Source organism: Paenibacillus rhizolycopersici (assembly GCF_014947195.2).
Taxonomy (GTDB): Bacteria; Bacillota; Bacilli; order Paenibacillales; family Paenibacillaceae; genus Fontibacillus; species Fontibacillus rhizolycopersici.
Genome location: NZ_JADCNN020000001.1, coordinates 1 through 57,671, shown reverse-complemented (window position 1 = coordinate 57,671; position 57,671 = coordinate 1). Strand labels below are relative to the sequence as shown.

Sequence of the window (57,671 nt, the reverse complement as noted above, 5' to 3'; positions counted from 1 at the left end):
ATTTCCGGTCTGCTGTAGCGTTCGATCATTTACGTTCATTCCTCCAAATGTTGGTTTGCTCTATCCAACGAAGCCCGTCCTCCACGTCGCGGCAGATCAGGTTGATATGCCCTATTTTCCGTTTCGGAGCGGCTCCGTGCTTTCCATATAAGTGTACTTTGGGGATCGCCGGGAATCCAGTTGACCCCTCGTCCTCGCCATACCAAGTGCCGGTCATGACCGCCTTGCGGACGTCCTCCAAATGCTCGCCCAACACATTAACCATCACGACGGGCGTCAGCAGTTCCACGGGACCCAGCGGCAAATTGCAGATCGCCCGCACATGCTGCTCAAACTGCGAGGTCGTGCATGCCTCCATTGTGTAATGGCCGGAATTATGTGGTCTCGGCGCCAGTTCATTGACGAACAGCTCGCCCTCCGCGGTCAGGAACATCTCCACCGCCAGCAGGCCAACCGCTTCCAAACCTTCGGCGATCCGGGCCGCCAATCGTTCGGCCTCTCGCTGCACCTGCTCCTCCACGCGGGCCGGCACGATCGACACATGCAAAATATTATCGACATGGATATTTTCCGCTACCGGGAACGTTTGAATCTCCCCGCGCGGACTGCGCGCCGCGATGACCGACAGCTCCTTGACGAACGGGACGAATTGCTCCAACACAAGCTCCGTCCCAGCCCGACTCAACTCGGCGTAAGCCGCTGTAATCTCGTCTTCGCTGCGGATCACCCATTGGCCTTTGCCGTCATAGCCGCCGGTGGCCGTCTTCAGCACGGCCGGGAGGCCCAGCCGGGCCACGGCCGCACGCAGTTCCTCCTCGCTGCCGATCTCCGCGTACGGCGCTACCTTGACGCCCGCCGCTTCGATGGCTCGCTTCTCGCGCAGCCGATGCTGCGTGGTGTACAGCAGTCGGCTACCTTGAGGCACGTACGATGCTTGCTCCAACAGCGCGGCGACGCCCGCGTCTACATTTTCGAACTCGTATGTGATCACATCGGCCCGCGCCGCCAATTCACGCGCGGCCGCCTGGTCGTCGTAGCGGGCCACGATCTGCCCCGCAACTTGTCCGCAAGGCGCATCCGGCGTCGGGTCCATCGCCACGAACCGGTACCCGAGGTTGCTCCCCGCCAGCGCCATCATCCGCCCAAGTTGCCCGCCGCCAAGCACCCCGATCGTTGCGCCCGGCTCGATGACCGGAGCACCTTGAACACCGCTCATTTTGCCCGACGGTCTGCCGCTCATTCAGCCGCTCCTAACTCCGAGCCGCTTTCCAGCACCTCGGCTTGAATCCGGTCGCGACGCTCCTGCACCCGGCGCATCACCTCGGGGTCGAACGCGCCCAGCATTTGCGCCGCGAGCAATCCGGCGTTGATCGCCCCGGCTTTGCCGATCGCCACCGTCGCTACCGGAATACCGCCCGGCATTTGCACGATCGACAACAGCGAGTCGAGGCCGTTCAGCGCGGCCGATTTCACCGGCACGCCGATGACCGGCAGCGTCGTCTTGGCCGCCACCATGCCCGGCAGATGAGCCGCGCCGCCTGCTCCCGCGATGATGACCTTCAGCCCGCGACCCGCAGCCTGCTCCGCGAATTCGAACATCAAATCCGGGGTGCGGTGCGCGGATACGACATTTTTTTCATAAGGAATCTGCAGTTCTTCCAAAACGGAACAGGCATGGGACATCGTTTCCCAGTCCGACTTGCTGCCCATGATGACGGCGACTTGTGCTGTCATGCTTCAACCCACTTTCTTTAGTAGAAGTCAAAAACTCTGCCTACGATTTATAGATGGCCGAATACGGAAAAGGGCCCCGAACTTCCTGGAAAATAACGAAGATTTCCCGAAATTCGCGGACCCTGAGGAATACGAAACCTGCATACGGGCAGCTAAGGGCCGCGCCGACGGCAACGCAAAGCCCGGCGCTTGCAAGCCCAGGCTCATAATAAAGAAGGCCTTCCGTGCGGAGTAGCCCTACCTTCATCACGTATTCGCTCGTAGTCCGAAAATTTACGGTTCTCGGGTAGAAACTTCCGGGCCCTATCCCCGGCATTATACGAGATTATGATGTTCGGCGGCGAGCCGCCTTTTCTCTCCTAGTTTACCAATGGCGGACACGACATGTCAACTCAAATCCGAACATTAAATGATTGTAAAATCCGAATGTTCGTTTTTGAACAAGAACCAAAAACCTAGCCCCTAAAAACCGGCTAGGTTAGATGAAAGATTCACCTTTTTCATTTATCCGCCCAACTGCTCCTGCAATTCGATATACAGCACCTGCAGGAACTTCTTGATGTTCACTTTGCCCTTTCCATTGCCGGTTTCCCGACCTTCCTCGATCTCCTTCATCTTTAGCCGCACATCCTCAAAGTCAAAATAAAGAGGTGCGTAATATTCAAACCGAGGATTACCGTAATCGGTCAGGCCCAGCGACGCCAGGTTCGTCAGCCCCGCTGTCAACGCGCGTCGCAGCCGTTGCTCGATCGCCTTGACCTCCTTGGCGATGTCCTCCGGCTCCTCCTTGTATAAGGCTGCGGTTCGACGATACAGCTCCTTCAAGGGTGGCAGGTTGCCACCAACCTCGTCACCCTGTCCAAGCAACAGCTCCATCATCGCGATGATATCCCGGCTGCCGCTCTCGCCAATCAGACCGAGATTCATCAGGATCGGTTGAATCGCTTCACGAACCGTTCGCTTGCCTGGACCAGCCAACGGCGTGCTGCGCAAGCCCTCCAGCTTCTTTAGGCTGGTTTTAATTTCATCCAGATAGTGACTCATCGCATACCGTTCATTGACCTTCTGCAGTACCGTCTCCACTTCGATCCGATTGATCGGCTTGCGGATGAAGAACTCAATCCCGCTCCGGTACGCCCGTCCGACCATATCCTGGTTTTCGATTTGGGAGATCATCACGAACCGAGAGCGGCAGCCTTGGGCGCGCAGGGAGTCGATTGCCTCGATTCCGTCCTGATCCGGCATCAACAGATCCATCAGCACGATGTCCGGCGATTCGCTTAAAATTTGCCGCACGCCCTCCGCCCCGCCGCCGGCCGTCCCCGTTACCTCGCCTAGGCCGCTGTCCTCGATAATGTACTGCAGCATTTTCCGGGCACTGGCATCATCGTCCACGATACAAAAAGAGAGCGGCATCGGTACACCCTCCTCAACGTTTGGTAAGTCGCGTTTACGTCGGACTTGTCGGCTTCCGCAACATCCGCGTCGGTATCCGAATTTGGGCCCTCGCCCCACCAAGTCCCGGCGCGGTATCAAGCGAGATCTCCCCTTCAAACCGGGCCACGATGTCTCTCACATGAGATAGACCGATCCCTGTCGCAGCAACGCCTTCCTCATCGAACTTGGTCGTAAAACCCGGTTCGAACACGAGCTCCCGCTCGTCCTGAGGAAAGCCGCCCCCGCTGTCGTTCACCGTCAATAAGGTCCATCCCGCTTGCTCGCGGACCTCGAGATGAACCTGCCCCTGGCCCTGGATCGCTTCTACCGCATTCGCCGTCAGGTTGCCCAGCAGCGTAAGTAAGGGAATGTAGTTGGCGGTGGCGTAGTCCAAGGTGATCTTCTGCGTAAAGACAATTCTTTTCCCCAACATTTCGGCGTACTTCTGGCTGCTATGGACGGTATATTGGACTAAACCCGACAAAGGCATATCCCCCGGAACTTCGCGGTCCGTGAGCTTGATCAGCCCGCCTAAAATCCGCTGCGAATCCTTCTTTACCTCATGGATTTGCTGCGTAATCCCCAAAACGTAGTGTTTGTGCTTCTCTTGCCCTTCGTCAGACAACCGACGGTACAGCTCATAGCTTTGCAGGGTCAGGTTCTCCAGCGTACCGATTGATTTCTTCAGGTAAAAGACTTCCCCGTACAATCCGGAACTAAAGCTAAGCATCTGCTCAATTCGGCGGTTCTGCTCCTTTTGCACGATCCGCATCCGGCTGACGGAAATGCTGCTGTAAATGCCGGTCACGAAATACGTGCGCAGCATCGCAATCGCCATCAAAAATGTCCATTCGTTGAGCTTAAACGTGGCGGTGCCGGTCACCAGCAGCCGAGTCAGCAGCTCCGCCTCGTTGGACAGCAGATCGATTACTGCCGTCACCGCTCCCAGAGCCAAGGGATAGAAGCGGTCCAACCGCCGTTTGATCACGCTCATCCCTAACGCAAACACGATGTAATACACCGCCGCCGAGCAATGCCTCGTCACGCTGTCGGCCAAGGTTAAGCCGTGGCCAAACGCCTGATCTAACCCGGTGCGAAACAGCAGCACCACCAAGCCTGAGATGACGCCGGTGATGAGATACGGCAATCGCCTCAGCAGCAGCAAGAATAGCAAGAACGCACTGCTCCCCAATCCGATCCGAAAAATATCACCATCAAACGGGTTGATCTTCAGCTCCCCGGCCAATGCCGTTCCGATGGCCACGACTCCGATCTGTACGTAGGCGGATCTAAAATAGGACTTCAGAGGAAAGTTTCCCATCTCCGCTCACCCGGCTCCCGTGGGTTATTTTGCCCCTTATCGTACCATATCCAGGGAAATATGCCTATATCATACATCCCATTATATGTAAGAGCCGTGTCAGCTGATGCCTACACGTGCCGGGCTTCCAAGCGCCTGGAGATCACCGAAAGCACAAAGTTGACGGAGAAATAGATCAACGCCACGAGCAACAGGATAGGTATCGTGTAGGTGTAGCCGTGACCGATGACGATGCCGGCATGATGCATCAGCTCCGGCAAGGAGATCACGACCGCCAGCGAAGTGTCCTTGAGCAGCGAGATGAACTGGCTGACCAGCGGCGGCACCATCCGCCGCAATCCTTGTGGCAGCACGATATGCCATAGCGTCTGCAAGGAGCCGAGGCCCGACGATCGAGCCGCTTCAATTTGCCCCTTGTCGATGGAGGCGAGTCCGCCGCGCACGATTTCAGCGATCATCGCCGCCTCGAAGATGGTTAACCCTGTAACCGTCGCGGCCACCAGGCCCAGCTTGATGCCAATCTCCGGCAAGGCGAAGCGCATGAAGAAAATGATCAAGAGCAGCGGCAAATTGCGGATCAGCTCGACGCCCACCAGCAGGATCGGCGACAACACGGGCAGCTGGGTATAGCGAATGACGCCAACGAAGCAGCCGATCAGGAAGCTAAGCACGATCGACGCCCCGGCGACAATCAAAGTCACAACTAACCCATCCGCCAGAAAGCTCAAATTCTCCGCACTGTACGCTCCCGCAAAGTCCATCGGATCCCTCCTTCCTAGCAATGCTTTTGCTTTTGCGCAGCCGTGCATGCGGGTTATACCGCACGCACGCTGCTACTACTCCCCCAGCACAGCGGAGGGGAGAGATAGAGCCGGTGGATCGCAGAGCCCCGGAGGGAAGGTTTGGAGCTGAAGAAACGGAGTGGTCGCCTTTATCCTCGGATTTCTACAGATTAAGGTTCTACAAATTCAAGAAATCCGAGGATAACAGCGATCGTAAGCCCAAACCGTACCGCAGCGGGCTTAATTTAGATCCACCCGTTTTCCGTTTTACCCCACCCTCAATACCTTCTCTCGAGTCTCCGCTCCCACACCCTAACCCCGTAACTCAGAGGCAAGGTCAGCGCCAAATAAAACAACGCCACAAAAATATAGGTATCAAACGTCCGATACGTCTCCGTATTCACGATGTCGGCGAAATACATCAGGTCCAGCCCGGCGACAATCGTCAATACGGACGAGTTCTTGATCAAATTGATGAACTGGTTTCCGAGCGGCGGAATGACCAGCTTGATCGCCTGCGGCAGGATGATATGCATCATCGTTTGCGCGTAGCTTAACCCGGAAGAACGGGCGGCTTCCGTTTGCCCCTTCGGGATCGCCAAGATTCCGGCGCGTATCGCCTCGGCGATGAACGATGATGTGTACACGGCCAGCCCTATCGTCCCGGCCGTAAAACCATCAAGCGGCAAGCCCAGTGCCGACGGCCCGTAATAAAAAATATATACGACAAGCAGCAGCGGAATATTGCGGATAAATTCAACGTACCCCGTTCCGAACCAGCGCAGGGCGCGGACTGGGGCGATGCGGAATACGGCGATCAACGCCCCCAGCAGAAAGCTGCCGACCAACGCCAGCAAGCTGGATAGAATCGTCCCTCGGAACCCTTCCAGATAAACATCGAAGTAATCGGTCAATATCGTAAAGTCCATAACGATTATTCGCTCGGCTTCTTGCCGATCCATTTCTCGTAGATCTTATCGTACTCCCCACTATCGTGGAGCTCCTTCAGCGTATCGTTAATCGCCTGCACGATATCCGAGTTGCCTTTTTGCACCGCGATGCCGTAAGGTTCGTCGGTAAACGGCTTGCCAACCACCTCGTAATTCGGATCCTGAGCGGACATGCCGTATAGGATCGCATCGTCCGTCGTCAGCGCATCGCCTTGCCCCGCCTTCAGGGCGTTAAACGCATCCTGATAGTTATCGAACTCCAGCACCTTGATGCCATTTACTTTATCGCGGATATTTTTCACCGAAGTCGAGCCTTTACTGCCCAATACCGTCGAATCGGAGGTCAGGTTCTCAATGCCCGTGATCGGGCTGCCTTTCTTCACCAGCAGCGATTGCCCCGCCTGGAAATAAACGTCGGAGAAGTCGACTTCCTTCTTGCGCTCCTCCGTAATCGTCATCGTAGCCACGATCATATCGATTTCGCCGTTATTCAGCATCGGAATTCGCGTTTTGGAGGTAACCTCCTTTAACTCCAAGGCGTTTTCATCCCCGAAAATATGCTTCGCGATCGCCTTGGAGATATCGATGTCGAAACCTTCGACGTTGCCGCTGGCGGGGTCCTTTAGACCGAACAGCTTCGTGTCGTATTTCACGCCAACCAGCAGCTTGCCGCGTTCCTTGATTTTGCCCAGAGCCCCGGATCCGCTCTCCCCGGCCGTCGGGGCAGCATTGCCGCCATCGCCGGCTGTATTCCCCCCCGCCCCATTATTCGCACAGCCCGCCAGCACCGCCAATGCGCAAACCGCCGCAATACTGATCAACCTCCAACGTTTCTTCATCTTCTCTTCCTCCCTTTTAGGATCATCATGGTCTAATGGCTTAGCAGACGGCTGAGAAAGGTACGCGTTCGCTCCTCCCGCGGATTGGCGAAGAATTCCTCCGGCCCGGCCTCCTCAACGATCTGCCCTTGGTCCATAAAAATAACCCGGTCCGCCACCTCCCGAGCAAACCCCATTTCGTGCGTAACCACCACCATCGTCATGCCTTCTCTAGCGAGCGTCCGCATGACGTCCAGCACTTCGCCGACCATCTCCGGATCCAGCGCCGAGGTAGGTTCGTCAAACAGCATAATCTTCGGCTTCATCGCAAGCCCACGGGCGATCGCCACCCGCTGCTGCTGGCCGCCCGACAGCTGGGACGGATACGCCGATGCTTTATCGGCGATGCCCACCTTCTCCAGATAAAACAGCGCCGTTTGCTCCGCCTCCGCCTTAGAAATGCCCAGCACCTTCATCGGTGCCAACGTGATATTGTCGATCACCTTCTTGTGCGGATACAAATTAAAATGCTGAAAGACCATTCCGATATCCCGCCGCAACTTGTTGATATCCGTCTTACGGTCATGGACCGGAAGGCCGCCTACCGTCAGTTCGCCGTTCGTGATCGTTTCCAGCCGGTTGATGCAGCGCAGCATCGTGCTTTTTCCCGAACCGGACGGACCGACGACCACCACGACTTCCCCTTCTTTGACCTGCAGCTCAATCCTCTTCAGCACGTGAAATTGGCCAAAGTGCTTATCGACCTGGTGAAAGCGAATCAACGGCACCCCTCCTTTCAGCGTTCGGATGTTCCTTTCGACCGTACTTGCATCATGCCAATGTGAGTAATCGTAACATTTGAACATAACCTTACTTTGGCGACTATAAAAAACTACATCATCCTACGCGCGATCTCGAAAATAGCCCAAAATTTAATTCTTTCCTCGCCGATTCGGTCGGACAAGCGTCAGTTTTCCTCACAAGAATCTTCCTTGAAGCTATTTCGAAAAACCGCTATTGAAACTCTAACGCTTGTATAAGACGCTATTCACGCCTAAATAAGCATTCTGGCAAGCGTTAGCCCTAAATCCGGATCACACCAGACAACCCATGCGCACGCAAAAAAAGCCTGACCGAATCGCTTCGGTCAGGCTTCTACCAAACAAGCTCTATTCTTATTTCACGACGAGCACCGGAATATGGGCATGCTGGACGACGTTGTGACTGACGCTGCCGAGCACGAATTCGCGGATGCCACCCAATCCTCGGCTGCCAATAACGATGAGATCCGCTCCGTATTTCTGAGCGTACTCCAAAATCGTCTCCGCCGGCGCCCCTTGATCCATTTCGACTTTGGGCTCCAGCCCTGCGGCCACCAGCCGGCTTTTTGCTTCCTCTGCCGTTCTTTCCGCCAGCTCATAAAAATCCTTGTTCATCGAAGTGGGTACCGGAGCGAAGCCCTCGGCTACATAAAAACGCGGGAAGTCGTACACGTGCAGGACCTCCAGCTTGGCTTCCGGCGTCGATTTGCACAACTCGATCGCTTTGTCCAGCGCTTTGTTCGCCGCTTTCGAACCGTCATACGCAGCAAGAATTTTGTTAAAAAGCATGGAAAGCACCTCACTTGTCCCAAGAGTTTATATTAAAAAATACCCATAAAGCACGGCGTTGAAAAGAAGCAGCAGTGGAATGCCCACCCGGAAGCTGAAATGCTTTGTTTTGTGGCGCTTCGTGTTCATGGCTACCAATACGCCCAACGCGCCGCCGAGCGCAGCCAGCAAAAACAACGTCTTCTCGGGAGTCCGTTCGCGCCTCTGCCTGGCTCGCCTTTTGTCGTCGGACATGACTAGATAAGCAACTGCGTTGATAAATAGAAACCATACCAGCAAACCCGTTTTCGTCTTCGCCGCCCCCTTTCGATCTTTACGTTCGAATGTCGACGTTCCTAACTCCATTATACCTCAACCGCGGAGCAACAGCATCTTTTCACCAAATTCGCTTCTATGTAAAAAGCTCCCCGCTTGGGGAGCCGCACTTGTAAATATCATCAGGTTTCGTTCTTCGGAATCTCGTTCAAACTGGGCGGGTAATCGGCCTGCTTCTTCGGCTTGGCCGCCACGGTTGGTTCCATCAGCCTCGACTTGTTCTGCTGGTTCTCGGTCTTCCGCGCTTTGTGATGCGGCACCCTTATCACCTCCGGTACTTAGCGTCCCGTAAAGGCCGCCGATTTATGCGGACCTAGAACCGCTTGCTAAGCCGGTTAATCATCGCCCTTCTTCTCCAGAGCTGCCTTCAGCAACTCGCCGAGGTTCACCCCGCCAGACTCCTGCGGTTGAGAGTATTGCTTGACGAGCCGCTGTTGCTCGCGTTTGTTCATGTGCTTATCCTTGTCTTTCTCAAGCACCTCGGTAATGCCGCAGGAGATGCACTGCACGTACATCCCCGCCTTGCCTTCCTTGAGTTCCATCTTCTTGTGGCATTGCGGACAGCGACGGTTGGACAGGCGCTTCTCGCCAGAACGGCGATACCCGCAATCTTCGTTTGGACAGAGCAGCATCAGCCCGCGTCCGGTTTTCTTCTCGAGCATCCGCGTTCCGCATTCCGGGCAATGGCTACTTGAGACATTATGCGGTTTATAGGTCGCATCACTGCGTTTAACACCTTGCACGAGGCTGACCGCCATTTCACGGATGCCGCTTAGGAACGGCCCTGGCTGGCCTTGGCCGCGCGCGATCCGCTCCAGCTCCGCCTCCCAGCGGGCCGTCAGTTCCGGCGTGCGCAAATCGGCCGGCGCCAGCTCAATCAGTTGCTTGCCTTTGCCGGTCGGATGCAGGGAGTTCCCCTGCCGCTCGATCGTATCCGAGCTGACCAGCTTCTCAATGATGTCCGCCCGCGTTGCCGGCGTGCCCAGCCCATGCTTCTCCATTTGGGTCAGCAGGGCGGCTTCCGTGTAACGCTTCGGCGGTTGGGTCCGCCCCGGCGTCACACGGCAGCGCTGCACTTTCACCGCCTCGCCTTGGCTCAGCTCAGGCAATGCCGAACCGCTCTCGGCATCGTCCTCGCCGCCTTCTTCGTCCTCCATCGCCTGCCCGTCATAAACGGCGCGCCATCCGGCGTCCTTGATGGTCGTGCCTTTGGCGTGCAGCGTCTCGCCGGCGATTTCCACCGTCACGCTGACCTGATCGAACCTTGCTGGCGGATAAAACAAACTGATAAACCGCCGCACAATCAAATCGTACAGCTTGCGTTCGTCCGCGCTCAACGCGTTCAGCAGCACCGTTTGCTCCGTCGGGATAATCGCATGGTGGTCGGTCACCTTACTATCATCAACAACCCGTTTACTCAGTTGCAGCGAGGCCCGAAGCAATGGCCGGGCCAGAGGCGAGTAGGGGCCGATCGCTACGCTGGTCAGCCGTTCCTTGAGGGTCTCCGTCATGTCCGACGTCAGGTAACGCGAATCCGTCCGCGGATAAGTCACCAGCTTATGTTGCTCGTAGAGTCGCTGCAGCACGTTCGAAGTCTGCTTGGCCGAAAACCCTAGCAGCCGGTTCGCGTCCCGCTGCAGCTCGGTCAAATCGTAAGCAAGCGGATGGGGTACCGTTTTTTCGTGCTTGACCAGCTTGACGATGTGGCCGGAAGCCCCTTCGAGCTTCTGCTTCAGAGCGTTCAACCGCTCCGCATCAAAAATGCGTGCATCTCCGTTCCCGCCGCGCCATACCGCTTCGAATTTGCCGAAGTCGGCGCGCAGCATGTTGAATTCCTCCGAACGGAAACGGAGGATTTCGTTCTCGCGTTGCATGATCATGCCCAGCGTCGGCGTCTGTACCCTTCCGGCCGAGAGCGGCGCGCCAAATTTGGTCGTGAGCGCCCGAGTGACATTGAGGCCCACCATCCAATCGGCCTCCGCCCGGCAACGCGCCGAGTGGTACAAGCGTTCGTATTGGCTGCCCGGCTTCAATGCCGCGAATCCTTCCTTGATCGCTTTATCCGTTTGCGACGAAATCCACAGCCGCTGAAACGGTTTGTTCCATTTGACCATATCCATAATCCAGCGGGCGAGCAGTTCACCCTCGCGGGCGGCATCGGTTGCCACGATCAGCTCGCCGATATCCTGACGCCGCATGAGCTGCTGCACCGCCTTGAACTGATGGCTGCTTTCGCGCAGCACCTTCAGCTTCATTTTATCCGGCAGGATCGGTAAATCCTCCAACGCCCACGTCGCGAACTTCGCGTCATAATCCTCCGGTTCGGCCAAACCGACCAGATGGCCCAGCGCCCAGGTCACCACGTACTTTGGCCCTTCAAAATGACTTTTATGCTTATCTCGGCTGCCCATCACTCGCGCGATTTCTCTGGCGACAGACGGCTTCTCCGCTAATACCAACGTCTTCATAAATGGTTTCGAACACTCCTTTCCTCTGAACTATTATAGCACTGACCATTTCCTTTACGCGAAGCTAGGGGGCACTCCGTCTGACGAGATCCTTCCTGCCTCTTAATCAATGTTCCAGCTATTTATCATCCCTCGTGCCATATTCATATCGTCCTCTTTCCTCGTCGTGAGGGCAAATTTGGCGACTAGCGCCGGATACGCGGCCCATTGCTCGGCGATATGCTCCTTCATACGGTACCATGTTCTGCCTCCCATCCGTTCATAACGGTTCAGTATATCCTGCAGGCCTTTTTCGCCAAAGAGAGCATACAAGATCACAAAATCCTTGCCCGGATCGGCAATTTCCGCTTCGGTCCAATCGATGAGGCCCGTCATGCGCTGATTGTCATCCACAAGGATGTGGGGAGGATGCAAATCGCCATGATGCAGTACCGAAAATTCCGGCCAATAGCTGTCCGTGGTCAACCAGCTCATCCATCGGTCAAGCAGCTTGGCAGGGATGTCAAATTTCTGCCGAACTTCCTCGATATTTGCGGCGAAAGCTTCCCGTGTCTCCGCGGGGGTTTTGCGGCGAACGCCGGATCGCATCGCCTCGTCATGGTCGACGCAATGCAGCGCTGCCAATGTTTCGGCCAAGGAATCATAGAAGGTATCCCCCAGCGCCTCCTGAGGGAACCTCCAGACATATCCGCTCCCGGCCGGATCAACTGTGGCAACCGGGTTTCCCGCAAGGAGCGGGTAAGCGATCAAATCTGGAGTACAGATGCGCCAATCGGGTACGGCAACGGAGATACGGGGCGCTACTGCTTTCAACACATTCCGTTCATTAAGGGCCCGCTCCCAAACGTCTGAACGTCTAGGCTTGCGAAGTACCCACGCTTGACCGTTGTTATCCCGCACAAACGCAACGAAGAAATCCAAGCCGGATTCATTAACCTCAAACGCTTCCGTATTCAAATGCAAACCGTGCTGAGCGGCGCAGGCGTAAAGCTCCCTTTTCACCTCTTGATAATCGTTCGACTTTTCCATATTCATAAAGGCATTCTCCTTATGGGCAAAATAAAAACACAGACCAAGGTCTGTGCAGCCGCAATCGAAATAGGAATTGCCCGTTGTCCGCTCGCAATCGTAGGCAAAAAAAGCCTCGTTCCGGAAGGAGCGATTCTTCTTGGCGGACCTGCGCAAATAGGCAAACTTATCCCGATGACCCTGCACAAACTAAAGAGCAGAAAGAGCAGTTGCAATCCATGCAATGCGGTCTCGATCGGGACTAAATTAGCACACGCAAGCCTCCATTCGTAAATTTGAACCAAGAATACCATGTATACCGCTAAAAGTCCATAAACGGAATCTATATCGTTTTTGAAGCCATTGATAATTATTTTAAAAATGATATACTCGGATTAGCACCTGGTACTAAAACCTGATCATAAGTAAATCAAACATATTAAAGGAGCTGATACGGTTGACCCTACAGAAACCCTTTTCCAAGGCCCGCATTACCGCTCTAGGCACCTATGTCCCCGAACAAATTCTGACCAATGCGGATTTGGAGCGGCTCGTGGATACGAACGACGAGTGGATTGTTCAGCGTACGGGCATCAAGGAGCGGCATATCGCCGCAGAGGACGAATTCACCTCGCATCTCTGCATCCGGGCGGCAGAGCGACTCCGCGATACGTATCGGGCCACGCTGGACGATGTCGACTTCATTATCGCAGCGACGACAACGCCGGATTTCTCATTCCCGACCGTATCCTGCCGGGTTCAGGAACACTTCGGCATGGAACAGGCCGGGGCTATCGATCTTAACGCGACCTGTGCCGGCTTCGCTTATGCCTTGCATTTGGCGAACGGTATGATTAGCTCCGGCCTGCATCGCAAAATCCTGGTCGTTGCCGGCGAAACGATGTCCAAAATCACCGACTACACCGACCGCAGTACCTGCATCCTGTTCGGGGATGGGGCCGGGGCAGTGCTTGTCGAAGCGGATCCCGAGCAGCCCGGGTTCGAATCGTTTATCCTCGGGACGAATGGGGCAGGCGGCATCCACGTCTACCGTTCAGGACTGGCGGATCAGATGGATGGTCAGCCCCTCGAAGGGAAGGGCAAAATTGTACAAAACGGACGCGAGGTATTTAAATGGGCCGTCCGCACCGTCACCGCCGGAATTGAACAGCTGCTAGAGCAGGCTGAGCTCACCCGGGAGGATATCGATTGGTTCGTGCCGCATAGCGCCAATCTGCGTATGATCGAGTCCATTTGCGAAAAATCGGAACTTCCGCTCTCCAAAACGCTGCAAAGCGTGCAGGATAAGGGCAATACGTCCTCCGCGTCCATCCCGCTGGCTTTGCAAGCCGGCGTCGACACGGGCCGGCTGAAATTCGGTGACCGTGTTCTGCTGTACGGATTTGGCGGCGGCTTGACCCATGCCGGCTTAATTATGCGCTGGGCCGTGCCGGACACCATATGAAAAAAGGTCGATCAGGGGGCGGAATCCTGATCGACCTTTTTATGATACCCTTGTCAAATTGGCTCTTTACACGATTATCCACCTTGTCTAAATGGCTCTTTACACGAATATCCCTTTTGTTAAGGGAGGTCTCCTTCACTCGTATTCGCTTCTCCCGAGCATGTCCGTCCCGGATTCTCCGTGATCTGATCAAACGGGATAATGGTGCAAGACGCCGAACAAGAGGGTTGATCTCAGGCCCAAGCGCTCTCTTTTCAACCGGCAAGGTTCCGGGTACAATAACAAGAGCCAAATTTACGCAAGTTGTCCCCAACTTAAGCCAATAAGGAGTTTAGTGATATGCCTACCCTCAGAGAACTGTTTACCGATTTCGATTTTCAGGAGGCGCTGGACCGCAAATTTCGCATCCGCGTATTCCGTGCCGATCATATGATCGACAACGGCAGTATCATTATCCGTTTCACGGACGACACCATTATCACCCAGGCTGGAGTAAGCGAGCTTTCCTACCATCCACGCCGGGAATGCCAATTTTTCGAGCTGAGAAAATAAAACCAAACCCGCCCTTCTTACTTCCCCTTAACTCGCCTTTTCCTCTTGCCCCGTCGCCAGTACCTTCGCGTTTTCCTGCGTCACGGCTGACGCCTCTTTGCCGTAACGAATGAAGATCCACACGCCGCACAAGATGAGTGCGCCCGCTGACAATTGCAGCGGGGTCAGGCTCTCCTTAAGCAGCATCCAAGCCAACAGCGAAGCAAACACCGGCTCGCCGAGAACGGCCATCGATACGGCTGAAGCGCTGAGGTATTTCATCAGCCAGTTGAACAGGTAATGCCCAAACAGCGTCGGGACGATCGCGAGCAGCAGGAAAATCCCCCATTCGCGCGGCTCATATCCGGTAAAACGGATGCCCGCAGCCACGTTATATATGGCCATCGACGTTCCAGCCACCGCGAACACGAGGAAATTATAAACAAACGCACTGATCGTTTGCAGCAGTTGCTTGCCGACCAGAATATGAACCGCGACCGCCACCGTCCCGAACAGAGAGAGCAAGTCTCCCGTAACGGCAGCGCCGGACAAGGCAAAATCCCCGGAGCCGATGGCGATCGAACCGATTAGAGCCAACGATACGCCGAGAATCATCGCTTTATTGATTTTGGCCCCGAATAGGAAGAACGACCCGAACATCACGATGATCGGCTCCAGCGTCAGAATAACGGTGGAGCTCGCTACCGTCGTCAAGCGAAGCGACCCCATCCAGAGCAGGAAATGAAGCCCCAGCATGAGCCCGGAAAACAAAAGGCGCCCCCATTGCTTGCGTGTCAGGCGCGCAATCTCCCCCCGATAACTCCACAGCAGCGGTAGCATCAATAAGTTCGTCAGATACATCCGGTACATCGCGATTACCGAAACCTCGGCATTGGACCAGCGGATGAAAATAGATGAAAACGAGATGGCAATAATGCCGATAATGTACAAAATTTCATATTTGCCCATGGACTTGGTGTTGGTATGCATAAAGGTCAGGGTCCCAGCTTTCCGTTAATTTTATCGGCACAATCTTGGTGCAAACCACTTCATTATAGCGGAGTTAGAACGGTTCCTCAATCAAAAAAAGCGTCTCTATTTCTCCCATCCCCTATCATTTACCCTGATGGTTTCCGCCTGTTTTCTCGTAATCTAGGCGCGCCAAGGTCATATCATCCAAACCGGATAGTAAATGAAAGAATAGAGTGTTTCGAACGATCGTTCAGACCCATTCGTTTGAGGAGGAACTTTCAATGAAAAAGCTAGTTCACATTTCTCAAACTTCTCCCCGTCTCACGGTATATTCCGAGGAGAATCTGACGGGAAGAAGCCGTGTCTACACCGGGAACCTCGGCATCCGCGACACCGACGCGATTCTGGATGGAATCGAGAGCCTGCGGTTCGTTTCATCCAGCAGCAACGCTACGCTCGTGTTGTTTACGCGGACCCGGTTCAGAGGCAGCTTTCGCATCCTCCGCGGCAGCCGGCGCATTAATGATCTAGATGATCTCATCAACGGCAACGACGTAGAATCGATCATCGCGACAAACCAACGTTTGACGGCAGCGCAAGTTCGTCAAATCCGCACCAGCGGAACGTTGCCAAGCGGATATCGCCTGATTTAAGCTTTAGGCTTATAATGGTTCCATATGATAACGATGAGTGCAGAGGATGTGTCCCCCATATGGAACCGATCGTATCCAAACGCTGGCTGTTAGCCCGCATGTATGAGCCAAATCTCGTGATCGTCGATTGCCGCTTCGAGCTCGGCCGGCCGGAAGCCGGAAGCGCGGCCTACGACGCCGCGCACATTCCGGGTGCCGTTTATCTCGATCTTGAGGAGGATCTGTCGGCCCCGGTAACCGAGCACGGCGGGCGTCACCCGTTGCCCGCCCCGGACACGTTGGCCGCGCGCTTCGCTCGCGCCGGCATCGGCAACGCCACCAGGGTGGTCGCCTACGACGACCAGGGAGGCATGAACGCCTCCCGCCTATGGTGGCTACTGCGCTGGCTGGGCCATGACGACGTCTACGTCATGGATGAGGGATTCGCCGCCTGGCAAGCCGGCGGCTATCCCGTGACCGCTGAGCGGCGGACCGTCGTCCCCGCCGCTTTCACCCCGTCGCTCCGGCCGCACATGCTGGCCGGAGTGGAGGACGTCCGCCGGGCGCTGGGCGATCCCGGCGTCCTGCTGGTGGACTCGCGCGCCGCGGATCGCTTCGCCGGACTGCAGGAGCCGCTTGACGTCAAGGCCGGCCATATCCCGGGGGCGATCAACCGTTTTTGGAAGCAGGTGCAAGGCGACAACGGCTCCTGGAAGAGCGACGGCGAGCTGCGCGAGCAACTGGCGCCCGTCATCGCCGCAATGGACGAAGGCCGCGAGGCTATCGTCTACTGCGGCTCCGGCGTGAGCGCTTGCCCGAACGTGCTCGCCCTCCATCGGCTCGGCTACCCGCAGGTCAAGCTGTACGCCGGCAGCTGGAGCGATTGGATCTCTTATCCCGAGAATCCGATCGCGACGAACGAAGAATAAGAAAATTTTAAGCACCTTTACAAGTATATTCCTGCCGTGGTATATTCCTGTTATGGAAAAATTTTACGGCAGGAGATGATTAAGACCATGAACGAAGAGGTTACCGCCTTTATTGATCAATTAGGGGCGGCATGGCAAATCGAGCTCTCCCAACGACTGAGAGAGATGGTGCACCAAACCATTCCGTCGGTGGAAGAGCGGATTCAGTACAAGAAGCCCCATTTCCTGAAGAACGGCCATTACGCAGCGGTGATTTCCCCGTCGAAGGACGCGATTGCGTTCATGATCATGAACGCCGAGGGATTAGAGGTACCAAAAGGCTTCGAGGGACCGCCGGAGCGCAAGTGGATCAAATTCAAGGAAGGGGCCGCACCGGACTACGCCCTGCTCTCCTCTTTGCTGGCTCAAGCTTCCCAAGCGCTCTAGAAATGCGAAATCGTCACCCCATACAAGGGATGACGATTTTTTGGTTTCGCCTTTAATGTTTTACAAATCTACCTCCACCAAAGACTGCGCCGTCTCGGGAGCATCGGTGATCATGCCATCGATGGGGTACTTGAGGACTTCCTTCATATCCCGTCGGGTATTAACGGTCCAGACCCATACCTCGCGACCATCGGCGTGGGCTTTATTGATCAGGAAGTCCGTCAGCATGACCTGCTCGATCGTATAGAAATCGACGTCGAGCACCGATAGGTCTCCAAGTGCAAAGAAGAGAATTCTCCCGATCTTGATCTCCGGGGCCAGCTCACGAATTCGGCCGAGCGCGACCCCATCGAACGACTGCACCCTCACCTCTTCCTCCATTCCGGCTTCCTTGATAAGGCGAACGACCTCTTCCGCCAGTGCTTCGCTGGAAAAGCCATTCGGCTTCAGATCCAGCAGCAACTTGATCTTGCCCTGCGTCTCGGCGAGCACGCTGGACAGCAAAGGGATTTGTACCGGGTATCCATTCTCGTCCCTACCGATAGATAGCTGACTCACCTCCGCGGAGGTCATATCGGCGATCCGCTTCCGTACCCCAGCCATCCTTCTCAATTCGGAATCATGGTTTAACACGGCCACTCCGTCCTTGGTCATCTGCACATCCAACTCGGCGACCTGGATGCCTTTATCCATCGCAGAGAGTAGAGCGGGCAGCGAATTCTCCGGGGCATACGACGTATCTCCGCGATGCACCGCAATCTGAACGTTCCATTTGGCGTACACCAGACTATCATTCGCCCGCGAACCGATGACCACAGCCAGGGTGATATAGACGGCAGCACCCAAGACATAAACCGTCCTCTTCCACTTCAACGCTCTCCACCAAGCGATGATCCGCATTTCTACGCGGCCTATCCTGCTATGGCTGACCTGAAGCTGGTCTCTTGCCCGAATCCAATTTAAACGGCCGAATGCGTAATATAGTCTCGTCAGCACGAAAAGGTTGATCGGCAACAGCAGAAGCTCCAACAAGTAAGCCAGCACGGTTGAGATCGTCAGCGAATAGTGCTGGGACACGAGCGCGAGCACATCGAGATCCAACCAAGAAGGGATGTGTCCAAGAGCGGACACCACCGTATAGGTGACCGCGAGGATCGAACCATTAAACAGAAGGAGCGAACCAAACAACCGCCAACGCCGGCCTTGCGTCAGGGCATGGCTCTGGCGAACCGCCTGCCGCAGATTCATATCCTCCAGCACGATGCAATGCAGGACGAAGATCCACCGGAGCAAGGTATACAACAGCCCTGCAAGCAGTACGATATAAGCGGCGGTCATGGTAAAAGAGGCGTCCAGCACCTGATTGTTCAAGAAGATCGGAACGTTAAACAACGCGTAAAACGAGGCCGTCAGCGGTGAATCAATGAACGGAATCAGAAGCAGCAAGAGCAGCAGCAGTTGGAACACCCCGAACCCGAGCAGCTTCGGCGTCTTGCGCAACACGGTCAGCACCGCATCCGATAGGGCAATCTCCTTTCCGAAAAAGCGCTGCTGAATGAGAACGATCAGCACCAGCAATTCGATCAGCAGCGTAAAGGAAGCGACAAGCCCTATGAGAATCAGTCCAGTTAATCCTTTATAACTTAGCCCGATCCGGTACACTTCCCCGTTGAGCAAGGATCCGGATCCAACCACCCGAAGAATACGGTTGAACAGCAGCGTGGTGACTGGGAGGACAACGATGCTCGTAACAAGCATATAGAGCAATTGAAAAAGCAAGAGCTTGGCGGAGTACTTGCGAAAATCGCGGATGCTTTTGCCGATCAGTCTAAGCATGGCTCCCCGCCCCAGACTCGTTAGGTCCACCGCGCGGCCCAAACCTTCATTTCATGGCAAATGACGTGAAGATCCATGCCCTTCGGCGTGAGCGAGTATTCAACCGTCACGGGAACGGTCGGGAAAACCGTCCGCTCCAACACTCCCTTCTCCTCCAAATGGCGCAATGTACTCGTTAATGCGCGCGGACTAACCTGAGGAATTCGGCGTTGCAGTTCTCCGAAGCGAAGGGTACCGCCAAATAGCTCACGTATGACAAGAAACGCCCATTTCCCTCCGAGCACATCCAGGGTTTTTTCGATATTGCATTCGATATGCACCGGCGTTTTCGGAATATAATTGCTTGCTTTGCGGACTGTAGTCATCCGGCAAACCTCCTCTTGGATATAGCTATATTATGTATAGCAAGTATCATGGATATAATTAAGTGAAAGAGTTTTCACTTCTTTAAATTGTATATGAACTTTAATAGAATGAAAATGGTTACAACACAAATGATCAGGAGGATGATAAATCATGGAATATAGAAGACTGGGTGGAAGCGGCCTTAAGGTAAGCGAAATCAGCTTGGGTAGTTGGCTAACCTACGGCGGGTACGTCGAACGTGAAAATGCCGAGAAATCCATCAAAACGGCCTACGATCTGGGGATTAACTTCTTCGATACAGCCAATGTATATGAAAAAGGGGCAGCAGAGGAACTGGTGGGCAAAGCGCTGAAAGCTTATCCACGGGAATCCTACGTGCTGGCGACGAAAGCGTTCTGGCCAATGGGAGAAGGTCCCAACGACCGCGGCTTGTCGCGAAAGCATGTCATGGAGCAGGTACACGCGAGCTTGAAGCGGCTGGGCCATGACTATATCGATATCTTTTACTGCCACCGCCACGACCCGGAGACACCGCTTTACGAAACGCTGCGCACCATCGATGACCTGATCCGCCAAGGCAAAATCCTGTATGCCGGCGTCAGCGAATGGCAAGCTTCGCAGATTGCGGAAGCGGTTGGTTTAGCGGATCGTTATCTGTTGGATCGCATCGTGGTCAATCAACCGGTTTATAACATGTTTAACCGTTATATCGAGAAGGAAGTGATCCCGGTCAGCGAACGTTCCGGCATCGGGCAAGTCGTCTTCTCGCCGCTGGCTCAAGGCTTGTTAACCGGCAAATACACGTCGGCCAACAACATTCCGCAGGACAGCCGCGCGGCCAAGCTGGATTGGGTTCGCAAGGGGATTACGGAAGAAAACATCGCAAAGGTGAAGCAGTTGGAAGGCATTGCCGCCGAGCTTGGCATCAGCGTGGGGAACCTCGCCCTGGCTTGGATCCTGCGTCAAAGCAACGTCGCAAGCGCGCTTGTTGGGGCTAGCCGTCCGGATCAAGTAACCGAAAACGCCAAAGCTTCCGGTATCAAGCTTAGCGAAGATGTGCTGACACGAATCGAAGAAATTTTGAACTAAGGAGACGAGGCAACTATGGCTAAAGTCGTCGTTACCGGCGGGAGCGGCATGCTGGGGCGCTACGTCGTACGTGAATTCGTCGAACGTGGTTACGAGGTGTTGAATGTGGACGTTCGGCCTTCGGAAGATCCGGTTTGTCCGACGTTGATCGTCGATCTGGAGCAACTTGGCGAATGTTACAGTGCACTTACCGGCGCGGATGCGGTCGTACATCTGGCTGCGATTCCGGCCGCGCATATCCGCACGCCGGAGATCACCTTCCGCAATAATGTCATGTCCACGTATAACATTTTGCAAGCTGCAGAGGGGCTTGGCATCCGAAAAGCAGTGATCGCATCAAGCGAATCCTCTTACGGCATCGTCTTTGCGATTCATCCGCCCGCCCCTAAATATGTACCGGTGGACGAAGCGCACCCGCAGCTCCCCGAGGACAGCTATGGCTTGTCCAAGGTGGTGAACGAGCTGACGGCGGACATGTTCCACCGCCGATCGGATATGCAGATCGTATCCCTACGGCTGGGCAATGTGATTCCGCCGGAACGTTATGCGTCGTTTCCGTCCTTCATCCACGACCCGGCCGAACGGGAACGCATCTTGTGGAGTTATATCGACACGCGCGATGCGGCGACCGCCTGCCGGCTAGCCGTCGAAGCGGAGGGCCTTGGCGCGGTAGCGCTGAACATCGCCGCGGACGACTCCAGCATGGCGATTCGCAGCCGGGATCTGATGGCTGCCCGTTATCCAGGCGTGGGCGACTTCCGAGCACCGCTCGAGGCTCACGAAACGCTGCTCAGCAACGAGAAGGCGAAACAGCTGCTCGGATGGCAGCCCGTCCATTTCTGGCGGGATGAAGTCAAGGGTTAGCCCGCTCCTGCGGCTATATACGCCAAAGACCCGGCACCGCGATCAACGGAGCCGGGTCTTTTTTCATGGAGTCTCCTATACCCCAAAGCCGCACTTTTCTGATATCTTAGAAGAAGTCATGAATTTCAATCCAACTTCAATCAGGAGATTACCCATTTATGCGCAAACACATCGTAGCCATCGACATGGATGATACCATCTGCCACCTCGTGCCAAAGGCGATCCACTATCACAATTTGCAGTTCCCTGACCGCCAGTTGACCATGGACCAAATGATCAGCTTCGACATGACGGGGATTTGGCATCCCGAATGCAATGAAGACCTCTTCTTTGGGCGCCCCGGCTTATATGAAGAGCTGGAGATCTTTGATGAGCATACCGTAGAGGAGATGCGCAAGATCGCAAAGGACCACGATGTAATCATCGTTACGGCCGCCAGACCGTCATCGGTTCCGGAGAAATGGAACTGGCTGCAGCGCTGGATGCCGTTTATTCCGTTCGAGAATTTCTTCGTTGCCAAGCGGAAAACGCTGCTGGACTTCGACCTGCTGATCGATGACGGTCCACATAATCTGCTCCCTGCCAAAGAAGCCGGAAGATTAACCATCGGCATCCCCCGTCCGTGGAATGCGCCAATCCAGGAGCAATTCCTCATGAGGGACTCATGGGAAGGCATGAGTGAATTGGTGAACCGCCTGTTAGCCGAGCGTAGCGCAAGATAAAGAGACCCGGCCTTTACTCTAGATGCCCCCGAATCGGTGCCGAGGTCGGTTCCCCGAAGGAAACGTTGAACTGGCTGCGAATTTCAATGCCTTCCTCCAGGAATTCGATTTCGATACTTAAGCGAAACGGCGTCTCAATCCGCTGGATGCTAAGCAGCAGCGTGTCCGACGACTTCCAGGTGAAGGAAGCCGCAATCTGCTCCTCCTCTTCGAACAACGTCGTCCGCCCAAGTCGCCAAGACTGCCGACCGAGTTCAACCCGGTGCTCTCCGCGTTTGTCTTGGATATCCAGCACGGCCGTATCTCCATGAATTTCGATTCGCGTGCTTTGCAGGTCCAGGGCGTTAGGTTCCAGCAGGCAACGATTGCTGTTGCCGAGCTCAGCCTCCCGCACAGAGCCGGGCTCGATTCGAGGCGGCTCTATATAAAGCCCTTCCAGTACATGCTGCAGATCTTTCTCCGCCGCCGCATCCTCGTCGGCCAGGCTCCCCTCGCCCTTGTCAAAAGCTTTAAGCAGATGCTCCCATACTCCGTTCAATACACCTTGCAGATCGTTGGTGCCGGACGTCATAGCGAGAACCGCCTCTTGCTCCGGCAGAACGATACAAAATTGTCCAAACGCCCCGTCCCCCCGATAGACCCCGTGCCGGCAGCGCCAGAATTGGTAGCCGTAGCCCTGCGCCCAATCGCTGTCTCCGCCATCTCCGTTAGAGATTTGCTTGGAGGTCGCGGCGTCAATCCAGCTTTCCTCCAATAGCCTCCGCTCGCCCCACAGGCCTTTCTGCAAGTAAAGTTGACCGAATTTGGCGATATCCTCGGTGGTTACCTTGAGTCCGAATCCGCCGGTATTGATGCCGCGTGGACAGCTCTCCCATGTCGGATTGGCGATGCCAAGCGGCTCGAACAGGCGGGGCTGCAAATATTGAAGCAGCGTTTCCCCGGTGACATTCTGCAGGATGGCGGACAGCATGTAGGTGGCTCCCGTGTTATACAGGAAGAACGTTCCCGGCTGATGCTCAACGGGTTGTTCCAAGAATGCCCTCACCCAGTTTCCGTCTTTCACTCTGGCGAGCGGATCCATCGTATCGAAGGCGTGGCCCGTGCCCATCATCAGTAGATGCTTGATCTGCATCGCAGCTAGATTCGGCGATATTTCCTTCGGCACGTCCTCCGGGAAGAAAGAGACGACCGGATCTTCCACATTCAGCTTGCCTTCCTGTACGGCCATACCGATTGCCGTGGAGGTAAAGCTTTTGCTAAGGGAAAATAACATATGCGGCAGATCCGGCCCGTAAGGTGCCCACCAGCCCTCCGCCGCAACATGCCCATGCCGTACCAACATCAAGCTATGCAGTTCGATAGAATGCGCTTTCAAGTATGTTAAAAAGTCATTCACGTTCCGAGCTGAGATTCCCAGCTCCTTCAGGCTTTTTCTAGGCAGCGATTTCTCCGTAAAGACGGACATATCCACCTCTCCCTTCATTGGGCATTTTCCCCATCCCCATTATACACCTATAGGCTGGAGCCCGGTAAGCTTTGGTAAGCTTCATCTAGGGCCCCTGCTGCAACGAATAACCCCAAGGTGGAATTTTTTTCATTCGTCCGCCTATTAAGGGATTGACAATAGATCTCCAATTTTATATATTCGTTGTACATACAAAATATAAATTCTGATAAGTGATCCTCAAAAGGAGGCTTTACCAATGGCAAACGAATCAAAAAACACAGCCGCCGCTGCCGAAGCCGACGACGCTTTCCTGCATAGCTGCATGTACTTTACCACCAACCGTCTGAGCCGAGCGATCACCCGGATCGCCGACGAAGCGTTTGCGACGACGGGTTTGGCTCCCGCCTACGGCTATCTGATCCGTCTGGTCATCGTCAAACCCGGTATTACGCAAAAGGAGCTGTCCGAGAAGCTGTACATCACGCCGTCTACGTTGACGCGTTTTATTGACAAACTGCAGGCGAAGGGGCTTGTAGAACGCCAAGTCCAAGGGAAAACCGTGCTGGTTTACCCTACCGATAAAGGCCGTTCCCTTGAGCCCTCCCTTCGCGCAGCTTCGAAAAAACTGAAAGCCTCCTATGTGGCCGTTCTTGGAGAAGAATTGGCCGACTTGCTTACGTCGCAGCAAGAACAGGCTAGCGAGCAATTGGAACGGTAATTCCGTTCCTTACTCAAAACATTTGTGTGTACAAACAAAATTATAAATAGAGGAGAAACCTACGATGAATGAGATGAACCCTTCGCCTGAAATCAGGCCAAAATCACGTTTCTATTACGGCTGGATTATCGTCCTGCTTACGTTTGTTACCTTGCTCGTCTCGGCGGGCATTCGCTCCTTGCCAAGCGTGCTGCTCCTCCCGTTTCAGGATGAATTCGGCTGGAGCCGGGGCAGCATCTCGAGCGTCATCTCCATCGGCATCCTCCTGTACGGTCTGGTCGGTCCCTTCTCGGCTTCCCTGCTGCTGCGCTTTGGCTTTCGCAAAGTGATTATCTGCTCATTGTCTGTGCTTGGGTTAAGCCTGGCCGTCACTCCGTTCATCCATGCCTTATGGCAATTTGAGCTGCTCTGGGGCGTCGTTTCAGGCTTGTCCACCGGGATGATGGCCAACGTCTTGGGCGTCACGGTCAGCAACCAATGGTTCGCCAAGCGGAAAGGACTAATTATCGGACTGCTCACCGCAAGTGCGGCGACCGGCCAATTGCTGTTTCTGCCCCTGTTCGCAAAACTGACATCCGACCTCGGCTGGCGTTACGCCGTGTATCTTGCCGTCGCCAGCATTGTTGTCGTTCTGGTCGCCGTCGCGATCTGGATGCGTAATCACCCCTACGAGGTTGGCGCCGCCCCTTATGGCTCGACCGAAGTCGTCAAACCAGAGCCCTTCCGGGGCAACATCCTGATCGCGCCGTTGCATAATTTACGGCTGGCGATGAAGCACCCGACGTTTTGGCTGCTGGCTGGCACCTTCTTTTTCTGCGGCTTTTCGACCAACGGCCTCATCGGCACGCATTTGATCGCCGCCTGCGGAGATCACGGCATGCTGGAAGTTGCCGCCGCCGGACTTCTCGCGATGATGGGCATCTTCGATTTGTTTGGCACAACGATTTCCGGCTGGTTGTCGGACCGTTTCGACAGCCGTAAGCTGCTGTTCTGGTACTACGGCCTGCGCGGGCTCTCCTTACTTTTCCTGCCGTTCGCGCTGAACTCGGCTTCCCCCGCTATGCTCGTCGTGTTTTCTGTCTTCTACGGCCTCGACTGGATCGCTACCGTTCCGCCGACCGCCAAACTGGCGGGCGAAACGTTCGGGAAAGAGAGATCCGGCATGATCTTCGGATGGGTGGTCGTCGCCCACCAGATTGGTGCCTCCACGGCCGCGTACGGCGCGGGAGTCCTGCGCGACTGGCTGGGAAGCTACTCTCAAGCGTTCGTGATCGCCGGATTCGTATGCTTCGTGGCTGCGGTCATGGCGATGCAAATCCGCAAAGCACAAAGCCGGGCGGCAGAAATGGCCATGTAACCTTCCTTTTGCTCCTGCGAACATCAGGCTCTTGACGCCGTCAAACCGAGCATGGTATGTTCTTCTCAAATGAAGGCCATGTAACCTTAGGGTTCAACCTCGCGAAAGCGTTAGGTTGGACCCTTTTTTGCATGCCTATAAGGAGGTTCTTCTTAAATGCAAACGAAGGATAAACTGCTGTTTCGCCTGAATGAAATTGGGGCTGCTTTGGAAAATCGGGAAGATGCGCTCTTGCTACTCGGTCTGGGCTCTGTCGGGGCGGAGACTGACCGGCTTGATGAATTTTCGGACTTGGATTTCTTCCTACTAGTCGCCCCCGGAAGCAAAGAACGATTCATCCGCAGACTCGATTGGCTGGAGGAGACCCATCCGCTGAGCTATTCCTTCCTGAATACAGCGGACGGCTATAAAATTCTGTTTCAGGACGGCATCTATGGAGAATTCGCCGTATTCGAAGCACCGGAGCTGAAGGACATTTCCTATGCCGGCGGCAGGGTCGTGTGGAGAAATGCTTCGGCCGCCGACCTGGTGGTCCCCCTCGCCAATACGGGCCGGATTCCGCCATCCCGCAGCGAATCCGCCGATCATGCGCTAAACGAAGCGCTGACCAATCTATACGTCGGCCTCGGGCGCTATATGCGTGGCGAAAAGTTATCCGCGTTCCGGTTTGTCCAGGTTTTCGCGATCGACTCCATTCTTCGTGTGCTGCACCTGCTGGAGCCGGAGGTGGATTACTTCCCCGACCCGTTTGGGAACGAGCGGAGGGTGGAGAAACGCTTCCCCCGATTCGCAGAGCAGCTTCCTGAGATGACGCAGGGATATATCCAGCTTCCCGAATCTGCACTGCGAATATTAGACTATCTGGAGAGCGTGTACCCTGCCAATCGTCCGCTAAGCGATGCCATTCGCCATCTGGCACGACAGGCGATCGCTGGCCGATGATTTCCTCCAAATTTCGCGTTTGCCTATCCAACAACCGAACCGAAATATGCTAGAATAAAGAGCATCATGGTTGCGATAGAACTAACAGAAGGGGACGTCATCGTTTGGCACAATTATTTTACAAATACGGAGCAATGAACAGCGGCAAGTCTATCGAAATTTTGAAAGTAGCTCATAATTATGAAGAACAAAATAAGCCGGTATTGCTCTTTACCTCGGCGATTGATAATCGCGATGAAGTTGGTTTTGTCTCCTCGCGGATCGGATTACGCCGGCAGGCTATTCCTATTTTCCCGGATACGAACCTGTTTGATATCGTCAAAAATCATACGCCGCGCCTGTACTGCGTATTGGTTGATGAATGCCAGTTCCTCGGCGAGGACAGCATTAAGCAGCTGGTCCGAATCGTTGATGAGCTTGACATTCCCGTCATGGCCTTCGGGCTGAAGAACGACTTCCAGAACCAACTGTTCGAGGGCAGTCGCCTGCTGCTCATTTATGCGGATAAAATCGAGGAAATGAAAACCATCTGCTGGTTCTGCGCGCGCAAGGCAACGATGAACTTGCGTGTGGAGAACGGAAAACCCGTTTACACCGGCGAGCAAATCCAAATCGGCGGCAACGAGTCGTATTTCCCGGTGTGCCGCAAATGCCACACCAACCCGCCGCTGTAACTTCTTTCAAAAGTGAAACGGACCGGTATTGACCCGGTCCGTTTTTTGTCGCTAATCCATATCGTAAATCGTGCCGACCTTCAGCCCGTACAGCTCGTTGTAGATTTTTTCCGCGTAGGCGTCGGTCATGCCGGCAATATAATCGATGATCATATGCTCCCAAGTCCAGATCGGCTTGGCCTTGGCCTGGTCTCGGTCGAACCGCCGCAGCCAGTCGCCGGGAATGATCGATTTGCTCGTCTCCGGATCGACGAAAGCGTCCCACAGACGCTTGATCACCCAAGCGCTGCGCTTTTGCAGCCGCTGTACCCGCAAATCGCGGATCATCGTGACCCAGGCGAAGCTTTTCAGCACGCTGACCGTCCGCAGCATGTCCTGATCCTCTTGCCCCTCCTTGACGAACGTGACCTTCTGCCAATCCCCGTCTTTGACCACGCCTAGACTGCCGACGAACAGGCTGACCCAATAGGCCTTCACCTCCCGGCGCGTGCGGGAATAGTCCTGATCGCAAATCGGCATTTTGGCCTTCCATATTCGCAGGAAATCGTCCAGGACCTCAGCCACCTTAACCTGAACCTTGTCCGGCATCCATCCCACCCAGAACGAATCCTCCAAAGTCATGATTTTCTCGACAATCAACCGCTGAATATTTGAATCCTTGAGAAAATGCTCGTGCACCTCGATTTTCCCCGCCTTGACGCCGTCTTCAAGATCATGGGCCGAATAGGCGATATCGTCGCAAAGGTCCATCAACTGCGCTTCAAACGTCTTCTTGCCCTCCGGAATGCCCCATCGGTCGCGGATGGAGGAGATGTACTCCCATTCATGCAGATAAAGTCCCTTCTTGTTGATCGTACCGGGATACGGATATTTATTCGTTCCGAGCAGCACCGCATCGGATAAATTCAGACCGTCGATGTTTTCCCGCTTCTCCAGGAACATCATCAGCCGGAAATTGTGGGCGTTGCCTTCGAAATGCTCGTATTTTCGCCGGAGCGCCTCCCGGGTCTGCTGCTCTTCCCCCGGAGTTGGTAGTTTGCCTTTCAAGGCCGTCCGTACCTTCTCCTCGATCAGCTTCTCCAAAATTTGGTCCAGCACCTCTTCGCCCTTGTGCCCAAACGGAGGGTGCCCGAAATCATGGCAAATCGCGGCGCATTCCACCACCTCCGGATCGATGACCAAGCCCGGGTGCCGGGCTCGATCGACCGCTAGCTCCGGATACGCGCGCAGCAGGCTTCGCGCTGCTTCCCGGGCGATTTGCGCGACCTCCAGCGAATGGGTCAGTCGGGTCCGATAGTAATCGCCCGTACCGGCCCCAAACACTTGCGACTTCCCTTGCAGCCGGCGGAAGGTTGGGGAATGGATTAACCGCGAATAATCGCGTTCGAAGGTGGCACGGTTATTTTCATGTCCGATATTGTCCGGGTATTGGCGGTGCTCCCTTAGTTCCTGGATGTTCATGGCTCTTGCACTCCTTATCGCTTGCTCTCTTTTCTGTTATTGTAGCCGTCCGTAGCCGGAACATAAAGCGCCGGGTCTAAAATTTGTTGAATCACACAAAAACAACCCCGCATCGCGGGGCTATCAGTTCAGCCATTTCCTCCGTATCATTGATAATGATGGTCAATAACAGAGTGGGTAGTATCTTCTCACACCTCCTTTGCACGATTATCCCTTTCGTTCAGAATTGGGGGAATCGAGAGTGAGGCTGTTGCCTGATGCAACGGGATAATCCTCAAAGAAAGGGAACGGATAGATGAAATCAATTAAAGCCGGCCCCCTGAAAGGAGTATCCGGCTTCTTTTTACTATACGATCTATCAGCTCAGTCCCACCCACGCATCATTGGAATAGCCGCGCTGCTCCCAATATCCGACATGCTCCCCTTCGATCAGCTCGATTCGTGTCAACCACTTCACCGACTTGTAGGCGTACATTTTAGGAACGATCAGCCTTACGGGCCCCCCCAAGTCGCTCGGAATCGGCTTACCGTCGTGCATCACCGCTACCATGACATCTTCTAGGTCCGCCTGTTCCAAAGTGAGGGTATCGGTGTATACGCCGTCCCCCGAATAGAACTTCACCGTTTGGGCGCCCGGCTTCACGCCGGCTTTCTTGAGCAGCACTCGCAACGGAATCCCCTCCCAAGTATTCTTGTACACCGACCAGCCTGTGACACAGTGAAAATCACTGACCTGCACCGTACGCTCCAGCTTGAGAAAATCCTCCCAACCCCACTTGAACTTGTTGTTCACCAAACCGTCGATCGTAAACGACCAGTTCTCGTTGGAGAAGGACGGGATATCCGTCACCGTATAGACGCGAAAATGTCCCTGCGCCCCGCCGCCAACAACCTGCGCGGAGGCCGGCAGCGGCACCGGATTCGGAACTAGCCGATTGGCATTCTCCTCTAGCAGCCGGTCGACGGTACTCGTGCCGCCGATGCTGCCGAGAGAGCTGCCCAGCCATTTGAGAAAGGTTGGTCCGACCGTTACCGCCAGCCCGACGCCGATCGCCCCGCGGATAAAAGCTCGGCGGGTGTAGACCGGTTGGGGAGACGTTGGCCCTTGAGGTTGTTTGGCTCCTGTCTCCGCCTCTTTGCCTGCGGCGGCAGGACGCACTTCAGGCTGAATCGACCATCTAGCTGGTTCCTTCAGCCATTTTGTCCGGGTTAAGGAATGGTAGATGATATACGGCAACCCGATCCAGGTCAATAAGTCATGCAAGGTCAGTGCCGCATTGGACACCCTTGGCCCCACCGCTTTGAACTGCCACAGCAGCACGCCCGAGCCAAACCAGCCCAACAGCAATGCGAGGACCATAATCACGTTAAATCGCTGCCAGGGCTTCTGACGCAACTGCTTCCAGTGCTTCCCCGCTAACAGCAGGTAATACAAGACCGGGAGGATCGAGGCGATGCCTACCGCGATATGCAGCCATTTCAGCCAAACCCGACCCTCGCCCAGCAAACCGCGCCAAAACCCGCCGACCAGCAGCAGCCCTGTCAGGGCCAGAATCACGACGATCCAGCCGTTCCAGGCATGCAGGGCGACGAGTTTTTTGCCAAAACCCTTACGCAGGCCTTCCAGGATACCCTTCATTGCTCCACCGCCTCCTCAATTCGTTGAATCCGCCTCGGCATGCCTGCCATCGCCGGCCTCCAGCACCGTGAACCAAAACGCACTGCCCCCCGACTCCGCTTCATCCACGCCGATCTCTCCGCCATATTGTTCCACCAGCCGCTTGGCGATAGACAGCCCCAGGCCGGCGCCTCCGCTATCCCGGCTGCGGGAACGATCGGAGCGGTAAAACCGTTCGAAGATTCGAACCCTCTCTTCAGGAGGGACGCCCGCACCTTGATCCGTAATTGTAAACCGCACCCTCTTACCCTCTTGGCTGCCGGAGATCTCCATCGCCGAGCACGTAATCGTCCCGCCTTGGGGAGAATGCCTTACGGCATTTTCCAGCAGGTTTTGCAGCACTCGTTCTAGGTGCCGGGGCGCCATTCGGAGCTTTAGGGGCCGATCGGGCAACTGCACCGCCAACTGCAGCGACTTCGCTTCGCTAGGCTTGGCGAAACGCGGCAGCAGCTCGACGAGGACGTCCTCCGCGATCGAGAGCTGAAGCTCCTCCGCTTCCAGTCTTGCCGACTCCAGCGTCGACAACTCCAATAAATCCTGGATCAGCTCCCCAAGCCGTACCGTCTCCGTCCGAATGGTGGTCAAGTATCGGCGGAAGGCGGCCTCATCCTGTATGACATCGTCCTCCAGCGCTTCCACGTAGGACTGAACCGAAGCGAGCGGCGTTCTCAAGTCATGAGCCATGTTGGCGACCAATTCGCGTTGTGCAGCCTCCGCCGCCGAAACTCGATTGAAGCTGGCCTCGAGGCTGTCCCCCATGTGGTTGAACTGATCGGCCAACTGGCGGAACTCCTTCAACCCGGTATACTCGACCCGTGCCTTCAAATCGCCTTCAGCAATACGTCTTGCCCCTTCGCCGATCCGCTTAACCGAGGCTTCCAGCGGCCGTACCAACACGAAGTGCAGCAGCGCCGATACCAAACCCGCGCCGATCGAAGCGATCGTCAGCCAGACAAATTGCTCCCTATTCAGCAGCATATATCGATAAAACGCCAGCAGCAGCAGAATGATCATCGCGATGCTGACCAGGTTGGCCAGCAGGAGGTAGGACCGCAGCTTCATCGCTCCTGCCCCCTTGCTTCGAGCTTGTAGCCAATGCCCCACACCGTTTTGATCCAGTCCGGGGCAGAAGGGTTGGCTTCGATTTTTTCCCGCAGCCGCCGGATATGAACGGTCACCGTCGTTGTATCGCCGTCATACGCGACATCCCACACCTGGTTTAGCAGCTGGCTGCGCGAGAACACCTTGCCCGGATACTTCGCGAGCAGATGCAGCAGATCGAATTCCTTCATCGTCAAATCCGCTTCGGCTCCCTTGATCAATACCCGTCGCTCCTGCGGATAAATCTCCAGACCGTCAAACGCGATTACTGGCTCTACTCCCCCTTCGCCGGTGATATTCCGGGGTTCCGCCGCTGCAGTTGCTCCTGCCTGAATGCCGGATCGCCGCAAAATATTCTTGATGCGCAAGACCAGCTCACGGGGACTAAACGGTTTGGTCAGATAATCGTCCGCTCCCATGGTGAGACCCAACAGCCGGTCGGCTTCCTCGCCGCGGGCCGTCAGCATGATGATCGGCGTATCCTCCTGCTGCCGAATCCGGTCGCACACCTCAAGACCGCCAAGCTTCGGCATCATGAGATCCAGCACCAACAAGTCGGGATGATGATGCTCCCAATGTCGCAGCGCTTCGTCCCCGTCAGCGGCAACCCAAACCGTCCAGCCCTCCCGCTCTAGATAACGGCGGCAGACATCCGTAATATTTTGTTCATCGTCGGCAACTACAATTTTGGCGCTCACCCATATTGCCCCCTGGCCTGTGGAAAGTTCTTCCTGTATCATTAATCACATTATATCGCGTTGTTAGCTGGGATACGACCTCTTCCGTTATTTGCCCGTCTCGCTGTCGGTCATCTCCTGATCGGTCATATTCCCATCCTTCATCTCGCCGTCCTTCATCTCATCACCCATCATGTCCTCGCTCATTCCATCGTCCTTCGTCTCTTCTCCCATCGTGCCCTCGCTCATTCCGTCGTCCTTCATTTCGCTATTTCCGGCGGTACCGCTCATTTCCGTCGAGGCATTGGCCCCATCGTTCATGTTCTCCTTGTTCATGTCGTTGTTCTTGGCCCCGCAAGCCGCTAATGTCAGCATAGTTCCAAGCAGCAAGATGACACCGATTTTCTTCATCGTTCCTCTTCCTTTCGTCATTTGGACTCGTTCGCCTCTTATCTTAACGAACAATGCTAACCATCCAAGAACGAACCGCTTGCGAAATTCTTAGAAAAGCCTTACGAAATTGTTACAACACGGCCTTACAAGGAAAAACCCGCCTCAGGCTATGCCTGAAACGGGTTATCATTCACAACATTTATTGGGAACGGCCGGCGATGCCGTACATCAGCAGATCCAAAGTGCGTTCAATTTCTTCCTCTTCGTCAAAAGGGAAATCCGGCACGATCAGCACATGCACCAGAATCATCCCGATCATCACGCTGGCTCCGGTTCTGGCGATCCGCCATGGCGGCGCTTCAACCAACTGACCTTTTTCCTGAAAATGTAAAACAACTCTCTGGATTCGTTGAAAGACAATCTCGGACGCCAGGTTTTTCACCTGCTCCAGCAGCTCTGGCTGAAACGGGACCTCCTGAATCAGTATTTTGATAATCCGCATATTCTCGCGGACGAACTTGAAACGGTCCTTGGCCAACGCGCGAAAAAAGTCCTCCGCCCGCTCGTACGGCAGATCGAGCATTTTGGCAAAATCCCGAAGCAGAAACGGCGCAACTAGCTTGATCACGATCGGCCCGGCGATGGACAACAGCAAATCCTTTTTGGTCTTGTAATGGCGGAAAATCGTTCCTTCCGCGACCCCGGCCTTTTGCGCGATTTCGCTGGTGGAGGTGGCCGCATACCCTTTCTCCGCAAAAATCTCCGTCGCCGCCTCCAAAATTTTGATCTGCTTCTCCGTTTTCTTCTCTGTGTCCTCTTCTTCCGTCAACCGGATCAAGTCCTCCAGCCACTGCTCTTTCTCATTCGACATAGAGGCCTCTCCCCTTTCCCTTCGTATCGTAAGCTTCTTTGTCCAGCGTACTATATTTTGCGGTGCTTACGCAACGCGAGGACATTGGCCAGCATAAATACGAGGGATAGCCCGGCCAGCACATAGACGTCCAGTGCGATCCCGCTCCAGCCCTCGCCGCGGATCATGATACCGCGCAGCGCGTCCGCACCGTACTTCAACGGTGTAATGTGTGTAATCCAGCGCAACCAAGGCGAAATGCTCTCCAGGTCGAACAATCCAGAAAAGAACACCTGCGGCACGATGACGACCGGAATGAATTGAATCATTTGGAATTCCGAGTTTGCGAAAGCCGAGAGCAGCGTGCCGAAACTAAGGGCCGAGAGCGACAACAGCAGCATGATCAGCAAAACGTACCCGAAAGAACCCACCATGAGGCTGCCGAGCACATAGACGGTAAATCCGGCGATGAGCACTGCCTGCAAGCTTGTAAAGATACCGAAGCCGGCCATGTAGCCAGTGACGATTTCCCATCGGCGCAACGGAGTGGCGAGCAGTCGTTCCAACGTGCCGCTCGTTCGCTCGCGCAGAAAGGAAACCCCGGCGATCAAGAACACGAAGAAGAAGGCAAACAAACCAATGAGCACGGGGCTTAAGCTGTCGAAAGAGGACATGTTTGCCCCTCCGTATAAATATTCGAACACCGGCGTCTGCGTCGTTGGCCGTTGCTGCGCCGCGCCCTCCGTATTAGCTGCAGCACCGGTGGCCGGATTCGTGGCTGCTGCGCTGCCAGGATCAACAACGGTACTGCTGCTCTGGTCTGGGGTCATCATACTTGAAGCGCCTGGAACCCCTTGGCCTTGCAGCGTTTTTTGGATCAGCATGATAACTGCCCGGTTCTTGGAGGGATCGCTGCCTTCCAGTAAGATATTCGGCACGCCTTGATCGAAGCGGATCATCGCATCGATCTCTTGATCAGCTAGAGCCGCTTCGGCTGCTGCCGCCGTCATGAAGGCGGTCACTTCAGCATCCGCACTGCTCAATTTATCGGCCAGGGCGGCTGGTACTTGCACCGTACCGATTTTAGGCTGATAGGCGTCGCCGTTAAACACGAGATACATCATGGCTAAAACCAACAGCGGGGCGACGATCAACAAAGCCATTGTCCGTTTATCGTGAATGAATTGGCGAATAATGCGAACAATCAGAGCCCGGATTCTCATGCGCGAACACCTCCGTAATACAGGAAAGCTTCTTCGATCGTAACGCTACCGGTTTCCTGCTTAAGTGCTTCCGGCGTACCTACGGCAATCAGGCTGCCGTCACGCACCATGCCAAGACGATGGCACTTGTCGGCTTCGTCCATGACATGGGTCGTCACCAGAATCGTTGTGCCCTGGCGGCTAAGGCTTTCGAATTCGTCCCAAATCGACTTGCGAAGGACAGGGTCGATGCCAACGGTAGGTTCGTCGAGGATCAGCACTTCAGGTTCGTGCATCAGTGCGATCGCCAGCGACAGCCGTCGCTTCATCCCACCGGAATATGCGCCGACCGGGCGTTTGAGGTGATCCGTCAGATTCACCAGCGCCATGACTTCATCGATCCGCCGCTTCATTTTTGCACCACGCAGACCAAACAACGCTCCGAAAAACTCCAAGTTTTCCTTGGCCGTCAACTCGGCATACATCGCATCGGATTGGGCCATGTAGCCAATGCGGTTCATCATGGTCAGCTTCGGCATCGGCGTGCCCAGCACCTCAACCTCGCCGCGGGTCGCTTCGTCGATTCCGGCGATCATTTTCACGAATGTCGTTTTACCTGAGCCCGACGGCCCCAACAGCCCGAAGATTTCGCTGCGTCGGACTTCGAGGCTGATGCCATGCAGCACCTCCTTACCGTTGAAGGCTCGAGTTACCTCTCGGGTCCGGACACAAACTTCCATTTTATCGTTCATTAGAGTCACTCCTCCATGGGGAGATAGTTAAAAGTGAGTACTTACTCACATATTGCTGATGAGATAAAGATACTCCTGGGGCGGGCGGTGTGTCAAGTGAGTAATCACTCATTTTTTGGGTGTTGGGTCGATCTAACACTTTGCATGCCGCAGTTTCCCCCAGCCGACGGATGAATTGTTGCAAAACCTGCAACATTTCGGCGTTGCAGCGAGCCCTGGGAGCGGAATGTTGCAAAAAGTGCAACATTTTAACCCGTCCCCTGCAAAATCCCGAGAAAATGCTGCAGGAAATGCAACATTTCCCCGGATTCACCACCAATGAAGTCAAAAATTCTACCTTACGCCTATCCCTAAGCCACCCCCTCCCCCTACGCTCTCCCGTCCTCACCGCCAAATGCTTCTCCATAAATGCCTGATGCGCCTGATTAAAGTCCATATCTCAAACCACCTCTCCCTGAAAAATAAAAAACGCCCTTCAACCGCAGCTTGTACGGTCATAAGGACGTTCTTCGTCTAGCTTGAATTAGTTCACCATTCCACCGTCAACGACACCGGACAGTGGTCGCTGCCTAGGATGTGGCAGTCGATCCCTGCGTCCTTCAACTGCGGCTCCAGCCGGGAGGAGGCGAGAAAATAGTCGATCCGCCAACCGACGTTGCGCTCGCGAATCTTCGGCATGTACGACCACCAACTGTACACCCCTTCGCGGTCCGGATAGAAATACCGGAACGTATCGGTGAACCCGGACGCCAGCAGGTCCGTCATTTTGCCGCGCTCCTCCAGCGTGTAGCCGGAGTTGCCTTCGTTCGACTTTGCGTTCTTGATGTCGATGGGCATGTGAGCGACGTTCAGGTCGCCGCAAACAACCACCGGCTTGATCGCATCCAGCCCCGTCAGGTAAGCGCGGAACCGGTCTTCCCACTCCATCCGGTAGTCCAGACGGGAAAGATCGCGTTTCGCATTAGGCGTATATACCGTCACGAGATAGAACTCCTCGAATTCCAGCGTGATGATCCGCCCCTCCGGCTCGGAGTCCTCCTCCATACCATAACGTACGGACAACGGCTTGATCCGCGTGAAGACCGCGGTGCCGGAGTAACCTTTTTTCTCCGCATAATTCCAATACTGCTCGTAATTGCCGCCAAGGTCGAGCTCAATCTGCCCTTCCTGGAGCTTCGTCTCCTGAAGGCAAAAAATGTCCGCATCCGTCTCTTTGAAATAGTCCAAAAACCCTTTGCCCACACCGGCCCGTAGTCCGTTCACATTCCATGAAACCAGCTTCATTTCAGGTCTCCTTGCCTTGAATTAATCGCGAATCGCCACCGGAAGTCTAGCAATCTAGAAATCTCGCGATTCAACTAAAGTGTATCACGTCACACGCCGTTCAAAAAAGCTTTTCCCTTCTTCACAACCTGCGCATCGTACATCTGAACCGTCGTGCTCAGAATGAACGCGGGCGGCTGCTGCCCCCGGCTGTTCTTGTGGCCCTGGATATGCGCGTCGCTCTTCTCCCAGTTCTTCCATGCCTCCTGCGACTCCCAACGAATCACAACGACAACTTCCTCCTGCTCTTGGCTTTTCCGGTTAACCATCACGCTGATGTCCACCAGACCCTCCATCTGATCGAGCGGGCTCTCTCCGCTGAACCTTGCAATCACTTTGTCGCTGTTCCCTTTCTCAATGACCATCGTCCTTGTCATCACAAACATTCCGGTTCCTCCCTACGAAAATAGTACTTCGACTCCTTTACGCCTCCGCCAATACCGGAACCTCATAAACCCCCGGCAACTGGCGGCGCTTCCCGCTCACCACGTCCGGCGGCAGAACGGCCGGTGCCTGCGGATGCAGCAGCCACGACTTCACCGCATGCGTATCCGATACCCGGTACAACGGGGGCTCTTGCTCCAAGTCGATCTTCATCGCATACGAACTTCGCAGCGCGAAGGCATCGCCCTTCGGCGGACGGATCAAATCCGGCGGCGTGCCGGGGATCGCCGACAGCTTCCCGCCGCCGTGGCCATCCAGGCTTGGCATCGAGGCCAGCAGCCCCCAGGTGTACGGGTGCCGGGGATCGTAGAAGATTTCCTCCACCGTCCCCGATTCGACGATTTGCCCGGCATACATCACCGCTACGCGGTCAGCCATTTTAGCCACGACGCCAAGATCATGCGTGATGAAAATAATCGCGGTGCCGATCTTCCGCTGTAGCTCCTTCATCAGCTCCAGAATCTGCGCTTGGATGGTTACGTCCAGCGCCGTCGTCGGCTCGTCCGCAATCAGCAGCTTCGGATTCGCGGCCAACGCGATGGCGATGACCACCCGTTGCCGCATCCCGCCGCTAAACTCATGCGGATACTGGTGGAACCGCCGCTCAGGCGATGGGATTCCGACCAAGCCCAGCAGTTCCACGGCTCGCTGATCCGCAGCGTCCTTGGACATCTGCTCGTGGGTATGGAGCACCTCGGTGATCTGCTTGCCCACCTTCATCGTCGGATTTAGCGAAGTCATCGGGTCTTGAAAAATCATCCCGATCTCCTTGCCGCGTATCCGCTGCATTTGCTTCTCGGTCTTGCCGATCAGTTCTTGACCATCAAACCAAATCTCCCCGCGCTTATAGATGCCTTGCGGTCGGGGAACCAGTTGCATGACAGCTTGAGAGGTAACGCTTTTGCCCGAACCGGATTCCCCAACAATCGCTAGCGTTTCGCCCTTGTCGACGTGGAAGCTAACGCCGCGGATGGCCTGCACCTCTCCCTCGCGGGTGTTAAACGAGATGGCCAAATCTTTCACTTCTAATAGATGTTCCATCGTATCTCGAATCCTCTTTTCTATCCCATCCCGTCATCGGGATCGCTTCTATGAAATAAGACAGCCTCATCCTACTCTCTGAAATGAGCCGTTATTCTACTGATAATGATTATCATTATTAAGTATAGCATGTTTCGCCGCCTAAGCTCAATTGGAAAAAGTCTGTACGCCTTAGCCACGATCATAGCTGCCAACTGCTGCCGTGACATTTTTCCCTATACACTTTCGCAAGTGCTATGCTATAGTGTTAAATATGCAAAGATTCAGAGATATGAATTTTCAGATTTTAAGGAGTTTAGTCGATGGACGCGAACCTACAACAGTTTAAAGCGGAATTTTTCAAAGCTCTCGCCCATCCGATGCGAATTCGTATTCTGGAGGTGCTGAGCGAAGGCGAGCGGAATGTCAACGAGTTGCAAGCGATTCTCGGATCGGAGGGGTCGGCCGTATCCCAGCAATTAGCCGTTCTTCGCGCCAAAAATCTCGTCAATACGGTCAAAGAAGGCACAACGGTCGTTTATTCGCTGCGAGATCCGCTGCTGAAGGATTTGCTCGCAGTAGCCCGGCAAATATTCGATAACCACTTGGTTGAATCGATATCCTTACTGCAAGGGATCCGCAAACAAAAATGAGGAACCCCAAGTTTCCCCGCCGGGCTGCGGGGGATCTTTTTTGTTTACCGGGATGGATCATGCTGCATGAGCAACTGCAGATTTCTAAGAAAAGAAGGGTTTAACGGATGAAGTGGACAGGAAGGTTCAGTAATTATAACGCGGCCTCTTTACGCAAAGATTTGATTTCGGGGTGTATCGTTGGCATCGTCGCCATTCCTCTGGGGATGGCCTTTGCGATCGCGTCCGGCGTTAAGCCGGAATATGGGTTGTATACGACGATTATTGCCGGGATTCTGATTTCGCTGTTGGGAGGATCTCGGTTCCAAATCGGCGGCCCTACGGGGGCCTTTATTCCGATTCTCCTCGCCATCGTGCTGCAATACGGATACGAAAATCTGCTGATCGCCGGCTTCCTAGCCGGGATCTTCCTGGTGCTGATGGGGCTGCTCCGGCTCGGAACGTTGATCAAGTTCATCCCGCGGCCGGTCACCATCGGGTTTACCGCCGGTATCGCGGTGACGATCTTCAGCGGACAGATCGGCAACTTCCTTGGCTTGACGGGCATCAAACGGCATGAGTATTTTCATGAAAACATGAAGGAGATTGCCCTGCAGTTTCATACCTTAAACTTCTACAGTCTCCTGACGGCAGCCATCTGCCTGGCAGCCCTGTTGTTGACGCCGAAGTTCCTGCCGAAAATCCCGGGTTCGCTGGTTGGCATCCTCGTCTCCACACTGGCTGCCGCCTGGCTGTTCCCAGGCAAGGTTACAACGATCGGCTCCGCTTACGGGGCAATTCCCGGCGGCCTGCCCAGCCTCCACCCGCTGACGTTGTCCTGGGGCAGCGTCGTGCCGATGCTGCAGCCGGCGCTCATCATCGCCTTGCTCGGCAGCATCGAATCGCTGCTCTCGGCCGTGGTGGCGGACGGGATGACCGGCACCCGCCACAACAGCAACCGCGAGCTGATCGGGCAAGGCCTCGCCAACATCGCTGCACCGCTGTTCGGCGGCATTCCAGCGACCGGCGCGATTGCCCGGACGGCGACGAACATCAAGAACGGGGCGGTCTCCCCCTTTTCCGGGATCATCCACGGCATCGTCGTGCTCTTGATCGTGGCATTGTTCGCGCCTTACGCGTCCAACATTCCGCTCGCCAGCATGGCGCCGATCCTGATGGTCGTCGCCTGGAACATGAGTGAGCGCAAAGCGTTCGCTCATATGCTGAAGACGCGGACTGGCGATACGCTAGTGCTGCTTGTTACCTTCCTGCTCACGGTGTTCACTACGCTCACGACCGCCGTCGAAGTGGGCCTGGTGCTAGCCGTCGTGCTGTTCGTTAAACGGATGGGCGAGCTGCTCACCGTCGATAAAGTGCTGCCGGACCTGGCCTCCGGCAAGGAGAAGGTTCGACCGCATATGGTAACCGAAGATCACGATTGTCCGCAAGTCTCGATCTTCACCGTCGACGGCCCGCTATTTTTCGGAGCCTCACAGGCGTTTGACCAGTTCGTTTCGCAAATCGAAGACGGCATGCTGCGGGTCGTGTTGATCCGGATGGGCAAAGTACCGTTTATGGATACGACCGGCGAAGCCAATTTCACGGCCCTGGTGAAACGACTGCACAAAGCCGGCATCACGGTTCTGGTCTCCGGCCTTCGCGTACAGCCGCATAAGCTGATGGACAAAACCGGCTGCTACGAGACGATCGGCGAAGCGAACTTCTTCGAGAACACCGGCGAAGCCCTGACCCATGCGCTGGGCATCATCAACGCCGATAAATGCCGGGGCTGCCGTCATTTCGCTTTCCGCGAATGCGCTGGACTTTGCGGCGCAGAACCGGAGCGCAAGCCCTTGCCGGAACTAACCGGCACGCGGGTACGGGATGGGCAGGTTCCGGTGTAAGCCCTGCTCAGCTAATCCCTTCATACAAACCTACAAAAGCCCTTCGGAGCACGGAAGATTCATCATCCGTAGTTCCGAAGGGCTTTGTGCTATTTTATGGCCAGTGCTTCGACGAGAGTGAGGATGCCTTGCCGAATTTCCGTTTTGGTGCTGCCATGCACCTTTTGCTGATACAAATACAAATCGGGGCTTAATACGGCGGTTAAGGCGCTGCCCATAAACGGCGGCTCCACCTCGCGAATCTCCCCGGCCTGGACGGCTTGTCGGAATAGACCCGTCAAGATGCGATTCAGTCTCTCAAAAATCGGATGCTCGAATTGGGTCAGCTGCTTCTTGCCCGTAAACTCGGATTTGATTCGCAGCAGCAACTCGGCGTGCTCATCGGTGAAATCGACGACCTGGGAAATCGCGATCCGCAGATACTCTAGATAAGAGTCTTTCCTTCCTGCGTGCCCCTCCACTTCAATACGCTCCCCCCGCTTCGTCTGCAGGCTCGGTCCATTTGTCAATGCTTCCAGACCGCTCAGCAATTTCTCCGTGTTGTCCCTCAGCAGATCCGACCCAATTTCGCCGATGTCCGCATATCTCCGATAAAGGGAGCCTTGTCCGATCTTCGCCGTGCGGGCGATCATGTACATGCTGACACCGTCCAAGCCATGCTCGTGAAACAACTGCCGAGCCGCTTTCAGGATGCGTTCCCGGTAAAGGTCGGTCTCCCGCCTGTCCTGATTCATCGCTTTCCTTCCCCCCTGCCTGCGCCATTCCAAAAACGCATTTGACTTATCGGACAATTGTCCGTAAACTAGGTATCGTGATTTGAACGGACAATTGTCCGCATCTTATATTCCCATTATACAGAGATACCGGCCGACGGACAATCCGATACGCTTTTCCGTAACGTAGCGAGTGCCCCCTGACCGGCCACTTAGGAGGAGAAAAATCATGGAGCAGACGCTTCCATCCCACGCGAATTTCAAACTAACGGGTATCCTCGTGCCGCTGCTCGCCATCATCGCCGGGGTCTTCGTGGTCGTGCTGGACAATACGGCGATGAACGTCGCCTTGTCGACGCTTGCCACCGACTTCGGCACCGATCTCAAGACCTTACAATGGGTCGTCACCGGCTACATGCTGGCACAAGCTTCCGTCATCCCGCTATCAGGCTGGTTATCCGACCGTTTCGGAGCGAAAACGGTATTTCTCAGCGCCGTCGTATTGTTTACCGTCGGCTCCCTGCTCTGTGCGACACCGAGCCGAGCGGAATGGCTGATCGCCTTCCGGGTCATCCAAGGCTTGGGCGGCGGTTGCGTACTGCCGGTCGCGATGGCTTACGTGTATAAATTAAGCCCAGCCAGCAAAGTGGGCGTCGTCATGGGCATCATGGGGATTCCCGTGCTGTTCGCCCCGGCCATCGGCCCTGTCCTATCGGGGTGGCTGGTAGAGTATCATTCGTGGCGATTGATTTTCCTAATTAACATTCCGGTTGGGATCCTTTGCCTGGCCATCGGGATTTTGAAGTTGCCGAGGGTCGAGCGGAATCCGGTCGCCGGCATCGACAAATGGGGCATGATCCTCGGGCCGCTGGCGTTTGCTTCCCTGTCCTATGGCGTCAGCCAAGGGGCGGAAAGCTGGAGCGCCGATAAAACGATCCTTGGTCTCGCCATCGGCGGCGTTGCCCTGATCGCCTTTGTGATCGCCGAACTGAGAACCCGCACCCCGCTGCTCGAGCTGCGCATATTCCGCTCGGTTGATTTCAGCGCCGGGATTTTCGTCCAATGGGTAGGTCAGTTTGGTTTGTACGGGGCATTGTTCCTCCTGCCCCAGTTCTTGCAGCAAGCCCGCGGATTCGGTGCGTTCGACACCGGCCTAACCTTACTGCCGCAAGCGATTGCCTCGGGGCTAATCATGCCGATCGCCGGGATTCTGTTCGACCGGATCGGCGTACGTTGGCTGGTTGTGCTGGGATTGAGCCTGGTCTCCGGCGCGCTGTTCCAATATTCGCATGTCGACCTGACGACCGAAAGCCATCAGCTGATCTTGCCGCTGATCATGTGCGGTGCGGGGATGGGCATGATGACGATGCCGATGAATAACCATTTGCTCAACAAGGCGCCGAAACCGCTAATCAACCGCGTTACGTCGCTAACGAACTCCATGCAGCAGGTCATCAATTCGCTGGCGATTTCTACGCTGGTGACCCTCTTGACCTCCAGAGCCACGTTCCGCGGAAATGAAATGAAAGCCGCCGCGGCGCAGGCCGCCCAATCCGCTGGCGACTTGACTCAAGCGGCGGCCGGATCGGCCGAGGCCATGCGCCAAGCAGCGGCGACTGCGCTGGCCAAAGGGTTCGACGATACGTTCTTCATCATGATGTTCGTCGCGATGGGCGGCGCCGTGCTGGGACTCCTGCTGCGACGGAATCGTCCGGCCAAGGAAGAACCGCAGGAAGCGGTCCGGCCGATTTCCAACGCAGAAAGCATCAGCCATTAGCGGGACAGCGTAAACTCATCCAGCTTCCTGCCGTCCACGGCATAAGCCGCGTAAGTTAACGTCTGTTCGCTAACCGCGATTCCAGCAAACATCTGTTGATTTGGCTGGGTATGCGCGGCATGATAAATCTTATCTTTTTTCAAAACATTAAATTTGGGACCGGAGGTGTTGGTGACGACATAGACGGTCCCTTTACCGTCTGGGGCGATTTCCCCGTCCCGCAGGGGGTATGACCGGGAATACTCATGGTTGTGGCCTTGCAGCACCAGGTCTACGCTATATTCATCAAATCCCTCGATCCAGTCGCTGATTTTGTCATACTGATTGCCGCCGTAAGCCGGGCGATGCATCGCTACGATCGTCCAAGGCTTGGTATTCTCGCGCAAGTCCTCCTTGAGCCAAACCGTCTGCGACTTGAGGTTGGATTCCGTATTCAGCACGATGAAATGGGCGAATCCATAGTCGAAGGCATACGTAGTTCCGGGCGTTGCTCCATCCGCCCCGTTGTCCGGCAACCGAAAATGGGACGCAAACACCTCCGCGTTCCCGGAAATCTCATCATGATTACCAACTACCGGCTGGAGCGGCACCCGGGTCAGCCATTTCGATGCCGTTCCGAGAAGCCACTTCCAGCCCTTCTCCTCGTCCGGGTTCTCCGTCAGGTCCCCGTTATGCACGATAAACCGGGCGTCCGGAAACGTTTCAAACGCTTTGTCCAGTGTCTGTGCCCACAGCTTAAAATCCGCCTTCTTCTCTCCTTGGGAATCCGATACGTTGATGAATGTAAACGCCAAGGACTCCGCTGGTTCCGTCACGAACTCCGCCGGTTCACTCCAGCCACTCTCCTGCCCATTGCCCACGCGGTAGACGTATGCCGTTCCCGGGCGAAGGCCGCTGGCAAGTGCCTTGTGCACGGTATACCGTCCGCCACTGCCGCTTTCACGGGCCAACTTGATCTCGGCCGATTCCGCCTCGATGGTGAGTACCTTAGAATCGTTCCAGGAGGAGATGGGCCCCGCCCCCTCCGTTAACTGAAGAATCCCTGCTTCCCCAGCCTTCCCTTCCGTCTGCCAGGTGAACGCCCGCGTCGTCCGCGCATCCCCGCCGATCGTCATGACGATCGAGTGGGGTTTCGATGCGGCAGCGGGTTCGTTGGCCTGCTGCATTTTTTGCCAGCCGAAGATCACACCCCCGAGCAGCAAAGCGATGATCAGAATTCCAAGCCAAATCATCTCTCTCCGACCTTTCATGCGATAAACTCCTTCCAGTTCCCCTTAACATAAAGTCTGAGGTGCCCTCTGTCAAATAAGCCACTTACACCATTTTACATTTGTTAACCCTACGTTAAAACTTTCAGTTTATTTTCAGTTTGCGTTAAGTGGACAATCAGCGAGCCTTGATAGGATAGGTAGCGTAATTCATCCGGCCCCCGAGAAAAGAGGTGCAACTTGAACCAAAACCTGAAGTACCGCCATGAACTAAAATTTCTGATCAATCGCCACCAGTATTACGTCCTACGCCAGCGGCTCCGGGGATTGGCCCGTTATGACGAGCATGCGGGCACGAGCGGAGAATACTATATTCGCAGCCTTTACTTCGACGACATCAACAATTCCGCGCTGCACGATAAATTGGGAGGACTCCGCGACCGCCGCAAGTACCGGATCCGGATTTATAACCAGCGGGACGACCTCATCCATTTTGAGAAAAAAATCAAAACCGGCGATAGGATCGCCAAAGTAAAAGAGCGATTAACCCGGGAGACGGTGGACGCCATTCTGGCCGGACAGATCGAAGGGCTGAACGTGCCGGAGAAGCCGTTGCTGCTTGAACTGTACCGTGAAATGAAGCAACAGCTGCTCGCCCCGCGAGTGATCGTCGACTATGTGCGCGAACCGTTTATCTGTCCGAACGGCAACGTGCGGATCACCTTCGACAAAGAGCTGCGAACCGGTCTCCACGCCGTCGACTTGTTCGATCCGGATTTACGGCCCGTCTCGGCCATCGACGATCAGCTCATCATTCTCGAGGTCAAGTACGACGAGTACATTCCCGAAATTCTCCGGGCCGCCTTGCAAATGGAAGGGCTGAAGCAACAATCGGCGTCCAAATACGTCATTTGCCGTAAATTTCTGAAAACTAACGCATGGGAGGATTATTGATTTATGAATGCAACGGAAACTGCAAACCCAACCAATTTTAGTGATATCGTCAAAAATTCGTTTCTAGACAATTTCGCCTCAGATATCAGCATAAGCAAAATGATGATCACGCTGGGAGTTTCTTTTCTCATCGGATTGTTCATCTACATTTTATATAAACGGGTGTTCAGCGGGGTACTATACTCGAAAAGCTTTAACGTCTCGCTCATCGGCATGACGATGGTTACCGCCATGGTTATCATCGCCGTCAATTCCAACCTGGTGCTGTCGCTTGGTATGGTCGGCGCCTTGTCGATCGTCCGCTTTCGTACACCGATCAAAGACCCCACCGACCTGATCTTCCTGTTCTGGGCGGCCGCAGCCGGGATTGTTGCCGGCGCGGGATTTTATGCGCTCGCTGCCATTGGCTCTGCAGTGATTGGCCTGATTCTTTTCCTGTTTATCAAGAGCAGCTCGCTCGAAACGCCTTACTTGCTTGTCGTCAACTGTGAAAGCGACGAAAGCGAACAGCTGGTTCATTCACACGTCGGGCAGATGGTCAAACGTTATAACGTGAAGCAAAAAACCGTGACCTCCGGCAATATCGAGATGACGCTGGAAGTCCGCTTGCGTGACCAGGAAGGGAATTTCGTCAACCAAATAACCGGGCTGGGCGGCGTCAAAAACGCCGTATTGATCAGCTATAACGGCGACTACGTATCCTAACGATATCCGGGGGTGAAGAAGAATGATACGCAAAGGGACCCGGCTGTTGCTTTGGACATGCGTTGGGCTGTTGTTTGTCGGCTTGATCGCCTGCGAGGCGATTCAATCTGGGGGACCCCGTGCGGACGGTCAGACGGACACCGCCGAAGAGCGAGTGGTCTCTGCGGAAGAGAAGAAGTTGGATGAAGAGGTGTTTCCCAAGGACCGGGTGGTCGACGTGAAGATCACGATCGACGAAGCGGATTTCCAGGACATGCTGGACAATGCCAGCGCCGAGGAATACAAGACGGCGTCGGTCGATTACAACGGGCAGCATTTCGACAACGTTGGAATTCGCACCAAGGGTAACTTAAGTCTGCGAAGCGTGGTTCAGATGACCGATTCCGATCGGTACAGCTTTAAGCTGTCTTTTGACGAATATGTAAATCAAACCTTGGACGGCATTCAGAAGATCAACCTGAACAACAACTACAGCGACGCTTCCTACATGCGCGAGTTTCTGACCTATGAGCTGGCAGAGCAGATGGGGCTGCCTACGCCAAAATATTCGTACGTGAATGTGTACGTCAATGACGAGCTTCGGGGGTTCTACCTAGCGGTGGAGCAGATCAGCGACGCCTATCTGGAGCGGCATTTCGGCAACGCCTACGGGGCCTTGTACAAGGGAGAAATGACAGGCAGCGGCAGCGACTTGACCTGGCTGGGCGAGGATCCGGCTGCTTATACCGGATTGGCCTTGAAGTCGGAAACGACGAATGGTGATATTTTGATCGATATGCTGGATGAGCTGAACAACGGCAACGATGTTGAAAAATATATCGATGTGCCGGACGCGCTGGGCTACATTGCGCTGAACGTGCTGACGAACAATATGGACAGCTATCTGGGCAGCAACAAGCAAAACTACTATTTGTATGAAGACGACGGAGTCTTCTCCATCCTGCCGTGGGATTACAACATGGCTTTTGGCGGGATGGGCGGCGGCATGGGGATGGGCTTTGGCGGCGGGTTTGGTCGTGGTGTAGCGAACGACGGTGCTGGCGAGAGCGGCGCTGATGCGGCGGCGGATGCGAGCGGTGCAGACGCGGCACCTGCGGGCGGCGATGCGGCAGGCAGTGCGGCTGGAGGCAGCGCGGCTCCAGACGATCCGGTTGAAGGAGGCGCGGCTCCAGCCGCATCCATCGGCCAGGCCAGCCTGCTAATCGACGAGCCGACGCAAGGCGCGCTGTCTGAACGGCCGCTGGTAGCGAAGCTGCTGGCGGTCGAGGACTACAAGACGCAGTATCATGAAATGCTGCAGCAAGCAATCGACGGCTACCTGGCCGATGGTAGTTTCTCCGCTCGCGTGGCGGAGCTCTCGGAGCTCATCTCGCCTTATGTGAAGGCCGATCCAACGGCCTTTTACACCTATGACGAGTACGAGCAGGCCGTGCCGCAGCTGCTCTCCACCAACGCCGGCCAGGTGGAGAGCATCCGGCAGCAGCTCGACGGCACAATCGCCTCGTCCGGCGACGGCTCGGGCAGCGGCGGTGGCATGGGCGAATGGCGGAACGCCCGCGCGGCCGCGGGCGGCGCAGCCGACGGGCCCCCGGCCCTTCCGGAGGGCTTCCAGCCCCCGGAAGGGTTCCCGGGCGACGCCGGTGCGCCAGGCGATGCCGCCGGAGGCGCAGGCCAAGCCCGCCCGATGGGCGGTGGCCGTACCCAAGGCGGCGGTTTCCCCGGTGGCGGCCCCGGGTTCGGGGCCGCCGCCACGGCCGCAGACAGCGGCGCCAACGAGGCCCTGTTCACCGGCATCTCCTTGCTGGTGCTGCTGGGCGCCGCCGGGTTCGTGGCCTTCTTTCGCCGCAAGCGACTCTAGCTCTGAAATGTATTCGATTTTTCGCATATAAAATGGTGGAAACGGCGAAAAGTCCGAATTCTATTCGATTTTTCGCATACATTTACTTCCTAGCAACGGAGATGGTGAGTCGCTTAATCCCATAACCACAAAAAAACCTGCATCCCATGCAGGTTTTTTTGTCCCCCAGCCGAGCGCCTACGCCCCTACCTCCCGGAACTCCGTTGGCGTCATGCCAGTCACCTTTTTGAACACCTGGGTGAAGTAGCGAGGATCCTGGTAGCCGACCATCGGGGCCACCTGGAACACTTTGACGTGGCTGTTCTTCAGGATGTATTTGGCTTTTTCGATGCGGCATTCCGTCAAATACTCAAGGAACGTGTAGCCGGTCACCTGCTTAAACAGCAAACAAAAGTGGCTGATGCTCAGGTCAGCCCGCTCCGCGACTTCCTCCATGCTTAGATCCTTATGGTAGTTGCTGAGAATGTACTCCTGCGTCTTGGCGATCACCGTCTGCACGTTTTCCTTGAACTGGCTGTCTCGGCTTTCGCTTATCCACCGGCCAAAATTCGTTTTGAGCAGTCCGATCATTTCATGCAGCGTTTCCAAGGACTGCAGCTCCTGGAGCAAGCCCTCCAGCGACCACTCCGACAGCAGGTTCATCTGCTCGTATTGCCGGAACATCACTACCGTCAGTTCCACGATGATTCGCTCGGCGGCTTCCTTCGAGAAGCCCTGTTCCTCAATATACTGTTTTGTTTCATCCAATGCAGACAGCAAACGTTCCCGGTTTAACGTCCGGATGCTGTCCAGGAGCACCGCTTCCAGATGCTTCGGATATTTCGCCTCCCGGTCAACCCCAGACTCCCGGCTCGGCTGATCGACGAACACGCCTGCCCTGTCGCTGTAAAACCGCTGATATAACGCCCTGGCAGCACTTTGGTACGCCTCGCTCAACCGCTCCATTCCGGCAACCGTTTGGCTAAACCCGATCGAGCAGGACAATTTAGTGTAGAGCTGAATTTGCCGGATCACATCGCTGCCCAGTTCCTCCTTTTGGCTCGTAAGCGTGCTCGGAAACAGCAGAACCCACTCCCCGCCATGAAAAGGAAACATCGTCAGCGCCCCCCGCGCCATCGACCATTCTCCAAGAATATTGCGAACCGCAAACAACCACAACCGCCGCTCCTCCGGGGACCACTGCTCATTCAGCTTCATGAAGTGATCCAGTTGGATCACGGCCATGAAATAGTCCTGCATCAACTCGCTGTTCTCCAGCCAACGCATATGCTGCAGATGGCTTTGACTCTGGTTGCCTTCGATAAATTCGGCAAACATGCGCTCCCTCGCCAGAACCGACAACACCTGCACCGAATGCAGCAGCTTGTCGTTCTCCATCTGTTTCTCTAACGTTTTCTTGGCCCGACGGATCATCTCGATCAGCTCGTCGTGGTCGATCGGCTTCAGCAGGTAGTCAAACGCGCCTTCCCGCAACGCCTCGCGTGCGTATTCAAACTCCCCGTAACCGCTGATAAAAATAAACAGCCGATTCGCGTTCTCCGCCAGCACTTCCTTCATCAATGTGATCCCGTCCATCCCCGGCATGCGGATGTCGCTGATAATCATATGAGGCGACAGCTCGTGCACGAGCTGCAGCGCCGCTTCGCCGCCCCGCGCCTCTCCGACGATCTCCAAGTCCAGCTCTTCCCAAGGCACGGCTACTCTCAAGCTTCGCAGAATAACCGGTTCATCATCCACTAGAATAACCCGGTATTTCTCCCCTTTTGCTACCATGTTGCACCTCCCGTCGTTCCGTCAGGCAGTGAGCTCCTCCGCAGTTGCCAGTACTCTGTCGAGGTTTGCTGGATTTGTTCCAGCGCCTCATCGGGCGTCGCCTGCTTGCCGATCATTTCCTCCAACACCTTCAGGAAAGTCTTGTTGACCTCAGGCGGAAGTACGTTGTCATACGGCACGAAGCTTTGGCTGCTTCGCTCCATCATTTCCACGACCTGAGCAAAGACCGGTCCCGTTTTTTCCGAATCGTACGTAATCTTCATCGAAGGGATACGCAAGGCCTCGTAAACGATACGCCGCTGTACCTCCTCGGTATAAAAAGCCTTCAGCAGCTCCTGTGCCGCTTCCCATTTCGTTTCCTCCAAATTAGAGGACAAGCCAATCCCGATCGTGTAACCTCCGGCAATCGATTGATTGCCTCCCTTCGACAGCGAAGGAAACGGGAGGACGCCGACCTGATTCTGAAACCCGGCCGGTGCCTTCTCGTTGTGGAACAGGTTGATATCCCAGCTCCCGTTTAGGTACATCGCGGCTTCGCCGCTGGTGAACCGCTCGATAGCCTCCTCGGTCGACAGGTCGTTGGCCGGCTCATAGAAGGCGCCCTCGTCAATCCAGGTTTTCAATTGCTTAAACGCTTTCCAATAATAAGGATTTTGGAAGCTTAACGACTCGTCGCCTTGCACCAGTTCTTCGATCAGCCCCGGACCTGCATAGCGGTCCATTAAATAATGCGCGAAGATGGCCGCCGGCCAACGTTCCTCATTCCCGAGCGCAAACGGCGTGATCTGGTGGGCGGTCAAAACGCGAATGGCTTCGTTTAAATCCTCCAGCGTTTGCGGCGGTTCTAACCCCAGTTCACGGAATATTTCCTTGTTATAGAATAAAGGTTCGGCGTTCCCCTCAATCGGTAAGCCGTAAATATGGTTGTCGAAGGTCCACAAGTGTAAGTCCTGGAATTCCTGCTTCAGCCCGTTTTTCTCCACGAAATCGGTCAGATCCATCAACCGGTTGGAACGGACATACGGCTCGATTTCCGCGCCCCCAAACAACACGAACATGTCGGGAGGTGTCCCGGTCACCATCTCGCTCTTCAGCTTTTGCTCACGATGGACAGTCTGGTCCATTCCCTCAAAATTCACCTTCACGTTGGGATGCGTCTCTTGAAATTTGGCGACGACGTCCTCAACGATATCTAGCATCTGCCGGTCATGCTCCTTGATCCAGAAGTGACGAAAGGTTATCGTGACCTTCTCCGCCTGTTTCTCCTCGATCGGCTCGTGTCCGTCGGCAGCGATGATCAGCACGGAAATCGCCAGCACTACAGCATAAACGGCGATCCAACCCCAGTTTAAGAACCATTTTTTCATGTTGTCCGCCTCCTTTGTCCGCCTTTATCGTTTGGCCGCTCCTGGTTCGTGGAGAATTTTCGGAATGCGGATGCGAATGGTGGAGCCGTATCCGGGAGAAGAGCAAATCAAGATGCCGTAGCGGGCGCCAAATCGGATGCGCAGCCGTTCGTGCACATTTTTGAGCCCGACGCCGGTCCCCCGGTAATTCTTCGGGCTCCCGTCCTTGCTCCACAGATTCATCAGCGTATCCGAACTGAAGCCCGGCCCGTTATCCGTCACATCAATCATAATATCCCGATCGTCCTCCTTGGCCGTGATCGAGATCAGCCCTTTCTCCTGCATCGGTTCGATCGCATGGTACAACGCATTTTCTACGATCGGCTGTACAATGAGCTTCTGGGTCAAGAAGTATTTAAGCGATTCGGGGATTCCAATATGATAGTCGAATTGATCCTCAAAGCGAAATTTCTGAATGTCCAGATAGTGCCGCACATGCTCCATTTCCATTGAAAGCGTGATCAGTTGCTGATTTTCACTTATACTGATTCGCAGCAGCTTGCCGAGCGAGACCACCATTTTACTAATATCCTTATTTCCCTGCAAGACGGCCAGCGAATTGATCGACTCCAGCGAATTGTAAATAAAATGCGGATTGATTTGGGCGACAAGCGCCTGAAGCTCAAATTCTTTCTTACGCGCCTGCTCGGTCTGCACCTGCTCGATCAATTCGGAAATTTGCGTACTCATCCGGTTGAAGCCATCGACCAGCAAATCCGTCTCGTCTTCGCTGCGGACCGCGGACGTGATCGGTACGAATATCCCCTGCTGCACTCGTTTCATCCCGTTCACCGCCCCGATAATGCTGCGCACCAGGCGGCGGACGAAAAAACGGTCGAACAGGAAAGCCGAGATCAATGATACCAGAACCAACACAATCGCGATGTTGCGGATGGAGTTCGATTCCGAAGCGATCAGCTTGCTTGGTGTAATGGCCACCAGGTACCAATCCTTGTTATGCGAAGGCAAGTAGGTAATCAGCGACTTTTCTCCTTGATATTTGGCCGTATAGTAGCCCTTTCCTTCCGGCTCGTCATGGGTCAGGAAGGGAAATTCCGTGCGTTCTCCGATATGGGTGCCGGACTTGTCGAACACGATGTTCCCCAGCTTGTTGACGAGTAGAATATCCCCTTGCTTTAAGGTCGCGGCATCCCAAAAAACCTGGTCCAAAATATCGGGTTTCACATAAATAATTAAAGCACCGATATCCTCTAGCGAATAGTAATCCTTAATCAGGCGGGCTTGGATCAGAACTGGCTTCCCCGTCGCCGCGGAGCCGTTCTCGCCTGGACCTACCCATACCGGGCGACCTTCGGCGGCTTCCATGGCTCCATACCAGCTTTGCTGCTTCAAATCCCTGACGGACATCGCCTCATTATATTGATACTGCAGCTTGTCCTTGGAATACAACCCGAAGGAGGTGATCATCGGGTGGTTAATCAGATTGTTGATGTCTTGTTTCTGCTCATAGGTCACCGTGAAATTCGGCTGCTTCACCAGCTTCTGAATCACCGGCTGCGCGATCGCCGAGTTGGATACGGTCGTCACTTCGTTCAGTGCAAACTTCAGCTTACGGTCGGTTTCGAGCAAGGAGACCCAATAGAAATTGTTGGATTTGTTCTCCATGGCGCGTGAGAAGCTGTAGTACGATATCGAGCCCATCAGAATGACGGGAATAAAGACGAGAAGAATAATAGCCAGCAAGATTTTTCGACGAAGCTTCATTTCGTTCCTCCTATGCATCTCCTACTCTATTATTCTTCATGGCACGACAGATTCCTTTGCTTCTTAACAAAGAGAAAATCGCAAGAGGGCTAGCCCCTTGCGAATCAGGTTTATCGTATCCATTCAAAATCTATGATTAAGCCGCGTCTGCGACCCGTTTCATGGCGTCATCCCATTCACTTTGCGGGTCCGTCTTGTTCTCAAATACATTTCGGAGCGCATGCTTAATCAACGTATCAACTTGCTCAAAACGTGGCCCGTAATAAACCGGCTTTACGCGTTGTGCCGATCGTGCGTAGGCTTCCGAAATGACCTGGCCACCAAAAAATTCGTCTTGATCGGCTTTGAATGCCGGTTCGTTATATACCGCCGGGATCGATGGCAACTGACCACTTGCTTGAAACGACTTCAACTGATTGTCCTTGTTTGTCAGCCAGGTGATGAAATCGTAAGCTTCCTTCGGATGTTTTCCTTGCTTCGGCAGCGTCAAAAAGGTGCCTCCCCAACTGCCGGAGCCCTCCGGAATTTGGGCAATCCGCCACTTCCCTGCAGTCTCGTTCGCGCTACGGATCGTTTCTTCCATCCAGGTCGGGCCGAGGATGACGCCAACGTCACCCTCGCGGATCGCATTTTCCCATTCCGGAGACCCCAATGTCCAGTTGCCGATCCACCCTTCCCGAATGCCTTTTACCGTATAGTCATACGCCTTTTTCACCTGCGGATTCGTATCTCCGATAAAGGACCCGTCGACTTTATTGAAATAAATCCGGTCTGTCGATTGATCCCGAAGTCCGTTGTATACCAAATCTGTCGAATCCGCAAACGGGAGTCCGGTTTCTTCCGTGAACCGCTTCGCCACCGCGGCAAATTTGTCCCATTTGTTAATCGCGGCGCTAAATTCCTCTGGATCGGCCGGAAGACCCGCCCGCTCCATTAAATCTGCGCGGTAGTATACAACGGTCGGACTGATACCGGCCGGCAAGCCCAATTGAAAAGAGCCATCCACCAAAGTCGCCTGTTTCCAGGCCCAATACAGATAGTCCACTTCGATGCCTTTTGCTCCGAAATCATATAGGTTATAAAATTGGTCCTGTGCGTTCACGAACCGTTCCATAAACTCCCGATCCAGCATGAAGATATCCGGTGCGCCCGATCCAGAAGACAAGGCTGACTCCATGCGGTCATGGTGCGCGAATGTATCGGTTTGGATACTAATGTTGATCTTAATATTTGGATGCTCCGCCATATACTCTTGAGCCAGGGTCGCGTAATGGGTATTCCCCAACGCCCAGAAAGTCAGCTCAATGGGATAACCTTGACTGCCTTCGGACATGCCCGGAACTTGATTCTCCTCGTTATTCGCCGCATTGATTACGCCATAAGCGCCTAGCAAAGAAATCATCATGGCGGCAAGCGGTAGAACAGCCAACCATTGTCTTCTCTTCATTGCGGGTAAATCCTTTCCTGCATCCGAATTTATACTATTAGTCTAGCTAAAACGGACTCGGTTTTTGAGGAGGTAAAATTGCGATTTCAGGTTGGAATTTTTCTGATCGAAAACAAAAAAAGCCGATCCCCCACTTGAAGAAGTGGGGAATCGACCGAAAATGCCAATCATGTGATTTTAAAAAAAGTCCAGTAATGCCGTTTGGCTCAAGGGAATCAACCGTTCAAGCGTTTCCGCATCGGTTCCCGGGCCGCTTAATTTGCCGCAGGCGAACATCTCCCGCGGCCGCTTATAGCCGAGCAGCATGGCTGTCAGCGTTTGGATGTCACAAGCCAACCCGGATTCTGCAGGATTCGCCGGCGTCAGGCTCCCCTTCCCTTCCGAGGACACCTCCAGCAGCCAATCCCCTTCGTTCCAGGGCGCAGCCGCGTCTTCAATTCGCAGGCCAAGGCGAATCGGGCTGGTGGAAGCCGGTGGAATAAACGAATAGTCGCCAACGAACGCCGCCGCATTGACAATCCGAGCCATAAAATACGGCACGGTTTCCTGCTTGCAGCGCGGGTCGCGCAGCAGAAACGGCAGCAGGTCATCCGCCGGCACGCGGTCAAAGATCACCTGGGTTACCATGGAGTCGTGGTTGGCCAGATAGGTCCACAAGCCTTGACGGGCCGTCTCGTTCAGGAATACGAATTCGTCAATAACAAGCTCCTTGTTCTTCACCTGGTAGAGCACGTACCCTTCCGGTTGCCCCGATTCAGCATAATAAACGGCAGTATGGTCCTCCTCGCCTAATACCATACGCCTCCACCACTCTTCGTCCCGGACAAGCATTCCGTTGTATCGCTGGGCAAAAGAATGATAGATCCCGTTCAACAGCTCAATATCCTTTACGCCCCGCTTAACGTTCCCCGTAACCAGCGTTTTGGAGGGGAAACTATCGATGTTAACGGTATATTTCTTGTAATCTGTGTAGACCTCCCAGCCGAATTTCCGGTAAAAAGGGATCGAGAAAGGATGAAGGCAAGAAAGGATTTGCCCTTGCTCATTCATACGGCGAAGCGCGGTAGCCAGCAGCTCCCTCACAAGTCCGCTCCGCCGATGCTCCGGCCAGGTGGCCACGCCGGCGATGCCTCCCATAGAGACGGGGCGTCCCTGTACGTACAGATGCAAGGGTAGAAGCATGAGCTTGGCGAGCAGCTCGCCGCCCTCAAACGCTCCCCAGGAACGTTCGGGAATAAAGGATTTTCGCCGTTCTTCTCTGTCCTCCGGCTTCACCTTATATTGAAAAGCATATTCGGACAAGCTCAGGCTGGCATCAAACTCAACCGCTCGCAATGGCCTGATTTCCACAAAACCACCTCGTTTCATCGATTGACTACTCTCTAAACTCTAATCTTTATGTAGAGTCTGTCAGAAGATACCTGAAGTGTCAAATGCCCATGATTACTTGGCTACAACAAACCTGCAACTTCTCCGTGCTCGTCCAAATGGATCCGCTCCGCCGCCGGCACCTTCGGCAGTCCGGGCATCGTGACAATATTGCCGGTATGAACGACGACGAAGCCGGCTCCTGCGGATAAGGTGATATCCTTGATTTGTACCGTGAACCCTTCGGGAGCTCCCAGCAGATTCGCCTGGTCGGAGAACGAATACGGCGTCTTCGCCATGCACACCGGTAGCCGGCCGTAGCCTTGCCGTTCAAGTTCCTCCAGTCGGGCCGCGGCTTTAGCGCTCAACTTGATGCCAACCCCACGGTAAATCTCTCCTACGACCGTCTCCATTTTAGTCTTAAGGTCCAGATCGTCCGCATAGAGCGGTGAGTAGCGTGCGGTTTCCTGTTGCAGGATGCCGAGCAGGGTTGTCGCCAATTCTTTGCCGCCTTCGCTGCCTTTGGCCCAAACATCGGATAGCTCTGCCTTTACTCCCCAGTGGGCACATGCCTCTTTCACGATCGAGATCTCTTCTTCCGCATCGCTGGTAAAATGATTTAACGCAACCATCACCGGTACCCCAAATTTCCGGAGATTCTCCAGATGCCGTTTCATGTTGGGAAGTCCGGCCCGCAGCGCTTCCAAATTCGGTTGATCCAGCTCCGTCTTGGCCGCTCCGCCGTTATATTTCAATGCCTTTATCGTGACGACTAACACCGCCGCATCCGGCTTTAAACCCGCTTGCCGGCATTTAATGTCAAAGAATTTCTCCGCGCCCAGGTCGGCGCCGAAGCCCGCTTCGGTTACGACGATCTCTGCCAGTTTGAGCGCAGTTTTCGTTCCGATAACACTGCTGCAGCCGTGGGCGATATTGGCAAACGGTCCGCCGTGAACGATCGCTGGGGTTCCTTCGGCTGTTTGCACAAGGTTCGGCTTGATCGCCTCTTTCAAAAGAACGGTCATCGCATCCACGGCGCCGATTTGCGCCGCGGTGATCGCTTCACCGTTCATATTGTAGGCTACGACGATCCGGCCCAAACGCTGCTTGAGATCTAGTGCATCTTCGCTCAGGCACAGCACCGCCATGACTTCAGAGGCGGTCGTGATCATAAACCCGGATTCATGTACGCTCCCGTTTCCTTCGCCGAGTCCAACAACGATTTGTCGCAAGCTCCGGTCGTTCATATCCATCGCGCGTTTCCATAAGATTCGATTCGTATCGATTTGCAGTGCATTCCCATGAAAAATATGATTATCCAGCATCGCCGCAAGTAAATTATGTGCCGATGTAATGGCATGCAAATCACCGGTGAAATGCAGGTTGATATCTTCGGAAGGTAGCAGCTGTGCTTTATTGCTACCCGTAGCACCACCCTTCATGCCAAAGCAAGGCCCGAGCGATGGCTCCCGCAGCGCCGCGATCGTCGGCGCACCGATGGCGTTCAGCGATTGCGCCAGGCCAATCGTGGTTAGCGTTTTTCCTTCGCCGGCCGGCGTCGGATTCATCGCGGTCACCAGCACCAATTTTCCGTCGGGCCGGCCACCTAGCTTCTCCCGTAAGCTAGGATCCAATTTGCTTTTGTAACGTCCGTACAACTCTACAAACTCCTCGGCAATGCCGAATGTTGCAGCCACTTCCAATATCGGCTTCATTCCCCTCAGCGACCTCCATCTATCTCATTCTTGTAAAACCTCGTGCAAGTTCCACTTAAAAATTTCATTTCTTATTGTACATGAAATAGATGGAAATATGCGTGACGGAATTCGCCTCGATTTGCTCAACAACAAAAAAACACTACCGAATAAACGGTAGTGCTCTTTCCTC

At 54.8% G+C, this 57,671-nt stretch carries 55 protein-coding genes and 1 riboswitch (1 of these 56 running past the window's edge); of the genes, 18 read left to right on the top strand and 37 right to left on the bottom strand.

What is annotated here, in order from left to right:
• The 14 genes from purB to IM700_RS00210 form a co-directional block, all read right to left on the bottom strand.
• Positions 1-29, bottom strand: partial view of an adenylosuccinate lyase gene (purB, locus tag IM700_RS00275; RefSeq protein ID WP_193415748.1) — the 5' end (the start) only. Its footprint begins 1,267 nt before the window's first position; 29 of the gene's 1,296 nt are visible here — the first part of the coding sequence; its start codon is at positions 27-29; the stop codon falls past the left edge of the window.
• On the bottom strand, positions 26-1,240 hold the full coding sequence (gene purK, locus IM700_RS00270; RefSeq protein WP_239483468.1) for a 5-(carboxyamino)imidazole ribonucleotide synthase: 1,215 nt from the start codon (positions 1,238-1,240) through the stop codon (positions 26-28). Before purK ends, purB begins: the two co-directional genes overlap by 4 nt.
• Positions 1,237-1,734, bottom strand: coding sequence for a 5-(carboxyamino)imidazole ribonucleotide mutase (gene purE / locus IM700_RS00265; RefSeq protein WP_155606690.1), 498 nt, complete (start codon positions 1,732-1,734; stop codon positions 1,237-1,239). The genes purK and purE overlap by 4 nt, the downstream gene beginning before the upstream one ends.
• A 241-nt stretch (positions 1,735-1,975) precedes the next feature.
• A riboswitch (purine riboswitch) is annotated at positions 1,976-2,077 on the bottom strand.
• A gap of 161 nt (positions 2,078-2,238) precedes the next feature.
• Positions 2,239-3,150, bottom strand: coding sequence for a response regulator (locus IM700_RS00260; RefSeq protein ID WP_155606691.1), 912 nt, complete (start codon positions 3,148-3,150; stop codon positions 2,239-2,241).
• Positions 3,151-3,184: 34 nt separating this feature from the next.
• Positions 3,185-4,492 carry a sensor histidine kinase gene (locus IM700_RS00255; protein ID WP_155606692.1) on the bottom strand — a complete coding sequence of 436 codons (1,308 nt, stop codon included), beginning with the start codon at positions 4,490-4,492 and terminating at the stop codon, positions 3,185-3,187.
• Positions 4,493-4,602: 110 nt separating this feature from the next.
• Entirely contained in the window at positions 4,603-5,253 is a 651-nt protein-coding gene (locus IM700_RS00250; RefSeq protein WP_193415749.1) for an amino acid ABC transporter permease, read from the bottom strand.
• Positions 5,254-5,552: 299 nt separating this feature from the next.
• Positions 5,553-6,236 carry an amino acid ABC transporter permease gene (locus tag IM700_RS00245; protein ID WP_155606694.1) on the bottom strand — a complete coding sequence of 228 codons (684 nt, stop codon included), beginning with the start codon at positions 6,234-6,236 and terminating at the stop codon, positions 5,553-5,555.
• Positions 6,209-7,063: a glutamate ABC transporter substrate-binding protein gene (locus IM700_RS00240; RefSeq protein ID WP_193415750.1), complete on the bottom strand. Its 855-nt coding sequence runs from the start codon at positions 7,061-7,063 to the stop codon at positions 6,209-6,211. The genes IM700_RS00245 and IM700_RS00240 overlap by 28 nt, the downstream gene beginning before the upstream one ends.
• Before the next feature lie 32 nt (positions 7,064-7,095).
• Positions 7,096-7,824, bottom strand: a complete 729-nt coding sequence (locus IM700_RS00235; RefSeq protein ID WP_193415752.1) for an amino acid ABC transporter ATP-binding protein — start codon at positions 7,822-7,824, stop codon at positions 7,096-7,098.
• A gap of 393 nt (positions 7,825-8,217) precedes the next feature.
• On the bottom strand, positions 8,218-8,652 hold the full coding sequence (locus tag IM700_RS00230) for a universal stress protein (protein ID WP_193415754.1): 435 nt from the start codon (positions 8,650-8,652) through the stop codon (positions 8,218-8,220).
• Between the two features lie 27 nt (positions 8,653-8,679).
• A complete protein-coding gene (locus IM700_RS00225; protein WP_155606698.1) occupies positions 8,680-8,997 on the bottom strand; it encodes a DUF1294 domain-containing protein in 318 nt (105 codons plus the stop codon).
• Positions 8,998-9,089: 92 nt separating this feature from the next.
• Positions 9,090-9,227: a hypothetical protein gene (locus IM700_RS00220; protein ID WP_155606699.1), complete on the bottom strand. Its 138-nt coding sequence runs from the start codon at positions 9,225-9,227 to the stop codon at positions 9,090-9,092.
• A 75-nt stretch (positions 9,228-9,302) separates the two neighbouring features.
• The gene (locus IM700_RS00215) at positions 9,303-11,435 is read right to left on the bottom strand and encodes a DNA topoisomerase III (protein ID WP_193415755.1); all 2,133 of its coding nucleotides are present in this window, start codon (positions 11,433-11,435) and stop codon (positions 9,303-9,305) included.
• A gap of 102 nt (positions 11,436-11,537) precedes the next feature.
• Positions 11,538-12,470, bottom strand: coding sequence for a macrolide 2'-phosphotransferase (locus IM700_RS00210; protein ID WP_193415757.1), 933 nt, complete (start codon positions 12,468-12,470; stop codon positions 11,538-11,540).
• 430 nt (positions 12,471-12,900) lie between these two features.
• Here IM700_RS00210 and IM700_RS00205 point away from each other — a divergent pair, with 430 nt between their 5' ends.
• Positions 12,901-13,908 (top strand): ketoacyl-ACP synthase III, encoded by a 1,008-nt coding sequence (locus tag IM700_RS00205; protein WP_193415759.1) that lies wholly within the window; start codon positions 12,901-12,903, stop codon positions 13,906-13,908.
• Between the two features lie 339 nt (positions 13,909-14,247).
• Positions 14,248-14,460, top strand: a complete 213-nt coding sequence (locus IM700_RS00200; protein ID WP_193415761.1) for a hypothetical protein — start codon at positions 14,248-14,250, stop codon at positions 14,458-14,460.
• A gap of 27 nt (positions 14,461-14,487) precedes the next feature.
• Here the strand turns inward: IM700_RS00200 and IM700_RS00195 are convergent, their stop codons facing one another.
• Positions 14,488-15,429 carry a DMT family transporter gene (locus tag IM700_RS00195; RefSeq protein ID WP_193415763.1) on the bottom strand — a complete coding sequence of 314 codons (942 nt, stop codon included), beginning with the start codon at positions 15,427-15,429 and terminating at the stop codon, positions 14,488-14,490.
• 263 nt (positions 15,430-15,692) lie between these two features.
• On the opposite strand from IM700_RS00195, the gene IM700_RS00190 reads away from it, so the two are divergent.
• From IM700_RS00190 to IM700_RS00180, 3 genes are all read left to right on the top strand, one after another.
• Positions 15,693-16,064, top strand: a complete 372-nt coding sequence (locus tag IM700_RS00190) for a hypothetical protein (protein WP_155606705.1) — start codon at positions 15,693-15,695, stop codon at positions 16,062-16,064.
• A gap of 59 nt (positions 16,065-16,123) precedes the next feature.
• Positions 16,124-16,972 (top strand): sulfurtransferase, encoded by an 849-nt coding sequence (locus IM700_RS00185; protein ID WP_193415764.1) that lies wholly within the window; start codon positions 16,124-16,126, stop codon positions 16,970-16,972.
• Positions 16,973-17,059: 87 nt separating this feature from the next.
• Positions 17,060-17,398: a DUF1801 domain-containing protein gene (locus IM700_RS00180; protein WP_193415766.1), complete on the top strand. Its 339-nt coding sequence runs from the start codon at positions 17,060-17,062 to the stop codon at positions 17,396-17,398.
• A 60-nt stretch (positions 17,399-17,458) separates the two neighbouring features.
• Here IM700_RS00180 and IM700_RS00175 read toward each other — a convergent pair whose 3' ends face one another.
• Together IM700_RS00175 and IM700_RS00170 are read right to left on the bottom strand one after the other, a co-directional pair.
• On the bottom strand, positions 17,459-19,234 hold the full coding sequence (locus IM700_RS00175) for a glycerophosphodiester phosphodiesterase (RefSeq protein ID WP_193415767.1): 1,776 nt from the start codon (positions 19,232-19,234) through the stop codon (positions 17,459-17,461).
• 20 nt (positions 19,235-19,254) lie between these two features.
• The gene (locus IM700_RS00170) at positions 19,255-19,599 is read right to left on the bottom strand and encodes a winged helix-turn-helix transcriptional regulator (protein WP_155606709.1); all 345 of its coding nucleotides are present in this window, start codon (positions 19,597-19,599) and stop codon (positions 19,255-19,257) included.
• Between the two features lie 151 nt (positions 19,600-19,750).
• On the opposite strand from IM700_RS00170, the gene IM700_RS00165 reads away from it, so the two are divergent.
• The 3 genes from IM700_RS00165 to IM700_RS00155 all read left to right on the top strand — a co-directional run bounded on the left by IM700_RS00165 (position 19,751) and on the right by IM700_RS00155 (position 22,275).
• On the top strand, positions 19,751-20,689 hold the full coding sequence (locus IM700_RS00165; protein ID WP_193415769.1) for an aldo/keto reductase family protein: 939 nt from the start codon (positions 19,751-19,753) through the stop codon (positions 20,687-20,689).
• A 15-nt stretch (positions 20,690-20,704) separates the two neighbouring features.
• Positions 20,705-21,553, top strand: coding sequence for an NAD-dependent epimerase/dehydratase family protein (locus IM700_RS00160; RefSeq protein WP_193415770.1), 849 nt, complete (start codon positions 20,705-20,707; stop codon positions 21,551-21,553).
• Between the two features lie 158 nt (positions 21,554-21,711).
• On the top strand, positions 21,712-22,275 hold the full coding sequence (locus IM700_RS00155) for a 5' nucleotidase, NT5C type (RefSeq protein WP_155606712.1): 564 nt from the start codon (positions 21,712-21,714) through the stop codon (positions 22,273-22,275).
• A 13-nt stretch (positions 22,276-22,288) separates the two neighbouring features.
• Here the strand turns inward: IM700_RS00155 and IM700_RS00150 are convergent, their stop codons facing one another.
• Complete coding sequence (locus IM700_RS00150; RefSeq protein ID WP_193415772.1) at positions 22,289-23,740, bottom strand: serine hydrolase domain-containing protein; 1,452 nt, start codon at positions 23,738-23,740, stop codon at positions 22,289-22,291.
• A 238-nt stretch (positions 23,741-23,978) separates the two neighbouring features.
• Between IM700_RS00150 and IM700_RS00145 the strand changes: the two genes are divergently transcribed.
• From IM700_RS00145 to IM700_RS00130, 4 genes are all read left to right on the top strand, one after another.
• Entirely contained in the window at positions 23,979-24,440 is a 462-nt protein-coding gene (locus tag IM700_RS00145; RefSeq protein ID WP_193415773.1) for a MarR family winged helix-turn-helix transcriptional regulator, read from the top strand.
• A 64-nt stretch (positions 24,441-24,504) separates the two neighbouring features.
• A complete protein-coding gene (locus IM700_RS00140; RefSeq protein WP_239483466.1) occupies positions 24,505-25,797 on the top strand; it encodes an MFS transporter in 1,293 nt (430 codons plus the stop codon).
• Positions 25,798-25,953: 156 nt separating this feature from the next.
• Positions 25,954-26,739: a hypothetical protein gene (locus IM700_RS00135; RefSeq protein WP_193415775.1), complete on the top strand. Its 786-nt coding sequence runs from the start codon at positions 25,954-25,956 to the stop codon at positions 26,737-26,739.
• A 104-nt stretch (positions 26,740-26,843) separates the two neighbouring features.
• Positions 26,844-27,413 carry a thymidine kinase gene (locus tag IM700_RS00130; RefSeq protein ID WP_193415777.1) on the top strand — a complete coding sequence of 190 codons (570 nt, stop codon included), beginning with the start codon at positions 26,844-26,846 and terminating at the stop codon, positions 27,411-27,413.
• A gap of 51 nt (positions 27,414-27,464) precedes the next feature.
• Here IM700_RS00130 and IM700_RS00125 read toward each other — a convergent pair whose 3' ends face one another.
• The 11 genes from IM700_RS00125 to IM700_RS00075 all read right to left on the bottom strand — a co-directional run bounded on the left by IM700_RS00125 (position 27,465) and on the right by IM700_RS00075 (position 38,335).
• Positions 27,465-28,874, bottom strand: a complete 1,410-nt coding sequence (locus IM700_RS00125) for a deoxyguanosinetriphosphate triphosphohydrolase family protein (RefSeq protein WP_193415778.1) — start codon at positions 28,872-28,874, stop codon at positions 27,465-27,467.
• A 358-nt stretch (positions 28,875-29,232) separates the two neighbouring features.
• Complete coding sequence (locus IM700_RS00120; RefSeq protein WP_193415780.1) at positions 29,233-30,513, bottom strand: molybdopterin-dependent oxidoreductase; 1,281 nt, start codon at positions 30,511-30,513, stop codon at positions 29,233-29,235.
• A 15-nt stretch (positions 30,514-30,528) separates the two neighbouring features.
• Positions 30,529-31,614 carry a sensor histidine kinase gene (locus IM700_RS00115; RefSeq protein WP_155606718.1) on the bottom strand — a complete coding sequence of 362 codons (1,086 nt, stop codon included), beginning with the start codon at positions 31,612-31,614 and terminating at the stop codon, positions 30,529-30,531.
• Positions 31,611-32,351 carry a response regulator transcription factor gene (locus tag IM700_RS00110; RefSeq protein ID WP_193415781.1) on the bottom strand — a complete coding sequence of 247 codons (741 nt, stop codon included), beginning with the start codon at positions 32,349-32,351 and terminating at the stop codon, positions 31,611-31,613. The genes IM700_RS00115 and IM700_RS00110 overlap by 4 nt, the downstream gene beginning before the upstream one ends.
• A gap of 87 nt (positions 32,352-32,438) precedes the next feature.
• Positions 32,439-32,741: a hypothetical protein gene (locus tag IM700_RS00105; RefSeq protein WP_193415783.1), complete on the bottom strand. Its 303-nt coding sequence runs from the start codon at positions 32,739-32,741 to the stop codon at positions 32,439-32,441.
• A 181-nt stretch (positions 32,742-32,922) separates the two neighbouring features.
• Positions 32,923-33,594: a TetR/AcrR family transcriptional regulator gene (locus tag IM700_RS00100; protein ID WP_155606721.1), complete on the bottom strand. Its 672-nt coding sequence runs from the start codon at positions 33,592-33,594 to the stop codon at positions 32,923-32,925.
• A gap of 50 nt (positions 33,595-33,644) precedes the next feature.
• Positions 33,645-34,796, bottom strand: a complete 1,152-nt coding sequence (locus IM700_RS00095; protein WP_193415785.1) for an ABC transporter permease — start codon at positions 34,794-34,796, stop codon at positions 33,645-33,647.
• Entirely contained in the window at positions 34,793-35,527 is a 735-nt protein-coding gene (locus IM700_RS00090) for an ABC transporter ATP-binding protein (RefSeq protein WP_155606723.1), read from the bottom strand. The genes IM700_RS00095 and IM700_RS00090 overlap by 4 nt, the downstream gene beginning before the upstream one ends.
• 528 nt (positions 35,528-36,055) lie before the next feature.
• Positions 36,056-36,811, bottom strand: coding sequence for an exodeoxyribonuclease III (locus IM700_RS00085; protein ID WP_193415786.1), 756 nt, complete (start codon positions 36,809-36,811; stop codon positions 36,056-36,058).
• Positions 36,812-36,900: 89 nt separating this feature from the next.
• Positions 36,901-37,236, bottom strand: coding sequence for an antibiotic biosynthesis monooxygenase (locus IM700_RS00080; RefSeq protein WP_193415788.1), 336 nt, complete (start codon positions 37,234-37,236; stop codon positions 36,901-36,903).
• A 37-nt stretch (positions 37,237-37,273) separates the two neighbouring features.
• Positions 37,274-38,335, bottom strand: a complete 1,062-nt coding sequence (locus IM700_RS00075; protein ID WP_193415790.1) for an ABC transporter ATP-binding protein — start codon at positions 38,333-38,335, stop codon at positions 37,274-37,276.
• A 302-nt stretch (positions 38,336-38,637) separates the two neighbouring features.
• Here IM700_RS00075 and IM700_RS00070 point away from each other — a divergent pair, with 302 nt between their 5' ends.
• Both IM700_RS00070 and IM700_RS00065 read left to right on the top strand, forming a co-directional pair.
• Positions 38,638-38,967 carry an ArsR/SmtB family transcription factor gene (locus IM700_RS00070; RefSeq protein ID WP_059047243.1) on the top strand — a complete coding sequence of 110 codons (330 nt, stop codon included), beginning with the start codon at positions 38,638-38,640 and terminating at the stop codon, positions 38,965-38,967.
• A 107-nt stretch (positions 38,968-39,074) separates the two neighbouring features.
• Positions 39,075-40,850, top strand: a complete 1,776-nt coding sequence (locus IM700_RS00065; RefSeq protein ID WP_155608844.1) for a SulP family inorganic anion transporter — start codon at positions 39,075-39,077, stop codon at positions 40,848-40,850.
• A gap of 89 nt (positions 40,851-40,939) precedes the next feature.
• On the opposite strand, the gene IM700_RS00060 is transcribed toward IM700_RS00065, so the two are convergent.
• Positions 40,940-41,584, bottom strand: coding sequence for a TetR/AcrR family transcriptional regulator (locus IM700_RS00060; protein WP_193415791.1), 645 nt, complete (start codon positions 41,582-41,584; stop codon positions 40,940-40,942).
• Between the two features lie 208 nt (positions 41,585-41,792).
• Between IM700_RS00060 and IM700_RS00055 the strand changes: the two genes are divergently transcribed.
• Complete coding sequence (locus IM700_RS00055; protein WP_193415793.1) at positions 41,793-43,340, top strand: DHA2 family efflux MFS transporter permease subunit; 1,548 nt, start codon at positions 41,793-41,795, stop codon at positions 43,338-43,340.
• Here IM700_RS00055 and IM700_RS00050 read toward each other — a convergent pair.
• Positions 43,337-44,590, bottom strand: coding sequence for a purple acid phosphatase family protein (locus tag IM700_RS00050; protein ID WP_193415795.1), 1,254 nt, complete (start codon positions 44,588-44,590; stop codon positions 43,337-43,339). The two genes, IM700_RS00055 and IM700_RS00050, sit on opposite strands and share 4 nt — an antisense overlap.
• A gap of 198 nt (positions 44,591-44,788) precedes the next feature.
• Here IM700_RS00050 and IM700_RS00045 point away from each other — a divergent pair, with 198 nt between their 5' ends.
• From IM700_RS00045 to IM700_RS00035, 3 genes are read left to right on the top strand one after another with little or no spacing between them, the layout of a single operon-like run.
• On the top strand, positions 44,789-45,502 hold the full coding sequence (locus IM700_RS00045) for a polyphosphate polymerase domain-containing protein (protein ID WP_193415797.1): 714 nt from the start codon (positions 44,789-44,791) through the stop codon (positions 45,500-45,502).
• A gap of 3 nt (positions 45,503-45,505) precedes the next feature.
• Positions 45,506-46,207, top strand: coding sequence for a DUF4956 domain-containing protein (locus IM700_RS00040; RefSeq protein WP_193415798.1), 702 nt, complete (start codon positions 45,506-45,508; stop codon positions 46,205-46,207).
• A gap of 22 nt (positions 46,208-46,229) precedes the next feature.
• Entirely contained in the window at positions 46,230-48,065 is a 1,836-nt protein-coding gene (locus tag IM700_RS00035) for a CotH kinase family protein (RefSeq protein WP_239483462.1), read from the top strand.
• Between the two features lie 177 nt (positions 48,066-48,242).
• Here IM700_RS00035 and IM700_RS00030 read toward each other — a convergent pair whose 3' ends face one another.
• The 6 genes from IM700_RS00030 to IM700_RS00005 all read right to left on the bottom strand — a co-directional run bounded on the left by IM700_RS00030 (position 48,243) and on the right by IM700_RS00005 (position 57,499).
• Positions 48,243-49,838, bottom strand: a complete 1,596-nt coding sequence (locus IM700_RS00030; RefSeq protein WP_193415800.1) for a response regulator — start codon at positions 49,836-49,838, stop codon at positions 48,243-48,245.
• Positions 49,832-51,205: an ABC transporter substrate-binding protein gene (locus IM700_RS00025; protein ID WP_193415802.1), complete on the bottom strand. Its 1,374-nt coding sequence runs from the start codon at positions 51,203-51,205 to the stop codon at positions 49,832-49,834. The genes IM700_RS00030 and IM700_RS00025 overlap by 7 nt, the downstream gene beginning before the upstream one ends.
• 24 nt (positions 51,206-51,229) lie before the next feature.
• Entirely contained in the window at positions 51,230-52,969 is a 1,740-nt protein-coding gene (locus IM700_RS00020) for a cache domain-containing sensor histidine kinase (RefSeq protein ID WP_193415803.1), read from the bottom strand.
• A 136-nt stretch (positions 52,970-53,105) separates the two neighbouring features.
• On the bottom strand, positions 53,106-54,416 hold the full coding sequence (locus IM700_RS00015) for an ABC transporter substrate-binding protein (protein WP_193415805.1): 1,311 nt from the start codon (positions 54,414-54,416) through the stop codon (positions 53,106-53,108).
• Positions 54,417-54,593: 177 nt separating this feature from the next.
• Positions 54,594-55,766, bottom strand: coding sequence for a GNAT family N-acetyltransferase (locus tag IM700_RS00010; protein WP_193415807.1), 1,173 nt, complete (start codon positions 55,764-55,766; stop codon positions 54,594-54,596).
• A gap of 101 nt (positions 55,767-55,867) precedes the next feature.
• Positions 55,868-57,499 carry a formate--tetrahydrofolate ligase gene (locus IM700_RS00005; RefSeq protein ID WP_193415809.1) on the bottom strand — a complete coding sequence of 544 codons (1,632 nt, stop codon included), beginning with the start codon at positions 57,497-57,499 and terminating at the stop codon, positions 55,868-55,870.
• Positions 57,500-57,671: the final 172 nt, after the last annotated feature.

Bases quoted from the DNA above. Each gene is read 5' to 3' on its own strand.
- IM700_RS00175 (WP_193415767.1), bottom strand. From the start codon at position 19,234: ATGCTTAGACTGATCGGCAAAAGCATCCGCGATTTTCGCAAGTACTCC.
- IM700_RS00165 (WP_193415769.1), top strand. From the start codon at position 19,751: ATGGAATATAGAAGACTGGGTGGAAGCGGCCTTAAGGTAAGCGAAATC.
- IM700_RS00145 (WP_193415773.1), top strand. From the start codon at position 23,979: ATGGCAAACGAATCAAAAAACACAGCCGCCGCTGCCGAAGCCGACGAC.
- IM700_RS00180 (WP_193415766.1), top strand. From the start codon at position 17,060: ATGAACGAAGAGGTTACCGCCTTTATTGATCAATTAGGGGCGGCATGG.
- IM700_RS00020 (WP_193415803.1), bottom strand. From the start codon at position 52,969: ATGAAGCTTCGTCGAAAAATCTTGCTGGCTATTATTCTTCTCGTCTTT.
- IM700_RS00070 (WP_059047243.1), top strand. From the start codon at position 38,638: ATGGACGCGAACCTACAACAGTTTAAAGCGGAATTTTTCAAAGCTCTC.
- IM700_RS00105 (WP_193415783.1), bottom strand. From the start codon at position 32,741: ATGAAGAAAATCGGTGTCATCTTGCTGCTTGGAACTATGCTGACATTA.
- IM700_RS00075 (WP_193415790.1), bottom strand. From the start codon at position 38,335: ATGGAACATCTATTAGAAGTGAAAGATTTGGCCATCTCGTTTAACACC.
- IM700_RS00155 (WP_155606712.1), top strand. From the start codon at position 21,712: ATGCGCAAACACATCGTAGCCATCGACATGGATGATACCATCTGCCAC.
- IM700_RS00260 (WP_155606691.1), bottom strand. From the start codon at position 3,150: ATGCCGCTCTCTTTTTGTATCGTGGACGATGATGCCAGTGCCCGGAAA.
- IM700_RS00040 (WP_193415798.1), top strand. From the start codon at position 45,506: ATGAATGCAACGGAAACTGCAAACCCAACCAATTTTAGTGATATCGTC.
- IM700_RS00100 (WP_155606721.1), bottom strand. From the start codon at position 33,594: ATGTCGAATGAGAAAGAGCAGTGGCTGGAGGACTTGATCCGGTTGACG.
- IM700_RS00160 (WP_193415770.1), top strand. From the start codon at position 20,705: ATGGCTAAAGTCGTCGTTACCGGCGGGAGCGGCATGCTGGGGCGCTAC.
- IM700_RS00120 (WP_193415780.1), bottom strand. From the start codon at position 30,513: ATGAAGGGTATCCTGGAAGGCCTGCGTAAGGGTTTTGGCAAAAAACTC.
- IM700_RS00080 (WP_193415788.1), bottom strand. From the start codon at position 37,236: ATGTTTGTGATGACAAGGACGATGGTCATTGAGAAAGGGAACAGCGAC.
- IM700_RS00025 (WP_193415802.1), bottom strand. From the start codon at position 51,205: ATGAAAAAATGGTTCTTAAACTGGGGTTGGATCGCCGTTTATGCTGTA.
- IM700_RS00035 (WP_239483462.1), top strand. From the start codon at position 46,230: ATGATACGCAAAGGGACCCGGCTGTTGCTTTGGACATGCGTTGGGCTG.
- IM700_RS00200 (WP_193415761.1), top strand. From the start codon at position 14,248: ATGCCTACCCTCAGAGAACTGTTTACCGATTTCGATTTTCAGGAGGCG.
- IM700_RS00210 (WP_193415757.1), bottom strand. From the start codon at position 12,470: ATGAATATGGAAAAGTCGAACGATTATCAAGAGGTGAAAAGGGAGCTT.
- purK (WP_239483468.1), bottom strand. From the start codon at position 1,240: ATGAGCGGCAGACCGTCGGGCAAAATGAGCGGTGTTCAAGGTGCTCCG.
- IM700_RS00230 (WP_193415754.1), bottom strand. From the start codon at position 8,652: ATGCTTTTTAACAAAATTCTTGCTGCGTATGACGGTTCGAAAGCGGCG.
- IM700_RS00005 (WP_193415809.1), bottom strand. From the start codon at position 57,499: ATGAAGCCGATATTGGAAGTGGCTGCAACATTCGGCATTGCCGAGGAG.
- IM700_RS00195 (WP_193415763.1), bottom strand. From the start codon at position 15,429: ATGCATACCAACACCAAGTCCATGGGCAAATATGAAATTTTGTACATT.
- IM700_RS00085 (WP_193415786.1), bottom strand. From the start codon at position 36,811: ATGAAGCTGGTTTCATGGAATGTGAACGGACTACGGGCCGGTGTGGGC.
- IM700_RS00095 (WP_193415785.1), bottom strand. From the start codon at position 34,796: ATGAGAATCCGGGCTCTGATTGTTCGCATTATTCGCCAATTCATTCAC.
- IM700_RS00135 (WP_193415775.1), top strand. From the start codon at position 25,954: ATGCAAACGAAGGATAAACTGCTGTTTCGCCTGAATGAAATTGGGGCT.
- IM700_RS00050 (WP_193415795.1), bottom strand. From the start codon at position 44,590: ATGAAAGGTCGGAGAGAGATGATTTGGCTTGGAATTCTGATCATCGCT.
- IM700_RS00060 (WP_193415791.1), bottom strand. From the start codon at position 41,584: ATGAATCAGGACAGGCGGGAGACCGACCTTTACCGGGAACGCATCCTG.
- IM700_RS00255 (WP_155606692.1), bottom strand. From the start codon at position 4,492: ATGGGAAACTTTCCTCTGAAGTCCTATTTTAGATCCGCCTACGTACAG.
- IM700_RS00250 (WP_193415749.1), bottom strand. From the start codon at position 5,253: ATGGACTTTGCGGGAGCGTACAGTGCGGAGAATTTGAGCTTTCTGGCG.
- IM700_RS00185 (WP_193415764.1), top strand. From the start codon at position 16,124: ATGGAACCGATCGTATCCAAACGCTGGCTGTTAGCCCGCATGTATGAG.
- purE (WP_155606690.1), bottom strand. From the start codon at position 1,734: ATGACAGCACAAGTCGCCGTCATCATGGGCAGCAAGTCGGACTGGGAA.
- IM700_RS00150 (WP_193415772.1), bottom strand. From the start codon at position 23,740: ATGTCCGTCTTTACGGAGAAATCGCTGCCTAGAAAAAGCCTGAAGGAG.
- IM700_RS00170 (WP_155606709.1), bottom strand. From the start codon at position 19,599: ATGACTACAGTCCGCAAAGCAAGCAATTATATTCCGAAAACGCCGGTG.
- IM700_RS00030 (WP_193415800.1), bottom strand. From the start codon at position 49,838: ATGGTAGCAAAAGGGGAGAAATACCGGGTTATTCTAGTGGATGATGAA.
- IM700_RS00240 (WP_193415750.1), bottom strand. From the start codon at position 7,063: ATGAAGAAACGTTGGAGGTTGATCAGTATTGCGGCGGTTTGCGCATTG.
- IM700_RS00065 (WP_155608844.1), top strand. From the start codon at position 39,075: ATGAAGTGGACAGGAAGGTTCAGTAATTATAACGCGGCCTCTTTACGC.
- IM700_RS00015 (WP_193415805.1), bottom strand. From the start codon at position 54,416: ATGAAGAGAAGACAATGGTTGGCTGTTCTACCGCTTGCCGCCATGATG.
- IM700_RS00055 (WP_193415793.1), top strand. From the start codon at position 41,793: ATGGAGCAGACGCTTCCATCCCACGCGAATTTCAAACTAACGGGTATC.
- IM700_RS00215 (WP_193415755.1), bottom strand. From the start codon at position 11,435: ATGAAGACGTTGGTATTAGCGGAGAAGCCGTCTGTCGCCAGAGAAATC.
- IM700_RS00245 (WP_155606694.1), bottom strand. From the start codon at position 6,236: ATGGATCGGCAAGAAGCCGAGCGAATAATCGTTATGGACTTTACGATA.
- IM700_RS00090 (WP_155606723.1), bottom strand. From the start codon at position 35,527: ATGAACGATAAAATGGAAGTTTGTGTCCGGACCCGAGAGGTAACTCGA.
- IM700_RS00225 (WP_155606698.1), bottom strand. From the start codon at position 8,997: ATGGAGTTAGGAACGTCGACATTCGAACGTAAAGATCGAAAGGGGGCG.
- IM700_RS00140 (WP_239483466.1), top strand. From the start codon at position 24,505: ATGAATGAGATGAACCCTTCGCCTGAAATCAGGCCAAAATCACGTTTC.
- IM700_RS00190 (WP_155606705.1), top strand. From the start codon at position 15,693: ATGAAAAAGCTAGTTCACATTTCTCAAACTTCTCCCCGTCTCACGGTA.
- IM700_RS00115 (WP_155606718.1), bottom strand. From the start codon at position 31,614: ATGAAGCTGCGGTCCTACCTCCTGCTGGCCAACCTGGTCAGCATCGCG.
- IM700_RS00125 (WP_193415778.1), bottom strand. From the start codon at position 28,874: ATGAACATCCAGGAACTAAGGGAGCACCGCCAATACCCGGACAATATC.